Raw genomic sequence first — 57,145 nt, forward strand, 5'->3', positions numbered from 1 at the left:
CTTCTTTCGTACCTTCTTCTAAATCTAAACCAGCTATTTTCTTTAAAACAAACTCAATAAACATTTCTACTACTAACAAAATAACGAAAGAAACTGCTGATGCAAGTAGCGCTTGCCATAAATCATTTGCTTTCGTAATCGATTGGGATAAAATGTACCCTTGCGCGAATAATTTCATAACAAAACGAGTTGTTACAGCTGTATTCCCATTCTTTATTTCTTTTAAGTCATTGTATTTAGTAAAAATTGAATCAACCCACATAATTGCAAATAAAAGTACTGCACTCGCTCCAGTCCATACAAGCATGGCTGCTACATTTGTCCATGTCATTGCAAAACCTCCTATTAAAAGTAATAGAAAACCGACATGAATTTATTTAGACATGTCGGTTCATTTGTCTCTATTCTATATTATTTCTCATACTGCTTCATAATACGAGCTAATTCATCATCAACAGCAGAATTTTTATTTAAGCTTGCGAATTCATCATCTAATGACTTTTCTTTTTTATAAACTTCGCCGCTCGCTTCTGCTTCAGCTTCTAATTGAAGAGCTTTCTCTTCCATACGGCTTAAACCAGCTTTTGCTGAGTTTGAATCAAATCCAGACATCGCTTGATTAATATTCTTTTGTGCTTTCGCCGCATTTACACGTGCTACAAGTGTTTCACGTTTATTTTTCAGCTCTGTTAATTGCTTACGCATTTCTTCTAGCTTCAGGCGAAGGTTATCAGCAGCAGCTTTGTTTTGCTCATAGCTTGCTTTATACTCATTCATCTTTTGCTCTGCATTTTGTTTTTCTTCAAGAGCACGACGCGCAAGATCAAGATTGCTTGCTTGAACAGCCATATGAGCTTGCTCTTCACGTTTTTTCACAAGTGCTTCTTGCTCTTCAAATAATATTTTGAATTTCTTCTCAAGTGCAATTTGAGCTGCTACACTTTTCTCAGCTTCTTGTACATCCGCTTGCATATCGCGTAAATATTGATCCGTCATCTTAACTGGATCTTCCGCTTTTTCAATTATTGAATACACATTTGACATTGTTAAATCTCTTAATCGTTTAAATACAGACATCCAAATTCCTCCTATGATATACCTCATATTTCAAATTCACTACTTGGAAAACTGAAAAATCTCCCTTTACAGTAAAGAATAGTCATTTTTACAGCCTATGTGTTTATTATAACAAAACAAAGATGTACTTACATGTTATTTCCAAAATACATCCAATATAATATGACATTCTAGATACAATATTGTATTTCTAATATATTCTCATTATCTCTCTTTAAAATTAACTTACTTTTGTGCACTTTCACTAAATTACATAAGTGTAATGTTACTGTAAGCTAACTCGATAGTTACGTTTCCATATTTCTTATACACTAATACCAGAAGCAACAAACAAGCTTCTCATCATTTCAGAACTAATACAAAAATGTATTTACTATAAAACATATAAAAGGAGACATCATCATGAAAAAATTAGTAGGAATCGGATTAGCAGCAGCAATTTCATTCGGAGCATTATCAGGTTGTTCTTTATTAGGAGATAAAGCAAACGGTTTTGTACTGTACGGCTCAGAAGAACAAGTTCAACAAATTACAGATAAAAACAAAAAAGAAGTAAAAGAAAAAGACTTCTATAAAATGAAAATGACAACATTAGATGGTAAAAAAGTTCTTGTCATGGATAAGAAAACTGGTGAAGAACTCGTGAAGAAAGAGTTACTTAGCAAAGTTGATGAAAAAGATGACACGAAACCACTTGATAAATTACCAGCTGTAACAGCAGAGCAAGGTGTATTATTCGCAAAAAACAAAGTAGAAAATGCTACACTTGATGGGACAAAATTAAAATATGAAGGCAACACAATTATCGGAAGTGGCCGTGCATATGCCGACATGTTCGCCATTGTTGATGATGCAACTTACGGAAATGTAAAAGGCGATGAAAAATCTGTTGGGGTATTAAAATTCGATAAAGACCCTAGTAAAGAATTCCCAGGTTACAACGGCGTAGAAGCTTCTCAACTTGTAAAAATTAAAAAGTAAAACAAAAAAGCTTTGCGAAATTCGCAAAGCTTTTTTACTATTTATGAGCAACTTGCTCCATATCCGGACTACAAGTTTGCGACTGACATGACTTATTTAAAGAACATGCTGCGCATTTTCCCTTTCTACTTCTCTTTACAAAATTAACCAACGTGTATGCTGCATAACCAAAAATGATAGCTCCAATTATAATATTGACCATCACCCTAATACATCTCCTTCTAGAATCCGAGTAAGGATCCAACTTGGTATATAATAAGCGTTAATACATAAGCAACAACGAGTGGATAAATGACGGAGAAAATCGTCCACTTCGCTGATCCTGTTTCACGTTTAATAACGGCTACTGTCGCTAAACACGGAACATATAATAAAATAAAGAACATAAATGCATATGCTGATAGCGCCGTATAATGTGCTCCCATTACATTTCCTAGCACATCTTCTTTCACCGCATAAATAATTGCCATTGTAGAAACGACAACTTCTTTCGCTAAAAATCCTGTTAAAAGGGATGCCGCAGCTTGCCATGTTCCAAATCCAAGCGGTGCAAATATTGGTGCGATAAATCCACCAATCATCGCTAAGTAACTGTCTCCCATATCAACACCAAATCCTGACGGACCTGCGTAGTTTAATAACCAAATGACAACAGAACCACCGAAGATAAATGTACCTGCTTTACGAACAAATCCTTTCCCTTTCTCCCACGTACTTAACCATAACGTTTTCGCTTGTGGTACGCGGTAAGGTGGTAGCTCAATGACGAAAATAGATTTTTCCGCTTTTAAAATGGTAAGAGACATAATTTTTGTAACGAGTAACGCTAGAACAATACCTGCAACATATAAAGAAAATACAACAGTTGCCTGACTTTGAGGGAAGAATACTCCCGCAAATAATGCATATACAGGTAAACGTGCCGAACAAGACATAAACGGTGTTACAAGAACTGTAAGTAAACGTTCTTTTTCTTGTTCAATCGTTCTCGCTGCCATAATACCTGGAACATTACATCCAAAACCGATAATCATCGGAATGAACGCTTTTCCGTTTAAACCGAAGAACTCCATAATTCTATCCATAACAACTGCAATTCGCGCCATATATCCTGAGTCTTCTAATAATGAAATGAAAAAGAATAGTGCAAAGATTTGTGGAACGAATACTAATACAGCACCAACACCAGCAATAATACCTTCTGTAACGAGTGCTTGAATAAAATTAGAAGCTCCAACACTTGTAAGCCCAGCTGTTATCCAATCCGTAAGCTGTCCACCAAAAAACTCATCTAGCATATCCGATAAAGGTGTACCAATCCACGTAAACGTAACCTGAAAAATAAAAAACATAACTGCTAAAAAGATTGGAAGTCCTAAAATTTTATGTGTAATTAATCTATCAATTTTTTCCGAAAAAGGAATTTTCCCTTCTTTCTCATGCTTCATAACATTTGTTTTTAACTTTTCAATATACGCTTCACGAGTTTTGTAAATATGCTCTTCCAACGTACAATCAAGTTTTCCTTCTAAGCGAGATCGAATGGCTATAAGCTCCTTATAAATTGGTAATGCTTTCATTTCTTTTTCTACTACGTCGTTATTACTTAAAAATTGAAGCGCTAACCATCTTGGATGCTTATAATTCGCTGTCTCTAAAAGAGAAATTACCTCTCCAATTCCTTCATCCATTGCTACACCATATGAAATAATGAATGGCTTTTTCTCACTTTTGTCATTTTCTTTAAGAGTGGCAAGTAATTCTTCACAGCCTTTTCCGCTTCTTGCAACGACAGGAACGACTGTTACACCTAATAGTTCTGATAACCGTTTTACATCAATTACAATTCCTCTTTGCTTCGCCACATCAACCATATTTAAACCAATTGAAACCGGCTTACCAAATTCAAGTAACTGCAACGTTAAATGCATATTTCGTTCAAATTGCGAGGAATCCACAATATTTAACATATGCTGAAATTCTTCTGTTAGTAGAAAGTTTGTTACAACACCCTCATCACGTGAAACTGGATTCAAATCATATACGCCTGGTAAATCTATTAATGTTCCTTGTCTATCTTTTAATTTACCAACCTTTTTTTCTACTGTTACACCGCTCCAGTTTCCTACGTATTCATAAGAACCAGTAAGTGCATTAAATAATGATGTCTTCCCTGTATTCGGATTCCCTAGCAAAGCTACCTTATTCACGCTAATTCCACCTTTATCATTTTCGCGTCACAATGACGAATACTAATTAACTGTCCACGACACTCCAATGTACAAGGACCTTTGAACATCGCTTTCTGCTTCATGCGAAGTTCGCTTCCTTCAGAAAGGCCGAAAGCAGCCAATCTTCTCTTTAATAACTGATCTAAAGATTGCATACTTTTTACTAATACTTTCTCACCGATTTTAATATCTACTAAGCTCATAACCTTCCCCCTCCGAAGAGAATGATAATTATTTTCAGAAAAATTATAGCACACTCTATTTCTCTTGTACTATACCCTTTTGCTTCATATTTATTAACATTTCACTACAATTCTATTTCAATTATTGTCATACTCTATTCGTTTGCCATTCTCATCCATTTCGCTTACAATATAACAATAGCAAATAAAGAATCTCGTTATCACTGGGGGAGCCATGCCGCTGAGAGGGAACACTTCGTTCCGACCCTTCGAACCTGTTAGTTAATGCTAACGCAGGGATTGTGCAAACGTCCGAAATACATACTTCTTTTTTATTTACGTATTTCGTATCCTCCTATGATACCTATTCTTTTTTGTACAACTTGGATTTAGGGGGAGACAACATGCGTAACACCAATTTACAAGCGATGATCGAATCCGCAATTCTTGCAGCCTTCGCCATGGTCATCGACATTTTTCCATTATTATCAATCAAACTTCCAACAGGCGGTTCCATCTCATTCGCTATGATTCCTATTTTTATTATCGCTTACCGCTGGGGCTTTAAATCAGCTTTCTTAGGAGGCTTAATTTGGGGATTATTACAAATTGTCGTAGGCGATGCTTACATTTTAACACCTGTTCAAGCATTCATTGAGTACTTCATTGCCTTTGCCTTTATTGGATTTGCTGGTTTATTCTATCGTCCAATTCAAAAGGCACTTTTAACGTCTAATGAAAATAACTTAGAACAATCCAGTTTAGGTAGCCGTAAAGACAAACCTTCATCAAAACAAAACGAAGGAAAGAAGGTTATTGGTTACATTATTCTTGCTACATTTATCGGTAGCTTTGCTCGCTATTTCTGTCACTTTATTGCCGGTATTATTTTCTGGGGACAATATGCGCCGAAAGGTCAATCAGCTGTGTTATATTCATTAATCGTAAATGGAAGTACAATGCTTGGTTCTTTTATTTTATGTACAGTTTTACTTATATTTTTATTCCTCACTTCACCACGCTTATTCAAAAGCATCAGTGCTTATCAAATGAATACACAAAAAAAGGGCGCTTAATGAGCGCTCTTTTTTCATATCGTAATATCAATTAAAAATACAATAAATGCACAAAAGAAAATAAATACCATTATACTTAGCAAATTGCTATGCACGGTTCATCGACTCCTTACATAACCTCATTTTCTAACCAGATTATATCGCTTAAAAATAAAGATTAGGTAAAGATAATATGAAAATAAATTAAAAAAAGCGTAGCATGCATTATCTACGCTTTTCTCGGTAAGTAAAAGTAAAATAATACACCGTCTTCTGTATTCTTTACTCCATATTCAGCATCGTGTAATTCTAAAATATTTTTAGAAATAGCTAGCCCAAGACCCGTTCCACCTTGTGAACGCTGACGAGCTGCATCCACACGATAAAAACGATCCCAAATTTTATCTAATTGCTCTTCTTCAATGTGAGTACCTTTATTTTCAATACACACTTTTATACGATTCTTTTCATCTATTGTAGAAATAATAATATCTTCTTTATTCGGTGTGTAACGTATAGCATTCGTAATGAAGTTCACGATGACTTGTTCAATCCGATTCTGATTTGCGACTACTTCAAATGAGCATATATTTTTATGCACATGAAGCTCTTTTTTCTCTATGTCCACAGAAAGGTGTTCACATATATCTTCAATTACCGTATCAATATAAAATGCATCCTTTTTCATTTTATATGTACCTGACTCAAATTTAGCTAACTCCAGCATATCCAAAATTAACGTATCCATTTTATCTACTTCTCGTTCCATTGCTTGAAAATAATACTCTTTTTTATGCTCAGCTACTCCATCTTTTAAAATAGAAATACAGCTTTTCATAATACTGAGCGGTGTTTTTAATTCATGCGAAACACCAGAAATGAATTCTTTCCGTGTATTTTCTAACTTTCTTTCTTTTTCAATATCTTGTTCAAGCTGTCCGATATGAGAATTTAATTTGTTAGAAAGTATATTAATATTTTTCGATAAATCACCAATTTCATCTTTTGAAGTAATCGGAATTTTTTCGGTGAAATCTAAATGCGCTATTTTCTTCGTTGTATCATTTATTTTTAATAACGGCTTTGCAATTTGTTTTGAATAATAAAACGAAGCTAGAAAAATGAGAACGACTACAAATGCAATGATGTAAATGTAGTAATCTTGTACCATTTGTACTGCTTCATCTACAGGCTGTAAAGAAGCCATCGCATAAATATATGTGACTGATCCGTCTCTTTCTGTTATTGGTTTCATTAATAATTTATATTTTATATCATTCTTTTCATAATCAATTATTCGTGTTGCATCTTGTATTTGCTTACTTTCTTTTACTAATAAATCAGCTTGAAATTCCTTTATATTATCCAAAAATAAATTATTTTTATAGATTGGATTTACAAGCCCTTTTACATCAGGGAATTGTACTTTCGTAATTTTTCCTTCTAGATTGAAATCTGAATTTTGAGCCGCCCTCTTCTGTTCCTCAGCACTCATAATTCCAGCAACCTTTTTTCTTTCTACAATGCTAGCATCTTGAGCGACTTTTGGCTTCTCATCACTCACCTGAGGTTCTTTTGCGGCTAATTTCTTACCTAACGGTTTATTCAGCCAACTCAAATTTACTTCTTCTACATATAAATAAAAAGCGATAAAACTATCATCCCTGTTTAGTCCATGAAAATACACGGATCGTCCTTCCAACTTAGGGAGTGTTCCACCTTCAATTTCATCTATGCTCATGAGATAGTACAAAGGAATTTTGATTACCTTTTTTCCAAACTCCTTTTCTGCCCTACGATCTAAAGTAACCTCTACATAGAAATCATCCACATGTTTTAAATTCCCATTCTGATCTAATGTCGTAATCCACGTATTATTTTCCCTAAAAAAGTCTTGCTCCAACTTCTGAATTCCTTCTGTACTTCCTGTATAATTCAAATAATTCTTCTCAAAAGAATTTAAATTCACTTTAATATCTTCCACTTTTCGATTCGCATAATATTGTTTAAAAAATATCGTTTGTCCAATAAATATCGTCGCTAAAATTAACATGCATAATGCTGTTGTGAGAGTAAATAATTTTAGTACAATCCCTTTTCTCATACATTCCCCTCAAATTTATATCCGGTGCGCACTACAGTTGTAATGTATTTTGCTTTCTCTCCTAATTTATTTCGCAAATTACGAATATGACTATTAACCGTTCGATCATCACCGGCAAATTCGTATCCCCAAATTCTTGAAATCAATTGTTCTCGTGTTAAAACAATCCCTTGATTTTTCATAAAATACGCTAATATTTCAAATTCTGTATGCGTTAAATTAATGTCTGTTTTATCTACCGTAACAGTGCGTGACGGAAAATGGACGTGAATACCGTTGATTGATAATGTATTATCTTCATTCTCTAAAAGTTGCTTTGTTACTTTTCTACTTTCTAACAATCTTTTCGCTCTTGCTAATAAAATTGGGGGGCTATACGGCTTCGTCACATAGTCATCCGCCCCAAGTTCAAATCCAAGTAACGTATCATCTTCATCTACACGCGCCGTCAGCATAATAATAGGAACCTCAGAAGTTTTACGGATTCTTCGGCAAACAGACCATCCATCAAGTTCCGGCAACATAATATCTAAAATAACTAAATCCACCTCTTCTTGCTCAAATACAACTAAAGCTTCTTTTCCATCTCTTGCTTCAAACACTACATATTGCTCACTCAAAAAATAATCTTTTAATATTTCACGCAAAATATCTTCATCTTCCACAATTAAAATGTTTTTTGACATAACTTATGTATCCCCTTCCGTTTTCAGAAACTATCACTTCATTTTGAATAACTACCAGTTAACTTCGCCTCGATAATATATCTATCTGGTGCATCCCCTATATAATCAAATGGATAGCAAGTCGTCAGTGTTAATACCGGTTCTTCTTTTTTTATAATAACAGTACGATCATCTGCATGGGTAATCCATGTCTTTTGAATTTCATATGTGTAAATTTTATTATCATACTCTAAAACAAGCGTATCTTTTTCTTTTAACTCCCCTAAATCGGTAAATACAGTATCCCGGTGTCCACTCAAAACAGTATGCCCACCTCCAGATGGCGTTGTCGTTAAATCACTAACGAACATTCCAACGCCTTTCTTCAAAGTTGCATCATCCGCTCCCCAATATATAGAAAACTTCTTCTTTATTTTCGGTATATGTAACATCGCTACCTTTTCTCCTTCTTTATGTTCTGTTTGAGAAGAAGGCACTTGGGAAGTTACAGGTGTTTCAGAAGAAAGTTCATTATCTTGTATATTTTCAAGGCTCTTTAGTTCTTTTTTTGTTAATTGTTGAGCAGAGCTTTTTCCTTTATACCATTCGACAGCGTAATATGCTCCCATAAATAGCCCTATAGCCATCAATATGATACCGATATAATTGAGTATCTTCATGTTTCATCCCTCCATGCAAAAATGGTAGGAATAACCTACCATTTTTAATATATGAAATTATGCCATTCTTTATAGGACAATATTTGATTTATGCCTTAACTTTATTCCGACGATTCAAACCAAATAATGTACCTAGTGCTACAAGACATGCGCTTAGTCCCATCATTGCTACATTATTAGATGCTGTGTTTGGTAATTTCTCTCCAGCTTCTTTTGCTGCTTCTTTTTTTGCAATAGCTTCCTTTTCTTTCACCTGTGGTGCTACTACTTCTTTAGCCATATTACTTTTTTCTTGTACTTGTGCCGCTTGCTTTTTCGCTATATCATTCTTTTCTTGGGCTTGCGCCGCTTGCTTTTTCGCTATATCATTCTTTTCTTGAGCTTGCGCCGCTTGCTTTTTCGCTACTTCATTCTTCTCTTGGGCTTGTGCCGCTTGTTTTTTCTCTGTATCATTTTTTTGCTGCGCCTGAATCGCTGCTTCTTTTTTTGCTATATCTTGCTGTAATTGCGCTGCTTCTTCCTTTGTCAATGTTCCAGTTGAAGCACTTGCTACTGAAGAATATCCTACTGTTAAAAGTGCCATTGCACAGATTGGTAATAGTTTCTTTTTCATTTTATTTCTCTCCTCTTATACGTTTTACATCACTTCGCATCGGATGTATTACTAGAATAAACAAGAGATATAAATATAAGATGCAGATGAAATATATTTTATTTAAAGATTTCATTGTAGAAAAATAAAAAAACATCGCAATATATACGATGTTTTTTCGGGTGTGTGTCTCAATATTTACATGTTACTTTCGCGTGATTTAGAAGTAGAGTGGGCTGGAGCGATAACTAATTGTCTCGGCTCAGTTTTCTTTAAGTGATTTTTGACGTTACACTTACGACGTTGAACAACCCATGCTTTAATAGGGTTTGTCAAAATAATCTTTTGCTCTTCGTTAGGGGTCTCTTCTTCAAACCTACAACTTTCGCTCCATTTATTCCATTTCATTGTAAATTTAGAAGAAGAATGATCATCTTCTCGATCAAACAAGTGCAAAAAATCCATTTCGCCAGCTAGCATTACGGTGTTGCTAGTTGCTAAAAAAGAAAAGGTCGTCCAACGTTTCTCCATGCCCTCCTACTCCTTTTTCACATATAGAGTGCCTAAAACTTAATTTACCTAAAATATGTTTGCCTTTTACCTTACACCTATAGTTTATCCAAAACACTACTATGCAACTATCGATTTGCCTTACAACTACCTTACATTTTTGTAAGAAACAAAAAACCTTCACTCTCTACACGTGAAGGTTTCTCATTTCTCATCTATATGATCTTTCATATGATCGACTCCAGCTTCTTTCAACTGTGACATCATACCATGGGAAATTGCGCCTAATACTAAAGTCATTCCAATTAGTGAAATCCGAATCGCTGGTACATCAATTATGTAAGCCAAACTACCAAGAACAATTGTTAAAAGTAATGCTTTTATAAATGTTGCACTTGTATACTCTTTCTTTTTCATCATAATCACCCTTTATGGAAGCGTTTTCTTAATATAGTTAGTATATCATATCATCTGACTACTTTGTGGGTATTTTTGTAAAAAACTTATATCTTCTTTGACTTTTTCCTTCCTTTCCTATACAGTCGAAATGTTCGCAAGTTTTACAATGTAGGAGGACTCCAATGAATATTGAAATAAAAGACACTTTAATTTCTGAACAACAATTACAAGAAAAAGTAAAAGAACTAGCACTTCAAATCGAACGTGACTTTGAAGGAGAAGAAATTGTAGTAATCGCTGTATTAAAAGGCTCTTTCGTATTCGCTGCCGATTTAATTCGTCACATTAAAAACGAAGTAACAATCGACTTTATTTCTGCATCTAGCTACGGAAATCAAACAGAAACAACTGGAAAAGTAAAACTATTAAAAGATATCGATGTAAACATTACTGGAAAAAACGTAATTGTCGTAGAAGATATTATCGATTCTGGTTTAACACTTCACTTCCTAAAAGATCACTTCTTTATGCATAAACCGAAAGCATTGAAATTCTGTACATTACTTGATAAACCTGAGCGACGTAAAGTGGATTTAAAAGCTGAATATGTTGGCTTCCAAATTCCAGACGAATTTATCGTTGGCTACGGTATTGACTGTGCTGAAAAATATCGTAACTTACCATTTATCGCTTCAGTTGTAACGGAGTAATATAAATAGAATAAACTTCTATCAATCATTGATGGAAGTTTATTTTCTATCACGATTCGTAAAAGACAAAGGGAGAGAATAAAATGACAAAAACAAAATTTGAAAAAGTACTCCTCATCGTAAATCCGAAAGCAGGACAAGGTGATTTACATACGAACTTAACGAAAATCGTACCACCTCTTGCGGCAGCTTTTCCTGACTTACATATCCTTCATACGAAAGAGCAAGGCGATGCAACGAAATATTGCCAAGAGTTTGCTAGTAAAGTAGATTTAATTATCGTCTTTGGTGGTGACGGCACTGTATTCGAATGCACAAATGGCTTAGCCCCTCTTGAAACTAGACCTACACTTGCAATCATTCCAGGCGGCACTTGCAACGACTTCTCTCGTACACTTGGCGTTCCGCAAAACATCGCAGAAGCAGCAAAGCTTATTACACAAGGACATGTAAAACCAGTTGATGTTGCAAAAGCAAATGGACAACACTTCTTAAACTTCTGGGGCATTGGACTGGTCTCTGAAGTATCAAACAATATTGATGCAGAAGAGAAAGCAAAGCTTGGAAAAATTGGCTACTACTTAAGCACAATTCGAACTGTCAAAAATGCTGAAACATTCCCAGTAAAAATTACGTACGACGGACAAGTATATGAAGACGAAGCTGTCCTTGTTATGGTTGGAAACGGTGAATATCTTGGCGGGATCCCGTCCTTTATCCCAAACGTAAAATGCGACGACGGAACACTTGATATTTTCGTAGTCAAATCAACAGGCATTCAAGCATTTAAAGATTATATCGGAAAGAAACTATTTGAAGACTCAAACGAAAATGATATCTTCCACGTAAAAGCGAAATCTATTCATATTGAAACAGCAGAAGAAAAAGAAGTAGATACAGATGGAGAAAGCTTGCTTCATACACCTTGTCAAATTGAATTATTGCAAGAACACTTTACGATGATTTATAATCCTGCGGTTGTGTAATACAAAAAGACGAGCTAAAGTTTAAACACTTTAGCTCGTCTTTTTTATTAAAAAAGCATTTTGATTTACTAGTTAATTATAAGTTTTCGTAATCAAACTCCACCCAATTTTTCCAGTACGTATTAGAATCCTTATTTACAATAATGGTTGGATCTTTCTGTTCTATTGCAGCGGCTACTGATTGGAAGAATTCATTTTCACTTACTTTCTCGTCTTCAACATGTTGCCACTCTTCCGTTTCATATGCTACTTCCCAATCACCTTCTAAGCCGAACTCTTCTAAGATTTCTTCTTTTTCCCACCATACTAATTTTCTAGCTTCGTCATTAGTCGCAAGCATACGCATGAAATCTCTTGGATAAGACTCTGTCGTTTTTATTTCTATTCCATTATTCGCGTAATCCTCTTCTGTAAATTTATATTCAAAATGATGCCCGTGAATTTTCAAACTACCGCTATGAATATCAGGTATAAATCCCCCTTCATTATCAAATAATTCATAATCTCCATTATTTAATTGCAAAATACCATCATCACCAATTGAATGATTCACTCTATCACCATATACGTGAATATCATTACATACCCCTAATGAACCTACACCAACAATTTGAAACACCATTAACCAATCCTTATTATCTTTAAAGAAAAGAGAGAATTTCACTTGTGAAATATCAATATATTCATTATCAAAGGTAGGAAATTCATAGTTACTTTGCTTTTTATCTAATAATTTTAAAATATCTTTTTGCATATGTACCATCTTCACCTCTATATAAGTTTTTTCAATTTCACTAGAGTATAACATAGACATAATTGCCTTTCACTTTCTAATAATACTCCTAATAAAATAGCAGAATGGTCTATTTGCATGCCCTATTTATTTTTAGGTACAATGAAGGAAAGAAGCACCTTAATATAAGGGAGAGGACAAACTTTTTTCAACCAACAGTTAGTTAATTTACGCATTGATTTTGCATTTAAACAATTGTTTGGTACGAATGGTAGTGAAGATATTCTAATTGCATTTTTAAACGCTACGTTACAAGAGTCTTTAGAATCACCCATCGCTTCTCTACAACTAGAAGATTCACATTTACATCGGGAATATGAAGAGGATAAGTTATCTATTTTAGACATTTCAGCGACATTAAACACAGGAACAAAAGTAAATGTAGAAATACAGCTCAATAATAATCACGATATGATGAAACGTAGTTTATATTATTGGGGAAAATTATAAACATCTCAATTACAAAAAGGTATGCCTTACAGTTCGCTTCATAAAACCATCACCATTAATTTATTGAACTTTATAATGTTCTCAGACCACAAAGAATTTCATACAACGGGCACATTATGGAATTCACAACAACAGAAACTCTTGAGTGATGACATAGAAATTCACACTGTAGAAATTCCGAAGTTAACAAAACAATGGCATGAAGAAAAAGTAAATCCGTGGAAAGATCCATTTGTTCGTTGGCTTTTATTGCTTTCAGCAAATGAAGATGAACACTTAACTAAAACATTGGAGGATATTGCTATGAACCAAGACCCTATTTTACAAAAAGCAATAAACAAGTGGGAACGTATGAGTCAAGATTCCTCTTTCCAACAAGCCTATGACGCAAGGGAGTAAGTTTTAATGGATGAAGCAGCGAAATTCGCCCATGCAGAGACAGAAGGTATGAAAAGAGGCTTGGAAAAAGGGCGAAAAGAAGGGGTACAACAAGGAAAAATTCAAATGATTAAAAGTATGCATGATCTTGGTATACCACTTGAAACAATTGCTAAGGCAAGTAAATTAAGTGCGCATGAGGTTGAGCATATTTTAGGACATAAATAATAATGAAAAAGAGCTTGAATTGTTTCAATCTCTTTTTTATCAACTTTCCTCAATATCGTCCAATTGAGTCTTATAACATTCATCACACTCTAGCATAGTAGGAAGAATCCCTCTTTCATCAGGTAATAAGACCCTCAAAACTTCTCTATCAATCTCTACGACATACTTCATAATAATGGGATATCCTTCAATAATATTCGTATACTCAATTCCTTGTTCAAACTTTTTTCCGCTCTTTATTTCTTCTATTTTTAGAATAAAAAATCCAAAACCATACAAAATGATTTCGGATTTACTTTCGTTAAAATATTACATTACATTTCGAACAAAAAGGAGCAGAATTGCCTCTCCTAATTTTCGCATTACATTTTGGACAATATACATATCGCTCTTCTATCTTTTCTCGTTCTATCATATGTAAAGATACGATTCTCATACTACACATAATCCCGATTAATATAAGGCTAACGATGAGTAGCATAACTCTCACTCCTCCCTTCTATATTTTACCATAAAATAATAAAACCGATTCCCACATTGAGAATCGGTTTTATACTTACAATCCTAACTTCATCTTTGCTCCATCAGGAATTTTATCTATCGTTACTTTCACTTTATCATATAAGAACTTACCTCTCGTAAACACATGCCAGTATGAACCTTTTGGTAATTCATCTACTCCGTCAATTGTCACTTCTTTTTCCTTACCTTTTTCATCATAAGCTTTCACTTTATATTCACGACCTTTATTTCCATCTAATTCTTTACCATCGTTATCAATTATTGCATAATGGTGCTCTATATCAAGAAATGGATTCATTCTATCCATCCCAGCGCTCCCCTTTAATAAATATGCCGCTCCTGCGACGATAACAAGTAATGATCCAAAAATAAATCTTTTCATCTATATGCCGCCTTTCATTCTGTTTTCTTTAAGGTGTTTCTAAGTATAGGGCGTATTTCTTAATAAAAACTCGTACTGTTTCTTAACATTTTCTTAAACTAAAAGCGAAATATTAATTAGTAAGCTCAAAAAACAAACAAAAGAACTCTCCACCCTAAAATTGACAAAATTACACTTTTGGTGTAATTTTACACTATAAAGAAAAAGGAGATGCATAATGGATAAACAAGAATTTATTGAACTCGTTAATTCAAAATTAAAACTCATCCGTGTTGAAAATAATCTATCACAAGATAAAATGTCAGAAATTATCGGTTTATCGAAGAAAACATTAGTAGAAATTGAAAAAGGAAGACGCACGCTAACATGGTCAGGTGCCGTTTGCGTCGTAACACTCTTCGAACAGTGTGATACAGTCCAAATGACATTTGGGGATGATGTGAATGAAATTATAAAAACAATCGCTTTTACACATTACAATACGAACTTCCCAAAGACTTTAGGAGGAAAAGTGTGGTGGCGACAAATAAAAGAATCAAATGGCTATCAAATACAACAAAATATTTTATCTCAGCACTATCGAATTTTAGATAAAGAAGACCGCAGAATATGCCATTCATTCGATTTGGATGAAATTGAGCAAAGATTTATGGAAATGGCAAAAGCATCCCAGTAAAGTCTAAAAAAAATTCCGGAGTGTAATTCAAATGAAAAAACAGAAGAATATTACCATTTTAAACACGCTAATCATTAGCACGTTAGTATTAAATCTATTTATTTTCACATCACGAATGAGCTTTTTACCTTGGTATATTGAAGATGGTTGGGGACATTTAGGATTATTATTTACATCCTTTATTTTCTTACTTTGCTTCTTTCAATCTTCGAAGCTTCATAGAAATGGAAAGTTAACTACACTACAAAAGTTTATTCCACTTGCTTCTGCCATACTTTCAATCTTCGTTCTTATCACTCCATCAAGTGATTTTATGACTGTATTAGCTAACTTAATTAATACAACCATATTAACAATTTATATAACTGTATTTCAGACAACACCTAATATAAGTAATGAGGAACTATTACATTAAAAGGGAGAGTTATTTTACAAAATAACTCTCCCTAAATGTAAACCTTTATTCTATTTACTTACTCATCACTATACTTCTTCTTTGCTTGTACAAATATGCGCCTCCCGCAACAACAAAAATACCACCGCCAAAATAAACGCCATACTCTATCGCAATTGCTACAATACTTTCAATATGTTGTCCAAATAAAGAACCGAGCACAAAGTAAACGAGTGTCCAAACAAGTCCTGTCATATAGGAATACAAAGCATACGTCTTAAATGACATGTTATTCATTCCAACTAAATACGGTACGATATGTCTGACGACTGGTATGAAGTAGCTTGTGACTAACGCATAATGGCCATACTTCTCTACCATTTGTTGAGACTTCAAAAGATACTTTGCCTTTTTCCTTTTCATTAACTTATCAAGTACTTTCGTACCAAATATTTTTCCTACTATATAACCTAAAGATAGGCCAGATACAACGCCTAAATATGTTAGTAAAAATGCTGGAATGACACTTAATATTCCTAGTGAAGAGACAAACCCACCGCTCATTACAATCATTTCGTCTGGAATTGGCATACCGATAATACCTAACCATAAACAGAAAAATAGTGCCCAATAACCATACTGTTCAATATAAGATAATAATTCATGTAATTCCATTAGGCATAAGCTCTCCTTAACTCTTTTTTACAGCTAAAGATGTACGCTGGTGGGAAATTAAGCCACACTTTCTCTAGCGTAATTTCAGGAAAGAAATGCTGTATAAATCCTTTTTTCACAAGTGAATATTGAAATGTAATAAATTCACCGTTTTCTTGTATCGCTTCCATTACATTGTTTAAAATACGCTTTGAAACTTCTTCTGGTAAAGAAGTAAACGGCAATCCCGATAAGACGTAGTCAATACATTCTATATTGAACTCTTCCATATACTTCTTTATATTTTCAGCTGAGCCGTGTACGACAATGACATTCTGCTCATTTTTAAACTTTCTCTGTAACTCTTTACAAAACACTTCATTAATTTCAATAAGAAGAAATATTGTTTCCTTCCTCTTTCTCTTCATAATTTCTTTCGTGAAAACACCTGTACCAGGACCTAGCTCTACGATGCACTTCGCTCTATGAAAATCAATTACATCTACCATTTTCTTTGCTAATATTTTTGAACTTGGCGCAATTGCACCAGTATGTTTCGGATGCTTAATAAATTCATGTAAGAATGTTATGAGTTGCATGTAACCCTCTCCCCATTCGTTCAATAGTTTTTAACTTGTTTCTAAGTATAACTATCGTTTCTTAACAAAAATTGAGGAGATTTCTTAAGATTTTATGAAGAATGAAAAAAACAGCTACCGCTTATAGCGATAGCTGTTCCCTTATTATTTCGCGCTCACAATTTTATAATAAGAACGAACTGTTAGGAAGTAATATCCGATATAAATGACGCCATATACCCCGATACTAATTAGGAGCGGAATCATAATTTCGAATGGTAATATATTTGACAAACCTTTTAGTGCAAATAAACTGTGTAAAATACCAATAATTAACGGAATAGCAAAGATAAAGCTCACTTGTTTTGCGATAGCTCTCTTCATCTCTTGCTTCGTTACACCAATTTTGTGAAGAACAACGTAACGATCACGGTCAGCACTTGCTTCTGTAAGCTGCTTAAAGTAAATGATTGAGCCTGTCGCTAATAGGAAAACTAATCCTAAGAATAGCCCAATGAACATCATTAAACCTGTCGTTTCAATTCCCATTTGGAATCCTGTATAAAAATCGTTAAATGGTTTTAAAACTTCCGATTCGCCTGCTGGCATAACGCTTGCTAATTTCGCTGTTAACTCTTTACTATTTCGCTCACCTTTTACATCAATATTTTTTACAGTACGTGTTTCATGTACTTGTTTCGCCTGCTCATATGTTTGATCCGGAACAATTACAAATAGTTCATTTAAGTTTGTAAGACTTCTACTATTTACACCTTTAATGTTTAGCTCTTTCGATTCATTCCCAACAGGAAATACAGCTTTATTTCCTGTATAAAGAGGACCAAAATCAAGTTTTTCAATATAGAGGCTATCGTATACAAAGGCTTCATTCGCACCTAAGTTTACAGGCTCTACTTCTAATCGTTTCGCAATTGTATTAAAGCTTGATTGAGAAATAAGCTGGTACTGCTTCGTAACATTATAGTGTGTGTTCAGCACTTGATCTGCTCTTTCACCTTTAAATGTTCCCTTTACAGGAATCATTTCAACTTCTGATTCATATGTCACTGGATGATTACTCTGCTCTCCAGCAAGTATTTCTTTTACTTTTTTATCTAGTGCTTCATCTTTTTTTTCGTAAGAATAACTATACGGAGCAGCAACTTTTGATTGCGTAAATGTGTTGTAATACATCGTAACTGACGTACCAACCGCTGTTAATGTCACTGCACTTAAAATAGCAATTGTCGCTAATGATTTCGCGTTTCCTTTAATACGATATAGTAGTTGCGATGTCGTTACCATATTCATACCGTTATAAAACGCTGACTTATTATTTCTTGCGCGCTTCAATACAAATACTGTGAAGAACATAAACAATAAATAAGTTCCTGCTACTGTCGCTAATAAAATGTATAATGCAACGACCATAAAGTCTGCATACATAACTGCTTTCATGTACATTAACGCTAAGAAATAACCTGAACCGATTAAGAAAACTGAAATTAATGCCATAATAACCGATCCTTTTGGCATTGTTTCTCCTTCACGTTCCGCCCTGAAAAGTTCAATTAGCTTAAAGCGATAAATTAAACGATACCCTTGAAGTGATGTATACAAAATAATGACAAAGAAAATAATTGCTGTATCAATAACTGCGGTCATCGGTACTTCAAAATGAACGTTTAAGTTGATTCCCATCATACTTATTAGTAGTTCAAGGAATAGTTTTGAAAGAACGCTACCGATCGCAATCCCGATAATTAAAGACATTAACCCCATTAACATATTTTCATAAAAGAGCATTTTACCAATCTGTCTTTTTCGAATACCTAATAAGGAATATAGTCCAACTTCTTTTTTACGCTTCCTTGTAAAGAAACCGTTCGAATATATAATGAACACCGCTACGAAAATAATTAACATGACACTTGAAACTTGGAACGCTCCGCTAATTTTTTTAGAAGCTTCCGCAGCTTTTTCCATTTGTGAATTATACTGCAACGCCTTAAATGTAAAATAAATGACGATGCTAAAGATCATAGATGCAAAATATACAAAGTAGTCTTTAAAGTTCCGCTGTATGTTGCGGAGGGCAATGCTAGATAAGGTCATCAGCCATACCTCCAGAAATAGAAGACATTACGTCAACGACTTGTTGGAAGAATTGTTTACGTGTTAGTTCACCACGGTGCAATTCTTTATATAACTCACCATCTTTAATGAAAATAACTCGTTTACAGTAACTTGCCGCAAACGCATCATGCGTTACCATTAAAATTGTAGAGTTATCATATTCATTTAACGACTTCATACTTTCTAGTAAATCTGTCGCTGATTTAGAATCAAGCGCTCCAGTCGGCTCATCCCCGAAAATCATACTAGGATTCGTAACAATCGCACGCGATGCTGCGCAGCGCTGCTTCTGTCCGCCTGATACTTGATATGGGAACTGACTTAAAATATGATCAATACCGAATTTCTTTGAAATTTCAAGAACGCGGCGATCAATCTCACTTGCTTTCACCTTTGATAACGCAAGAGGTAACGCAATATTCTCTTTCACCGTTAACGTATCTAATAAGTTATAATCTTGGAAGATGAAACCTAAATGATCGCGGCGGAATAACGCTAACTTATCATCATTCATTTTCACGATATCTTTTCCATCAATTAAAATTTCACCGTTCGTCGCATTATCAATTGTAGAAAGAACGTTTAGTAAAGTCGTCTTACCCGAACCAGAAGGTCCCATAATTCCAACGAACTCACCTTCTTTTACTTGTAAGTTAATACCTTTTAACGCTGCAAATTTATTACCACCCGTGTCATATACTTTTTCAATATTTTTTGCTTCTAACACTGTTTTCATCTCGACATCCCTCATTTCTTCTATTCTCTATTTTCAACTATATACACTCTCTACTCTTGCCACTATCGATGTTTCTTACACAAACATGACAGTTATGTAAGACGCATAAGTAAAGATATAAAAATTTAACCTACTGAACGAAAGTACTTTGTTACTATAACATTGGGATATCATACCATCCATTCATTCTCCTTACAGGAACATTACAATTTTGTAAGGTTAAAAATGTACCCTACAAAGTTGTGCGTGAAATGTCGGATGGACTTCGTTTGTTCCTGCTATTCTATTTAACAAGGAGGTCATCATATGGATTCACTTAAAAACATGAATGCGGCAATGCAATATATTGAAAACAACCTAACAAATGAAATTGATTTTAAAGAAGTCGCAAAAATAGCGTACTGCTCTGAATACCATTTCAAAAGAATGTTTTCTTTCCTAGCTGGCGTATCACTATCAGAATATATTCGCTGTAGACGTCTTACTCTTGCTGCCTTTGAACTAAAAGATAGCGATGCAAAAGTTATTGATGTCGCTATAAAATATGGATATAACTCACCGGATTCTTTTGCACGTGCCTTTCAAAACTTGCACGGCATAACACCTTCAGAGGCCCGAAATAGTAGTCATTCTTTAAAAGCTTATTCACCAATGACCTTCCAATTATCCATACAAGGAGGAAACGAAATGAACTATCGAATTGAAGAAAAAAAAACCTTTCGAATTATTGGTATTACAAAACGCGTACCGATTGTATTTAACGGTGTAAATGAAGAAATCGCTTCTATGTGGAAAAGTTTAAATCCAGATTCCATTCAAACGTTAAAATCACTTTCAAACATGGAACCGAGTGGAATCATTAGTGCTTCTACTAACTTTTCTGAAGGAAGAATGGAAGAAAAGGGAGAACTCGATCACTACATTGGAGTAGCCACAACGAAAGATTGCCCAGAGCAATTTGCACAACTTGAAGTCGTAGCTTCAACATGGGCTATATTTGAAGCTGTCGGTCCATTTCCTGAAACATTACAAAATGTGTGGGGACGCATTTATTCCGAATGGTTTCCTTCTTCCAACTATGAATTAGCGGAAGGACCGGAAATATTGTGGAATGAACAGAAAGATACATCCTCTCCAAATTTTAAAAGTGAAATTTGGATACCGGTTTTGAAGAGATAAAAATAAAGCTGCTCTTCCTTAGATGGAAAAGCAGCTTTTATTTACATTTTTAGTTCTTTTTTATAAATAACATATGACTTTATCGTTGATATAAAGAGGCATATTAATATCATTCCAATCCCCATAAAAATATTAAATGGATCTGGAAGTAACGCCCCAGCATATATACAAAGTGCACCTATTACAAATACTTTCGAAGCAAACCTATGTGTTTTTCTCCAAACTACAGGATTCTCTAATGTCCAGTCCATTCGAATGCCTACTAACCCGTTCGGCTTCGTTTGTTGCATGTAATTACCTAGTACAAGAAATAATGTTCCCAGTCCGAAATTAAATGCAATGGAGCCCGATGCAATATAATTAGATGCTGCTAATAGTGCAAATATGTTACACCCAAATCCGATTAAGAGAATAGCATAATTAATCGCTGAAAGAACTTTGGATTGCTGTGTAGATTTATCTTTTATAAGTCCAAAAACTAGCCATATCATATAGAGCACTACCATACTACCTATTGAGAATGAACTCGCCTCCACTTTAGAGAAATATCCATCTACCATTCCCGTAGCGTTATAATGACGTGGAATTTGTTCTGGTAAATACGGCCACGCGGCACACCATGCAATAATCGTTAAAGCAATTAGTAGTAACGGAAATATATGTTTTTTCATTTCCCTTCTTCCCCCTTACTCGTAAACGTAAACACCCAAGTTAACAAATCTTGAAATACAGTTGTGTTTAAAGAGTACATAACGAATTGACCCATTTTTTCATCTTGAATAAGTTCAGCATTTTTAAGTGCGTTTAAGTGGTGTGAAATACTTGGTTTTGTCATATTGAAATGTTCAGCAATCTCACCCGCAGTTAGATCATTTTCTTTTAATAAGTCCAAAATTTTTCGCCTTGTTGGGTCTGCTAATGCTTTGAATGCTTGATTCAATGTCTTTCTTCCTTTCAGTAATTAGACATTTAGATATTTATCTAAACATTAAATCTTTTCCAGTTAATTGTCAATTACGCATACACCTTTTTATTTTTCACGCTTTTAACCAACATCAATTACTATACTACTTAAAACTGTACAGATTACACGTTGGAAAAAATAAAGGTTGCTCTTCCATCAAAGAAAGAGCAACCTTTATTTAAACTTTATTATTTTATTAACAAACGAACAAATCGAAAAAATTAGCAAGCTTGTAATAAAGGACATACCTACTATCGTTCCGAATTCATCTAACCAATAACTAATCATGCTTTCACAAACCTAGTATGGATTATCATTCGTTCTTTGTAGAGTCCTTTTGGACAGTTTTATGCGCCATATCCACTGGAATTTTCGTTGTCCAAGTTCCTTCCGTTCCTCCAACTCTGTTAATATTAATATTTATAAATAAAAGCTCTGGGAATTTTTCACCTTCTAACGGTTCAAAAACTATTACTCCCTCTGGTTTATCATGATCAGCTAACACCGTCTCAAAACTTTCCCCCGCTTGATTCGTTAAATACAATGTACTATTCTCTATTGCATCCGGATTACCAATACGATCTTTTTGATAATTATCCATGTGCGTGTTACTAAGAAAATGCAAATATTGCACAGCATTAAATTTTTTATTTTCATAATGTGGGCTCTCTACTTGTTTCCCGTTTTCTTTACCATCCGATTTAATATCAAGCCCAGTTGTATTAAATTCATATGGAACGAGCGAACCATCTTGCTGTTCAAATCGATAGTAAACAAGTATTTTGGCATCTTGAATTAATATCTCTTTTACATGAAGAGTAATGCCATTATTCACTACCTTTTCGTTTAACTGTATAGACTTCCCATCTGCAGCATCCTTTTTCACTTGATCATTAATCATGTCATTTAATTTTACTTCCGGCTTTACAAAATAAGAATTGTTTAATGCCATTGTACTCGTCGGTATAATCACAGCCGCTATTAAACCTGCTATTAGTAGTTTCTTTTTTGTTTTCTTTTTACTATCTTTTTTATACATTTGACTAAAGGATTGATAAGCACGCTCTTTAACCTCTTTTGGGACCTCTTGTTTCATTGCTTTTTTACATTCATTTGAAAACGACATTTGAATTAGATTCCTCCTCATCTATTTCTATACTAGATTGATTCCGAATTTTTTCTAACGCTCTGTGAATTCTAGATCTTACTGTACCTATAGGAATTTGTAATAGTTCTGCAATTTCTTCATACGTGTAATCATGATAAAAGCGATAAACGATCACTATTCTAAATTTAAATGGAAGTTCTTGTATCACCATTAATAACCGCTCTTCTGTTTCTTTTCTTATTAATACTTTTTCTGGAACTTCTACAACTGGATCATCACTTAAATGTTGTTTTTCAAATAAGCGCATCCTCTTCCATATATTTTTTCTCCATTGACTAATTTGTTTATAAACAATTCCATTCAACCAAAATAGAAACGGTCTAGATTGATCATACGTTGAAATAGATTTCCAAAGTTGAAAGTAAACTTCATTTACAATTTCATTTGTATCATGCCGATTCTTAACTATGGCGAAGACAGTTTCATATATTCTCTGACTCGTTAAATTAAATATAAATTCAAAAGCCTCCTCATCACCTTTTAATAAACGTTCTATCCAAATATGTATATCTTCATTACTTGCCAAGTAGTGCCCCCTCCTTAACGATGTTCTCACTATATATTGGACAGTAACCAAAATAAAGTTCCAAATCTCATAAAAAATATAATACTTTTTATTCATTCATATATTTAAAAGGAAAATATATTGAATTATTCCTATAATACTTTTTACTTTTCACGCTTTTGCCCTATACTGTTTACTAGCTTATCTTTCAACATAATGAAATGACTTGAAACACATGATACACTATAGCTACAATTGTTTTTTTAGGAGGAATATACATATGTATAAAATTTTAATCGTTGAAGACGATCCAAATATTTCATCATTACTACAATCTCACATTCAAAAATACGGCTATGAAGCTGTTGTTGCAGAGAACTTCGATGATATTATGGAATCGTTTAATGCAGTAAAACCACACCTTGTTTTACTTGATGTAAACTTACCGAAATTCGATGGATTCTACTGGTGCCGTCAAATTCGTCATGAATCTACTTGTCCAATTATTTTCATTTCAGCGCGTGCTGGCGAGATGGAACAAATTATGGCGATTGAAAGCGGTGCGGATGATTATATTACAAAACCGTTCCACTACGATGTTGTAATGGCTAAAATTAAAGGTCAATTACGACGTATTTACGGTGATTATGCACCAAATATTTCTGAACGTATCGTTGAAGTAGAAGGACTAAAATTATTCCCAGAACGCCCAGAAATTCATTTCGGTGCTGAGCAAGTTCTTTTAACGAAGAAAGAGGCTATTTTAGCAGAAATGTTATTATCTAAATTCCCTCGTACAGCGAGCCGTGAAGATTTACTAGCTGCCCTATGGGATGACGAAAGCTTCGTTGAGGAAAATACATTAAACGTAAACATTACGCGTCTTCGTAAAAAATTCAATGAGCTTGGGATTGAAAATGCTATTGAAACCGTACGTGGACTTGGGTATCGTTTTAACGCAACTTGGAGTGAATAAGCATGAGGCTATTTTTACGTGATCATTTTGCATTTTTTCTACTATACGTATTAAACTTCGGTATCATCTTCGTTCTGTATGATGCAGTAGATGGATTTCAAAATAATAAATTTTACTTCGTCGTTTTAAGTTTGTATTTATTCATTTGTTTCCTCGCTTATCGTTACGTTCGCAACCGTAGAATGTACCATAGATTAAGTGAGCAACCAGAGAAAATGGAAGATGCGTTTATTGAAAGAGCAACTGCTCCGATGCCTCACGGTGTAAATGAACTCGTACGCACGCAATATCGTCTATTCCAAAAAGAACTACAATCGTATGAAGTAAAACAACAAGAACATCAATTATTTATTAACCACTGGGTGCATCAAATGAAAACGCCTGTTTCTGTTATGCAGCTTATGGTGCTCGAAATGGAAGATGAGCATTTGATTCCGAAATTCAAAAAAGAATTAGAGCGATTAAATCAAGGACTCGATATGGCTTTATATATGGCAAGATTAAATAACTTCCATGAAGATTTCCACGTTGAGACGATCTCATTAAAAGATACCGTAACAAAAAATATTAACGGATTAAAAGAACTATTCATTCGAAACGGAGTCTTCCCTGTTTTAGAAGTTCATTCCGATTTAAAAGTTGCTTCTGATGCGAAATGGCTAAAATTCATCATTTATCAGCTAATGACAAATGCAGTTCGTTACTCTGGTGAGCGCGGAAAAAAAGTATTCTTATCTGCTTACCGAAACGGAAAAGATATTATTTTAGAAGTTCGCGATGAAGGCGTCGGTATTCCGCAAGAAGATATTCGAAGAGTATTTGAACCGTTTTACACTGGGAAAAACGGTCGCGCATTCGGAGAGTCTACTGGTATGGGACTTTATATTGTAAGTAAAATTTGTGATTATTTAGGCCACTCTGTCAAACTAGACTCTGAAGTTGGTAAAGGAACGACGATTAAAATCATCTTCCACAACGCTGCAAATAATCACGCAGAGTATACAGAGCAGGTGACTGAAGCATGACCCTAACATATACTAGCAAAATGTATGAGAACGCACTCTCATACATTTTTTGCAATAAAACTACATATTTACCTTCTAGCGGGAGGTACATATTATGACATTTTGGCAGTTTGCCTTTAAAAATGTAACACGTAATTCCAGAGCTTATTTTGCTTATTTCGTCAGCAGTTCCTTTTCCATTGCTGTTTTCTTTTCGTTTGCTGTTTACTTATTTCATCCGAAATTACAAAACTTTAGCATGACCTCTGAAGTTTCAGGATTAATGATATTTTCAGAAGTAGTAATTGTATTTTTCTCTTTCTTCTTTTTACTATATTCCATCGGTACTTTTTTAAAAGTGCGAAAAAAACAGTTCGGCGTTTTGACCGTTTTAGGAATATCGAGAAAGCAATTACATCGTCTCGTTTTTATGGAGAATATGTTAATCGGTATTTTATCTATCTTTTTCGGTATGCAGTTTGGACTTGTCTTCTCGCAATTTTTCTTATTAGTGACTGCAAAAATCACGCACTTGCCAGGCATATATTTATACGTGCCTACTAATGCTTTCATTTTAACAACAATTGTTTTTCTTAGCCTTTTTATCGTTGTATCTACATTTACACCGATGCTCATTCGAACGAAAAAAACAGTACATCTTTTAAAAGCGAATGGCGGAAAACAGAAAGAACGAAAGCCATCCATACTCATTTCTCTCTTTGGTGCTATATGTTTAATAGGTGGCTACGCTTTAGCTAGCAAACCAATATATTTCGTATCATTAAGCCCACAAATAGGAATGATTTATATGTTTTCCAGTATTTTTGTCATTCCAGCACTCGTTTCAATCGGTACGTATTTCTTCTTTTCACAAATTAGTTTCTTGCTCATTCATCTTTTGAAAAAGAGACGAAAGTTTTATATGAAACGGATTAATATGCTCTGGATTTCAGACTTAGCTAGCCGCATTCGATCAAATATTAATATGCTTTTTGTTGTAGCAATGCTCTCTACAATTGCATTCACGATGATTACTTTTTTATATGGATTCGGGAAATTCATGAAACTTGATGTTGAACGTAATTCGCCATTCGCATTTTCTTATTTCTCATATAATGCGAATCCTTTTACTGCCCAGCACTTGAATTGGCTAGAAAAACAGTTACAAGATGGACAGTTTTCGTACGATAAAATTAAAGTAGATTTATATAACACACCTGTAAAAACGGAACAGAGTTCAGAAATGTATAACGACACATTTGCCATAAAGCAAAGTGACTATAATAAACTTGCTACGTCATTACATTTAAAACAACTATTTGTGAATGACAATGAAACATACGTATTATCTGGAACTGCATATTTCCCGTTGTTTAGTGCATTCGATCAAAATTATAGTAGCCAACATGTTACACTCTCTCATACAAATGATAAGCTACTTGTAAAAGGATTTGAGGTAACAAGTGCTCTACCAGCTACTTTTGCGTATGAAACGTTAGTAGTACCTGATTTTGTTATTAATAATTTACAAAATCCCATAGAACATGTAACAGCCTATAATTACAACGTAAAAAACTGGGAGAATACATATGCTATTGCTGATGAGTTTGTAAAACGCACCGATAAAGATCGCAACAGTATGAAGCATGAAGGAAGCATCGTTCGTGTTTTCGAATCAGGCAATTCCCTATACCGGATCAAATCAGGAAGTGCTTCCTATTTCCTCATTGGGACATTCCTAGGGATTATTTTCTTTATTGGGGCTGGAAGTGTACTGTACTTCCGAATGTATACAGATTTAACAACTGAGCAAGAGAAGTATGTAACGATTACGAAGATTGGCTTAACAGAATCAGAAATGAAACGTTCAGCGACCATTCAACTTGGAATCTTATTTTTCGTGCCATACATTATGGCTTCTATTCATACGATGTTTGCTACAAAGATGTTGCAAGATATTATCAATTTATCACTATTCGCTGAAATTACAGTTGTACTTGTCATTTTCGGAACGGTTGAAATCATCTTTTTCTTATTAATTCGTTCCCTTTATATGCAAAAGTTATCGCAACATATTAAGTTTTAAAAATAAAAAGAGTATGAGGGAAAAATCGCCTCATACTCCTTTTAGGCTAATTCTATTAGGAGGTTAGGTGAATGACATTTTGGCAGTTTGCATTTAAAAACGTAACGCGGAACGCCAGAGCTTATTTCGCCTATTTTGTAAGCAGTGCGTTTTCCATCGCAATTTTTTTCTCATTTGCAGTTTATTTATTTCATCCTAAATTGCATATGACAGACGTGAATGTTGCTCTGAACATATTAATGACAATTTCAGAAGTTGTCATTGTATTCTTTTCGTTTTTCTTTTTACTATATTCAATCGGTACTTTCTTAAAAGTACGAAAAAAGCAGTTTGGAATTTTAACAGTACTTGGCATATCTCAAAAGCAATTAAAAAGACTCGTATTTCTAGAAAACATGCTAATTGGTGTTCTTTCCATCTTTTTCGGCATTCAACTTGGCCTTGTCTTTTCACAGTTCTTTTTATTGGTTACCGCCAAGATTACGCATGTTCCTGGTTTATATTTATATTGGCCAACAGGTGCCATTATTTTAACTATGATCATCTTTCTTGGACTCTTCATCCTCGTCTCATCTTTTACACCGATGCTCATTCGGACGAGAAAGGCTGTACGTCTTTTAAAAGAAGGAACAAAACAAAAAGAAAGAAAAGCATCCGTGCTTATCTCTCTTTTTGGTGCGACATGTTTAATAAATGGATACGTATTAGCGGCAAATCCGTTATATTTTATGTCCCTAGGTGATATGATTGGAATCCTATATGCCGTCTCTAGCATATTTGTTATTCCTTCACTTGTTGCAGCCGGAACATATTTTTTCTTTTCACAAATTAGTTTTTTACTCATTCGTATATTAAAAACGCGAAGAACATTTTATATGAAGCGTACGAATATGCTTTGGATTTCTGATTTAGCAGCGCGCATTCGGACAAACATTAACATGCTCTTTATTGTAGCGATGCTATCAACACTCGCTTTTACTATGATTACATTCTTATACGGTTTTGGGAAATTTACAAAGTTTGATGCAATAAGACAAAACCCTTTCCCTTTTACGTATTTATCACATACTGAAAATGCGTTAGCTGATGAACATTTAAATTGGTTGGAACAAAAATTTAATGAAGAGCACTTTACTTATAAAAAACTTAAAACGGATATATATGAAGTATCTTCGGCAGAAGAGAACCCAAAGCTCTATTATGCAATTAAACAAAGTGATTACAATATACTTGCTAAGGCGTTAAACTGGGAACATCTCAACGTAAAAAATAATGAATCTTATATCCTTATGAAAGACATAGATGAGCAATTCATTGGCACAATTTATGATACAGACAGGAAAGATATTCTTACACTTACTCAAAACAGCCTACAGCTACAAGTAAAAGAATATAAAAATTATAATCCTTTCCCAAACAGCTTAATCTCAACATTACTCGTATTATCTGATGAAAATGTAGAGGCATTATCATCGGTTTCAAAACAGATGAGTGTATATAACTTTAAAGTTAACGATTGGGAAAAAGCACATAACATCGGTTCGGAATTTATAACAAAAATTGATAATGATAATGAAGCGATTAAGGCTGAGCACCCACCATTCCATGCAAGTGAAGCGAGCGATTCTCTATACACAACAAAACTAAACGTCGCTTCGTTCTTCTTAATTGGTACTTTCTTAGGTGTTATTTTCTTTATTGGTGCTGGCAGTGTTCTTTACTTCAGAATGTATACAGATTTAACAAATGAGCAAGAAAAGTATGTAACGATTACAAAAATTGGTTTAACAGAAGCCGAAATGAAACGATCTGCTACAATTCAACTTGCGATTCTGTTCTTTGTTCCATACATTATGGCATCGATTCATACGATGTTTGCGACAAAGATGCTACAAGAAATATTACATCTCTCGTTCTTCGCTGAGATTACAGTCGTACTAATGATTTTTGGAACAGTTGAAATTTTATTTTTCCTTTTAATTCGTTCCTTTTATATGCAAAAATTATCACAACACATTAAGTTTTAAAGGATAGAAAGGTGATTACTATGGAAGAAGTTTTACACATAAAAAACGTCTCAAAAGTGTATGAAGGAAAAGTCCCTCATACTGCTTTGAAAAATATAAATTTACATGTAGATAAAGGTGAATTTGTTGCTATCATGGGGCCATCTGGTAGCGGTAAATCTACATTTTTAAACGTTATCTCTACAATTGATTCCCCTACCTCTGGTGATGTCGTGATTAACGGAAAAAAGCCGCACACATTTCGTAGAGAGAAACTAGCTATTTTCCGCCGCCAAGAGTTAGGATTTGTTTTCCAAAACTTTAACCTACTAGATACACTAACAATCGGTGAAAATATCGTACTACCTTTAACATTAGATAATGTTCCATTAAAAGAAATGGATGAAAAACTTGATAACATTTCAAAAAAGCTTGGAATTGATCACATTTTGGACAAACGTATTTTTGAAGTTTCTGGAGGACAAGCACAACGTACCGCAGTAGCACGTGCTGTTATTCATCATCCTTCACTTCTACTTGCCGATGAACCAACAGGAAACTTAGATTCAAAAGCGGCAATTGATGTAATGGAGCTATTTACGAAGTTAAATAAAGAAGAAGATGCAACAATTTTAATGGTTACACACGATCCGTTCGCAGCAAGTTATTGTAACCGTGTCATTTTCATTAAAGATGGCGAGCTTTACAACGAACTACACCGCGGATTATATCGCGAGAAGTTTTATCAAGAAATATTAGATGTTTTAGCATTATTAGGAGGAAGACGTGGATGACATTTTGGCAATTTGCATTTAAAAATGTCTCGCGTAATTCGAAAGCATATTTCGCTTATTTTGTAAGTAGTGCTTTTTCTATCATGGTTTTCTTTTCCTTTACTGTATACGCGTATCATCCGCGCTTACAAAATGTACAAAGCTTTCAAGAACGTGATCCGCTAATGAACTTAGCTAGTACAGCACAGCTTGTGATCGTTATGTTCTCGTTCTTCTTTCTCTTATATTCAATTGGAACATTTTTAAACGTACGGAAGCAGCAATTCGGGATACTCACGATTCTCGGTATCTCACAGAGACAATTAAAAAGACTGTTATTTACTGAAAACATGATCATCGGGATATTATCTATCTTTATCGGCATTCAAGGTGGGCTTGTATTTTCTAACTTTTTCTTATTAGTCACTTCGAAATTAACAAGTGCGAAAGGCCTCTATTTATATTGGCCGACAGAAGCGATTACCGTTACAACTGTTACCTTTATCATTTTATTTTTAATCGTTTCTACGTTTACGCCAATGTTCATTCGTACTCGTAAAACAGCGAAGCTCATTAAAGGTAACAAAAAAGTGATAGCCGAAAAAAGGCCATCTATACTCATCTCTTTGTTTGCTTTAATTTGTTTAGGACTGTGTTATTACATCGCTGGTTATCCGCAAGGCTACGTAACGGAAGAAAATGTGCAAAATGGATCTGTCTTTCTCATTATGTTGTCTATTTTACCGCTCGTAATAGTTGGGACATATTTATTCTTTTCACAAACATTTCTTCTTTTTATCTATATTTTAAAGAAGCGCAGAAAGTTTTATTTAAAACAAATAAATATGTTATGGATTTCAGACTTAGTTGCTCGTACTCGTAGTAATATTAATGTTCTCTTTATCGTTTCTATGTTATCTGCACTTGCATTTACAATTATTATCGGACTATTTGCTGCGAATAATAATACGAAAGCATCGATACTAGAGCGCTATCCTATTCCCTTCACATACAAATTAGAAGGGGATCATTCCCTTGAACGAAAGCACGTTAATACTATTGAATCCGAACTTTCCAATGCTCATTTTCAATATAAAAAATATAAATTTACGCTTTTAAAAGATACTGCTTCAAAAGAAGAGATTGCAATTATGAAAATGAGTGATTATAACGAAATTGCTAAACAGTTAAAGAGACCTACAATCACCCTTGATTCAAAAGAAGTTTACATTATTTCTGGCTATTCACCAGAGCTATTAAACCTTGTATCAAATCCATTTGTAAAACAAAATACAATTACGCTTGAATCCAATAAAAAGGAGTTTTATATAAAGGGATTTATTAACAAAGGAATAGCACCACCATTTGCATTAGCAAATTTAGTTATTATGCAAGATTATGCAATCGATACTATGATTCCTCATATTGAAACCATTACAGTTTATAACTACTTCGTGGATAATTGGGAAAATGCAATTATTCCCACAAAAAATATATTAAAAAGTATTAGTAATGACACCGAAAAATATTATGAGGCACATAAAGACGATAAGCATGCATCTCCTGTTCCTTTTAATATTTATACAGCTACTGATGAGTTACTCCATAGTAAAGAAAATGCAGTTGCTCAATTCTTTATTTGGGCATTTCTTGGCTTTATCTTCTTTATCGGTGCGGCTAGTGTTTTATATTTCCGTATGTATAATGACTTAACAACTGAGAGACAAAAGTATATTACGATTACAAAGCTTGGATTAACTGAATCAGAAATGTTTCGCTCTGCAACGATTCAGTTAGGAATTTTGTTTTTCGTTCCTTACATCGTTGCTGGTGTTCACACATTATTTGCGGTTAAGTTTTTACAAAGCATGTTTTCTTTCTCATTACTAAAAGAGTTATTGATTATACTCACCTTTTTCGGGATTATCGAGATCATTTTCTTCTTCTTAATCCGTTCTCTGTACATTAATAAATTATCACAGCATATCAAGATATGAATAAAATAACCTTGTGCAATATGCACAAGGTTATTTTCAATAGTTTTTAAATAATTAGCAGCAATATCCACCATAGCCACCAGCATAACCGCCGTAACCACCATAACCACAAGAACCGCCACCGCCGAAGCAGCTAGCACCGATGATGATTAATAAAATAAACAATACGATTAGAAGCGCAAAACCGCCGCCGCACCCATGTCTGCGGTTACAATCATCATGTCTGTGTTCACACTTTTCGCTCATTACTCTATTCCTCCTTTAGTATCATTCATAACAAGTTCACCTTGCTCTAAATGAGGGGATTCCATTTATAGTATGTTTTCAGGGCGAATAGGAAGCTTGGCTCACCTAAAAACGGGCTTGTTTTTGGAAATGGGCTTCATCAAAAAAAAGATACCAATTAAGGTATCTTCTACATAAACATATTTAATAAAAGCGCAAAACCAAATGCGATAAATGACAACAACGTCTCGAGTACCGTCCACGTTTTAAACGTTTCCTTCACCGTCAATCCTAAATACTCTTTTACAAGCCAGAACCCTGCATCATTTACGTGAGAAAACATTAATGATCCTGCACCTGTTACAATAACGAGCAATTCTAAATTTACACCTGTCATGTGCTGAATAACTGGTGAAACAATTCCTGCTGCTGTCGTTAATGCTACTGTTGCTGAACCTGTTGCAATTCGAATTAATCCAGCTACCATGAAAGCTAAAACGATCGGTGATAACGATATATGTTCTGCCATTTGCGCAATCGCTGTGCCAACGCCGCTTTCAATTAATATTTGTTTAAACCCACCGCCTGCACCGATAATTAAAATAATGGAACCGACCGGTAATAAACTTTCGTCCGTTAACTTTTTAATAACCTTTTTATTAATTCCTTGTCTTATTCCAAGTAAATAGAACGCTGCGAAACATGAAATAAGTAAAGCAATTACTGGGCTCCCTATAAATACAAAAAATTCAGTCATCTTTTTCGGTAATGAAATATATGGTGCAACTACTGATAAAATCATCAATACAACTGGTAATAAAATAATAAAGAATGAAACTTTACGACTCGGTAAATCCGTTGATACAGTCGTAACTCGAACAAGCTCTGGTTCATTTTCAGGTATAACCCTTTTATGTACCCACTTTGCAAATATCGGCCCTGCAATAATGGCTGTTGGTAACGCGATAAGTAATGAATATAAAAGAACTTTTCCTAAGTTCGCGTTATAAATACCGATTGCTGTCATAGCCCCTGGATGTGGTGGCACGAGCCCGTGGACAATAGATAATCCAGCAATAACAGGTAACGCAATTAATAATATATTTTGCTTCGTCGTTTTTCGAATAGAAATAACAAGTGGTAATAAAATGACAATCCCCACTTCGAAAAATACCGGAATCCCTATAACAAATCCTGCAAATAACATAGCCCACGGTAGCTTCTTCACACCGAAAAATCGAATAAAGAAATCTGCCACTTGCATGCCGGCCCCCGAATCGGACATCATTTTCCCTAAAATTGTTCCTAGAGCCAAAATACCAACTAAATGCCCTAGTACACTACCAACACCAGTTTCATAGGCAGTCACTATTTTCGTTAAATTCAGTCCAGACATAATGGCTAAAAATAAACTAGCAACTGTTAAACTAATAAAGGCATGCCATTTCCACCATGACACCCCTAAAATAACAATTGCGATTGCAAGTAACGTGACGATTAATAAGTATATATCCATCTCTCATTCCGATACGATAAACTTAACTAAATCTATACAATTCAATCAAATTTATACAAGTTAGTGCTTCATCGTGTTCTCGCAACCCCAAAGGGACGAGGGGTATAACACTCCACACGAGGCAGTATCGTTACCTCCTATTATCAAGCATTTATTTTACCCATCTTGATAAATTTATCGCAGCATTTACATCCCTATCGTGATAGCTATTGCATGAAGCACAACGCCATTCACGAATCTTTAAACTCCACTGTCCTTCTGGTTGAACTGAATGGTCGTATTTAACGCCGCAACATGAGCAAATCTTGCTTGAAGCGAACCATTTATCAGCTTTTACATACGCAATGCCGTACTTCTCGCACTTGTATGACAAACATTGAAAGAAGAAGTTTAATTTTTGAAATGAAAATGCTTTCGATAGTTTTTTGTTTTTTAACAGGTTTGAAATACATAAGTCTTCCACAACAATCCTCATTGGTTTGGTTTTCATCAATTTAGCTGTTGCTTGATGGATATGGTTATTTCGGATATTCATAATTTTCCTAGATAACCGCAGGTGCTCAGCTTTCGCTTTTTCATATCCAGCAGATTGAATTTTCACACCTTTTTTAAATCTCCTAGACATATCTCTTTGCGCTGACTTTTTCCTTTTCAAAAGTTTTTTAACCTTGGCGTCTTTGTTTATATTTCGTTCTTTCGTACCATTAGAAGCTACAAACAGCTCTTTTAAACCAACATCCACACCGATTGACTCATTGGTTAGTTCTTGTGATTCAAAGTCTTCTTGGAACCCCACACTAATCCACCAGTGACGACCATCAAAGGTAACTCTTGGATTGGATGGTTTTTTATCTCTTGGTAGTTGTTGGCTTGTTTTCACTTCTCCAATAGACTGAATATGAACGACTTTTTTTCCTATAATCAGTCTTTCATAATTGGCATAAAATCCTTGGATCAAATCTTTTTTAGATTTATAAGAAGTGTGAGAACCATTTTTGTACTTTTTGAACGAATTTTTTCTAGCCGTATCAAAATCTTTTGAAGCCTGTTTAGGAACTTGTGCATTAATGTCTTTTAACCACTCATATCTCTTTCGCTCCTTGATCTTTGTAAATCGTTTCTGTAAAACTAACTGTGAAACAGATTTTCCAAATAGCTTATAGTATCTATCACTCATTCTTTTACAATAGTTATAAGCGAATCTTGCAGCACCAGCATGGTTTCTAAGCACTTTTTCTTGTTTAGGCGTTGGAATCAGTCTAACTTTCTTCGCCAATATCATCAGAATGTAACTCCTTTAATGAAAGATTTGTTCTTCTGAATCGTAGCGTGTTCCACCAGCATTCTCCTGAGACTACTCGGATGCAAACCTGTTAATTCTGATACTTGACTAACTCGTAAAAATTTCATTATTATTCTTACCTCATTGAATCCAATATAGCACATACGTTCGCTGTATTCAATGAAGTTTGATAGATTCAATAAAATTTATCTCGTTCAACTAAGGGCGCAATTCCTTAGCCAGTTCTCTTATGAACTTCTCATGTTTTCACATGAGCGCAGACTATATGTTTATCTACTTAGAGATAGAGGATTTTTCCACCACCATAGGCTTGTGGTGTACTCTCGTCAGTTATACGAGATAGTCGTTGAACGTTCATCTTATCCATTTTGACTTAGATGATTCGAGGCGGAAGACCCATTGTCCTAGTGTTTAGGATTTAACCTTGCACGATCTGATTGATTTTTTCTGCTTTCGCGACATTCACGCTCGCCATTTCTAGCCACGTTGTAGTTCAATCAGCTTTAGGGATTGCCCGCAGTTAACCCTCACTACTAGCCAATCACTTGACTAGCAGGGCTTACTGATATATTTAATTAACTTTAGTTTTAATTGGTTAAATAAATCGTAACAGTTAGTTACCCCTTACTTTATAAAAAAAGAGGGAAAATCCCCTCTTTTTTATACGTCATAATTCACTACATAATGCTGCATTTCTGTATTGTAGTAGCCTTCGCTATATTCAATTACTTCGCCAACTTCATCGTAAGAATAGCGCATTCGTTTTAATAACGCTGTGCCCTCTTTTTCACCTAATGCTTCTGCAACGAAACTAGGCGCAAGTCCAACAGCGAATTCATCTCTGAAGTTTTCTAAATGAATGCCTCGGTTTTCCACTAAATCGTAAAGCGATTGCAAGTCAAAGTCCGATAAATCTGTACTTGCCATTTTCGCTGAGAAATAGTGCGTATAATGAATGTACGGTGCATCATTTAACGTATATAAACGTTCAATGCGAAAACTCTCCTTACCAAATAATTGAAATGGCACTGTTCCTTCTTCATTCTTAACGATTTCTGCTTTTAGCAATTTCTTCTGTACTTTATATCCTTCTTCCACTAACACTTCAGTAAATTTCTTACCCTTTGACAGTTTTGTCGCAGAAGTGTTACGGATGACTTTCGTTCCTTTACCGCTTTTCTTTTCTAAATATCCTTCTTGAGCGAGTTCTTTAATCGCATTTCGTACTGTAATTTTACTCACTTTGAACTCTTCTTCTAACTGCGGTTCGGAAGGAATATTCGTATGAATCGCATATACACCATGCAATATTCGATCACGAATAATGTTTTTTATTTGTAAATATAATGGTCCTTTTTTCCTCGTTACGTTCACCGTTACACCCACTACCTTTCTACATCACCTACTGATGCCGTCATTGCCCGAAGTATATCCTTCTCTGATGACATTGGCGTATCACCGACGATTGTATGTGCAAGCATTCCAGCTGCTGACGCAAATGAAACAGCTTTCTCTGGTGCAAACTCTTCTATCTCGCCATGAATAATCCCGCTCGTATAAGCATCTCCAGCACCTATTCTATCATATACAGAAAACGTAAGTGTTTTTGCAAAAGTGAACGCCCCATCTTTACATATAAACCCGCGAAGCGAGTGTGTATTATCGCTATTAATAGAACGATGTGTACCAGCAATTGTAGCGATATGATATGTTTCAGCAACCTTTGGAATAAGATCAACAAGTTGCGCCTCTCGCTCCGTCTCCTCTGTTTTCATTCCAAGAACGAACATTGCATCTTTTTCATTCATCATTACAATATCAGCTAGCTCTAACATTTCTTCATAATGCGGTTTCGCCTGTTCATATCCATCTTCTCCCCAAAGCGATGGACGATAATTGCAATCAAAAACAACCGTGCCTCCGTTTTCTTTCACTGCTTTCGCTAAAGATTTCATATGATGGCGCACCGTGTCATTCATCGCAAGTGTAATTCCGCAAAAATGAACAATATCAATTTCCTTTGCGATTTCTTCAAATTGATACATTTCTTCACATGCCGTATTGAAGCTACTTTCTAATCGATTCGAATATGTAACGCGGCTTGCACGTGCTCCAAATCCATTTTCTAAAAAGTACATGCCGACATATTTGCCGCTTCTTGAAATAAACGGTGCCCGAATGCCTAACTTTTGAATATGTGATACCGCAGCATCCCCAACAGAATTTTCCGGTAAAGTTGAAATAAGAAAGCCTTCATGACCGAGATGAGAAAGTGCTGCTGCAACGTTCACACCTGTACCAGAAAATGAGTAATGTAATGTGTTAGCTTGCGACAACAATTCATAACCTGGTACTTGCAGGCGCATCATGACTTCGCCGAATGCTGCAATTTTCTTACGCATTTTGATCAACTAGCTTCTTCACTACCGCTAATAATTCACGCACATCTTCTACTTTCGTATCGCCAGTTTCTTTATCAATAATAGAAGAGTATACGTGCGGGATAACTTGCTCTACGTTTGCTTCAAGCGCAATACGTACAATAGTTTCGAAGTTTTCTTTATCAATTCCGCCTGTTGGCTCTAATGCAAATCCTTCTTCCGCACAAGCTTTCGCAACTGCGCGATATTCTTCTTCATGAGCTAAACCTTTCATCGGGAAGTACTTCAATGAATTTCCGCCCATATCACGTACAAGTGCGATTGCTGTTTTAATTGGAACGATTGCTTTTTCTTCTCCAGCTGCACTAATTGGACCAGTAGAAATATTTACGTACCCTACTTTTCCTGTTGGTGATACTAAACTATTAATCCAGCTATCTTTTCCGCCAAGATTTGCGCGTGTCGCTCCAACTGAAGGGAACACTTGGTTAATATGACTACCAGGATAATGCTTCGCAATTTCAGCTACAACTGCCGCTTGGCGATTATCCCCTGCTCCTAGTCCGATTGATACAGCGTCATCAATTTCTTTTCCGTATGCTTTCATCGCTGTAACTGCTTCTTCTACTGTTGGGTAGTCTTTTGATAACACACCTACTACTACATAACCTTCTGCTGCTTCAAAAATATCTTTCGCATTTCGGGTATTATTCGCTAATACATTTAACGCTACACGGCCTTTATAAAAACGTTTTTGAATGTTTGTCATTTTAGTTTCCCCCTACAATTTCTCTCATTTTTTCTTCAATTACATGTATGTCATCACCTTGAAGTGGACGTGGATCGATATCAAAGAATCCTTGTCTTACGCCGTAATCACGTGTATAAATTGCGATTTCCCCTTCGCGTAATGCTGCTACAACGTCTTTTGCTGATTTATTTAACTCGTGCTCGTTAATGTGAATGCGTGCTCTAAAGATCGCTCTTCCTGCTTCATCTTGCACGATTGTTACATTTACACCGTTTAATTCTTTCAGCGGCATAAGTACTTGTAACAACTCTTTTTCTTGTTCACTTTTATCTTCTTTTACTCCGTACTCATCAAGCGCTTGAAGTAAACCGAAAGTTGTTTCTTTCCCAACTTTCATACTTCTTCCGATGCAATGTAATTGCACTTTCAGCCACTCAATATATTTTCGTTTACCGGCAACAATACCAGAAGTAGGCCCTTCAATTGCCTTTGAACCACTATAAATGGCAAGGTCTGCATACTTCACATATTTTTGAATATCTTCTTCAGCTGCTGCATCGATGATAAGCGGGATGTTATTTCGCTGCGCAACTTCCCATGCTTCTTCAACAGAAATCATATTTTTTTGCACGGCATGATGGGATTTCACATAAAGAATCGCTGCTGTATTTTCACCAATCGCATCTTCAATATGCTCTGCTTTCCCTTCATTTGCGTAGCCAACTTCTACAAGTTTACCGCCGCCTAAATAAATCATTGTTTCAACTGGAGCACCGTATTGAACGTTATGACCTTTTAACATAATCACTTCGTTTTTCGCGATGACCTCTTGATGAAGTCTTTCACTTTTACGGCGATTTCCTTCTGTCACGATACCAGCGATAGAAAGTGCGATTCCGCTCGATGCTGAATTTACAACGACCGCTGCCTCTGAATCTAGAATTCTCGCAATATGGTCTCCTGCTTTATCTACTAAATCTGCAATTTCCACATAATTTTGTCCACCATGTTTCATCGCATCCATCACTGTATCTGTAGGAGCGGATACACCTAAAATACTCATTCTACCGCTCGCATTAATTACTCTTTTTAATCCGTACTTAGCATTCAATGAATGACCCATTGATTACAACCCCTTTCGTATCAATTCTTCTTTCAGCAATGCGCTGATCCCCTTCTGAATCAATTAACGTAACCTTCTCATCTTTCACCGTAAATAAAGTTAAGTTTGCAATATCGCCTTCTTGAATACGGCCAAGCTCTGGTTTTTTCAGCCACTCTGCCGCATGTTTCGTCACCGCATCAATTACCTCTTCTAGCGGATATCCTAAGTAAAGGAATTTCGAAAGAACGTGAGCCATACTATACACGGGACCGTGTATACGATTCTTTCGGTAAATATCTGTACTAATTGTATTAAAGGCAATACCGTGACGCTTCGCCGCCTCTGCTACTTTAAAAGAAAAACTAGCATTACCATGACCGACATCTAAATGAACACCGCGTTTTACTGCATCTAATAACACAGGTAGCGGTGTGCCTTCTTCATCAAATAAATTATTTTCTTTCCCGTTTAAGTAATGTGTAATCACATCATCTTTTTCTAAAAGAGGTACAACTTCCTCTATGTGAGGAGGTGCTGAACCGATATGTACCATAATCGGTAATGATGTTTCACGAGATAAAGAGCGTGCAACATGAAGCGGTTCAATTCCACTATCACAAACGACACTTTTACTCATTCTCGCCTTTAACCCAACGATTACATCTTTATACTTTTCTACTGCTTCTATTACTTTCTCTTTATCTATCCATTCCATGTTGGATAATTCATCAATTCGTTTCAAACCGATGCGAGAAATATTTAAAAAGGCAAATAAATTCGTTTTTGCCTGCTCTCTACTTTTTACTAAATCTGCAATACGATCAGCTCCGCAGCTACCCGCATCAACAATTGTCGTTACCCCTTGCTTAACGCCAATTTCATCTACATCATCGCCATACGGATCAAACTCTGGAAAAGCGTGAACGTGTAAATCAATCCAGCCACTCGATACGTAAGTACCAGAGTAATCAAGAACCTTTCCACCCTCACCAGCACCAGCTTTCGTCACCTGTGCGATTTTATTATTTTCAATTACAATGTCAATCTCTTCCCCGTTCACACGTTTCACATTACGTAGTACGAATCGTTCTGTCATTGTACTTCCACCCTTTTCTATAAGAAGCCATAAGAATACGCTTACATTAAAATTTCATTTTATATGTCTTTCACACGTTTAGCGTAACACAAAAAAAGGGAGAAGTAAATATAACGTTATAATGTTTAAAAGTGAAATAAAAGATGCCCCTCAAAATAATGATAGTTTAGGAAATTATATTAACGATTCGACAAGACATATCGATTTACTGACAAAAAAACAATCCCTTTCTTATATACGAAAAGGCTGCTCCAAAAAGGAACAACCTTTTTATCTATTCCTGAACCGTCACAATAACCCCATCCATATTATTCCCCGAAATTTCATACTGCTTATTTACCGGAACACTCACTTTCATGTTCTCGGACACTTTATAATAAGAAACCGTATATTTCTTACCTTCCACATCCGTTGTGATTTCTTTTTTCTCTTTTAAGAAGTCTAAGTACTCCTCTAATGTAATTTTCTTTTTTTGCATAATCGCACTATGAGGCAAGCCGACATAACGTATATGCCACGGCTCATATTGAATGCCTGTAATATCACTTTTATTTTTCGGATAGCGTAAAACAAAGCCGTGCTTCCATACATTCTCTTCAATCCACTTTCCTTCAGGCGCTTTCTCCATTTTCTTTTGCGTAGATCCAACGTCCAGTGATAATCCTAAATTATGTTCACTGTATCCTGCTGGAAGTGCATAGTCAGAGCCCATTTTTTCATATAACTTTTCTTGCTCTTTAAAATCTCGATATCCGCTATTCATTAAGAAATGCTGCACGCCATCTTTTCCAGCTGCATCGACAACGTTCAAAAACTTGCTCACAACATCCTTTGATAAGCGAAGATTTCTATCAAATATGACGTAACCTCTTACTAATTCACTATTGTGATTTACATTTATAATATCAGACCTAATACTATCTTTTTTAACTGGGTAATCTTTATTAACTAATAACAGATCCCCTTTATAAATTTCTTCTTTTGTAATCTCTACCTTTTCCGTATTCACAGCCCTTACCGTATTATCTTTGTCGGCAATTTTAACATCGATCTCCTTTTGGAATAATGGTGATATATAAACGCCTACACAGATTGTGCATGCTATAAAAAAAGAAATAAATACCCACTTTTTCATTTCTAGTTCCTCCTTAACGTAACTTACGTATAGAATAGAAAAAACTATTAAAATAAAAAGTGGGGTAAAGTTTAAATTTTTATTAAATTGTTAAGTTCTCTTCTTTTGGCAATCGTACTTCAAACATTGTTCTAACTATATTACTTTCAGCAGAAATCGTACCGTTATGCTGCTCAACAATATTTTTCGCAATAAACAGTCCAAGGCCTGTCCCGCCACGGTTCTCAGTTCTCGATTTATCACCTGTATAAAACATATCAAAAAGATACGGTAAATCTTCTTCTGGAATACTATCTCCATAATTTATAACTTGTACGACAACTTCTTCATTATCGATATACCCATTCAGATCAACAAATTGCCCATCATATCCGTATCGAACGGCATTTGTTAACAAGTTTTCAAATACCCTAGCTAACAATTTTCCATCACCGTTAATCGGCAAATGAGGATCAATATTCAACCTAGCTTCTAAATGATGTTTCTCTAATAAAGGATACAATTCCTCATCTAACTGGATAAGTAGTTCACTTATATCAATCGGCTTTTTATCCAGCTTTAGCATGCCGTAATTCATACGTGTAATTTCAAATAACTCCTCGATTAAACTTTCGAGCCTTTGTGATTTCGTATATGCAATCGTGGAAAAATGTTTAATTTGTTCTTTTGTTAAATTCTCATCTTTAAGAATTAAATCTAAATACCCTAACACGGATGTTAATGGTGTCCTTAGATCATGAGCTAAGTTCACAACGAGCTGGTCTTTACTACTTTCAGCAAAGTCTCCTCTTTCCACCGCTTCTTTTAACTTTTCACTCGCAACATTTATTTCACGTGCGATATCTCCAAACTCATCGTTTGATGACACGCGCACTTCATTTGTAAAATCCCCGTTCGCCAAATGATGAATCCCGCTTGAAATCTCATCAAAATATTTTACATAAGGCCTAGTAAGGAAGAAGAAAAACATAATGGATAGAGGGATGAAAATAATTAAAAAGAAATTAACATCCCCAATTTGTCTTACCATTGACCGAACTTGGGCTAATGGGTCCTCAAAACGAACGACTAATTTATAATAAATTCGTAATCCTTCATAAATGATATACGTTACGCCACCAGCAAATATCATACTTAGCGCAAATATCATAACCATCTTCGAGCGAAAACTTCTCATCTTTTTAGCCATTGAAAGTATACCCTACTCCCCACACTGTTTTTATTAACTTATTCTTTCTTTTATCTTCTCCAAGTTTTTTCCGTAATGTACGAATATGTACCATAACTGTATTTCCACCTTCAAAATAATCATCTGCCCATACTTGCTGAAAAATATTTTCTACATTGTACACTTTCTTCGGATGGCTCGCTAATAAATATAAAATATCAAACTCTTTCGGTGTTAATTCAACTTGTTCTCCGTACACATTTACTGTTCTTCGCTCAGGATCAATAATGACTCCGCCTACCTCTAAAGCAGATTTATTCTCTGCTACTTTCGGCTGATTTAACGTAAGAAATCGGCGTAATTGTGCATTTACACGTGCGACTAATTCAATCGGTGTAAAAGGTTTCGTCATATAATCATCTGCACCTAATACTAAACCTGTCACCTTATCAAAATCAGATGTTTTCGCACTTAAAAAAATGATTGGCATATGGTGCTTCGCACGAATTTGGCGCGTCACTTCATAACCATCCATTTTCGGCATCATAATATCTAAAACCACTAAGTCGATTGGCTGCGTTTCAATAACATGAATTGCCTCTTCTCCATCAGCTGCTTTCACGACGTGGTAACCTTCTTTTTCTAAATGTATCTCAATTAAATCGGCAATTTCTGCCTCATCATCCGCTATTAAAATTGAAATGCGCTTCATATTACTCCCCCTTTATACGCTCGATTGTAAACTAGTCTATCCAATTTGTACAATACGAAAAGGTTACTCGCGGGAGTAACCTTAGTAAATGAAATTTATATCGGCGATTTTTCAAATATATCGACCACAACTTGAATTATATCGGCGATTTTCCAATTATATCAACCGTAACTCGAATTATATCAGCGATTTTTCAATTATATCGACTTACCGACAATTACCGACGAAATTCGCCCGCTATTTAAAAGACTCAACCTACCGCTCCAAAACAATTCGCTGCTTCGTAATTTCCGCCAACCTTCCGCGGTCTACTTCATACTCAGCTTCAACACTTTGCGGTACAATCACCTTTCCGCCCTCAAGCATCACTTCCGGCGAAATAATATCCCTCTCCCAGTGCCTACTAGAAGCAGATATATCGCCAGGAATCGTAAAGTTCGGCAACGAAGCAAGCGCAACATTTTGCGCTCGTGAAATCCCCATCTCTACCATACCACCGCACCAAACAGGGATATTATGCTCCATACAATAATTATGAATTTGAATCGACTCCGTTAATCCGCCCACTCGCCCTGGTTTAATATTTACAATGCGGCAACTTCCCAGCGTAATCGCAACGCGCGCGTCTTCTAAACTATGGATGCTTTCGTCTAAACAAATGGGCGTTTCAATTTTCTTTTGCAGCTGTGCATGATCAAGAAAGTCGTAATCCGCTAGTGGTTGTTCAATCATCATCAATTGAAATTCATCTAATCGTTTCAGTTTCTCCGTATCCGCTAATGTATAAGCTGAATTTGCATCAGCCATTAACGGGATGTGCGGGAACTCTTTACGAATCTCTTTCAATAATTCGTAATCATGCTCTGGCTTTATTTTCACTTTAAAACGCTCATATCCTTCTTCCGCGTACTTCTCAATTTGTTTTAACATAACCGGTGTTGTATTGATACCAATCACAACACCAACTTCAATTTCAGTCCTAGTTCCGCCAAGCAATGTCGCTAATGACTTCTTTTGTCGCGTCGCATATAAATCCCAAACAGCCCCTTCAATTCCCGCCTTTGCCATTCTGTTTCTCTTTATATGTTGGAACAAACCAGGTACTTCATTCGGATGAGAAATCTCCGCCTTTAATAAATCCAGTAATAAAAAATCTTGAAGTACATGTAGCGCAGTCTTCACTGTTTCTTCCGTGTACCACGGTTCAGAGAACGCAACGACTTCGCCAAATCCAATGTATCCGTCCGTATCTTCTAATTCAATGACGATACTTTCACGCTTTTCATACGTCCCGTAGCTTGCAGCAAACGGGATGACGAGTGGCATTTCCGTTATATGAAGCGTCGCTTTTTTTATTTCCACCTATATCTCCTCCACTAATTGTCTTAACTCTCGTCTTAACAATTTTTTCGAAGCGTTTCGTGGCAATTCCTCTAAGAAACACGCTTTTTTCGGCACTTTATATTTCGCTAATTTCTCCTCGCAAAAATGAAGAATTTCTTCTTCTGTTACTTCTCCATTTTTTACAACAAAAGCAGCGGGTACTTGTCCCCATTTATCGTCAGTCATACCGACAACACCTGCTTCCGCTACCTTCGGATGAGAAAGTAACACTTCTTCAATTTGAGCCGGATATATATTCTCTCCGCCAGAAATAATTAAATCACTGCGGCGATCTAATACGTATAAAAATCCTTCTTCATCTAAATAACCGAGGTCACCAGTATGAAGCCATCCATTTTGAATTGTTTCGCGCGTCGCATCTTCACGGTTAAAATAACCGCCTGTTACGTTCGGCCCTTTTACTACAATTTCGCCTTCCGCATGTGGCGGCACTACTACGCCGTCTTTTTCAATACGTAGTTGGCACTGAAATAGTGGTTTCCCGGCTGATCCTACTTTCGTTAACATGTAATCCGCGGATAACGTACAAATTTGCGAAGACGTTTCTGTCATACCGTACGTTTGATACACAGGAATTCCTTTATCTACACATGTTTCGAGTAACGGCTTCGGCGCTGGTCCTCCGCCAAGTAACATGCATCGTAAAGAAGATGGATATGTTTCTTCTCCAAGTCTCTCTAATAAATCAGTTAACATTTTTGATACGACTGAAATAATCGTAACACCTCTCGTTTGAAGTGCTTTATGAATAAAGTCAGCATCATATTTCGAAACGAGTAAAATGCGCATGCCGTACATAATATTTTTCATTAGAAGAGATAACCCGCCAACATGGAACATCGGCATACACGCTAACCAACAATCGTCATCACGAAGCCCTAAGTTAAGCGAAGAGCCAACCGCACTTGCCCAGTGATTGCCGTACGTTAAAATAACACCTTTCGGTTTCCCAGTCGTCCCCGACGTATAAATAATTGTCATCGCTTCTTCTAAAGAAAATTCTTCTTGTATAGAGGCTTCCGCCTTCGGTCCATTCATTACTTCAGCGAATGAATATACAGGAACATCTTTACCCTCAAAATCTTGATCCGTCACTAAACAAACAACTTCAGCATCATCCATTTGCCAAAGTAGCTCTTCTCTTGAAAGACGCGTATTTAAAAGTACAGCTACTGCCCCTACGTAAGATAGGGCGTGAATAACTGTAATCATCTCCATACCATTTTTCATCAGAACAGCCACCTTTTGCCCACGCTTCACTCCTACATGCGTAAGGTGTTCACAAACAGATACTACTTTTTCATGCAGCTGCATAAAAGTAACTTTCTCTTCCTCTATTTCAATTGCAGTGCGATCTGGTGTTAAAAATGCACGTTGCTTTAACCAATTTGGCATCGTCTCCATCATACATTCTCCTTTCATGAAAGAAAGAGACTTGATATGACATCAAGTCTCTTAGTTGTTTTGTTTCCGCTTTGTCACATCCAGCTACAGCGGCTAGAACAGTCGGTCGTTTCACGCCTTCCTACGAGGCAAAAAGCGCCTCTACGTCAGGAGTTCCAACACCCTCTTGTTCTAAACGAGCCGCTTCCGCTTTTGGTTTCATCCAGCTACAGCAGCTAGAATGTTCGGTGGCTTCACTTCTTCCTACGAGGCAAAAAGCGCCTCTACGTCAGAAGCTCCATCCCCCTCACATTCTGAACGAGCTGCTTCCGCTTTTGGTTTCATCTAGCTGCGCCTCCTAGCCCCTTCCGTCTAAGAACCTTCCGCACGAGAAAGTAAAAAACACTTTCTGTGCGAAAGAACCTTAGCCAGCGGGGCTAAGCAGTCGGCTACGCTTTTGGTTTGATCACGGGAAACGAGGGAATTGACCGAAGTCCGGACTGCGTTTTTCTTTGAACGCGTCGCGACCTTCTTTTGCTTCGTCAGTTGTGTAGTACAATAACGTTGCATCTCCAGCTAGTTGTTGAATACCAGCTAGACCGTCTGTGTCTGCGTTGAATGCAGCTTTTAGGAAACGAAGCGCCATTGGGCTGTTTGCTAAGATTTCTTGTGCCCATTGTACTGTTTCTGCTTCAAGCTCTTCTAATGGTACTACTGTGTTTACTAAGCCCATATCAAGCGCTTCTTGTGCACTATATTGACGGCATAGGTACCAAATTTCGCGAGCTTTCTTGTGACCTACCATACGAGCTAAGTAACCAGCTCCGTATCCACCGTCAAAGCTTCCTACTTTAGGACCTGTTTGTCCGAATACAGCGTTGTCTGCAGCGATTGTTAAGTCACATACGATATGAAGTACGTGTCCACCACCGATTGCATAACCTGCTACCATTGCGATAACTGGTTTAGGAATTGCGCGAATTAGACGTTGTAAGTCTAATACATTTAAACGTGGGATTTGGTCGTCACCTACATATCCACCATGACCGCGAACTTTTTGGTCGCCGCCAGAACAGAATGCACGTCCACCTTCACCTGTTAAAATGATAACGCCAACATTTGCATCATCACGAGCTTGTGCAAAAGCGTCGATTAACTCCATTACCGTTTTTGGACGGAATGCGTTATGTACTTCAGGGCGGTTAATCGAAATTTTTGCGATACCATTGTATGTTGAATAAATAATATCTTCGTAATTGCCTTCTTTTACCCATTCAATAGCCATTACAACTACCTCCTTGTATATTTCTGATCTCCTCTATAAGTGTAGCTTCCTTCTTAGATGAAAAAGCATCACTGCATAGTTTTTAGAAATCCCTTTACTATTGTATCAAACTTTTCCGGTTGTTCCACATGAATTGCATGGCCAGCACCATCAATTTTGACAAATTTCGCGTCAGAGACGCATTTTTCGATGTTTTTTAATATGCAAAAGAACTTTTCATCATGCTCCCCGTTCATTAAAAGAACAGGCATTTTTAAGTTTGGCAACTCATTCCACCATGAAGGCTGAGCCCCTGTTCCCATGCCGCGTAAGCTATTTGCAAGCCCTTTTGTATTGTTAGCAAGTCGTTCTTTTCGCACCGCTTCTTGTACGTTTTGTGCTAAACTTTTTTGCGTTTCAAACAGCGGAATATTTTCCCACATTGATACAAATCTATTGATGCCTTCTCGCTCAATTTTATGAGCAAGTCGCTCATCTTTTTCACGACGTTCTTTTCTATCCTCTTCACTTTTGAGCCCGGCTGTACAATTTTCTAACAAAAGAGAATGTACATATTCTGGATATAGACACGCCATCGTGATCGCCAGTCTACCGCCCATTGAATAGCCAAGTATATGTGCTTTTTCAATATGAAGATAATCTAGTAGTTCTTTCATTTGCAATGCTACATTTCGAATATCGTAATGCGTCACATCTTCAGGACTTTCCGTTTTTCCGTGCCCAACAATGTCTACTAAAATGACTTGAAACTGCTCGCTCCAAGAAGGAATGAAGGAACGCCAAGTTTCCATACTTCCCGTAAAACCATGAAGAAGTAGAAGTGGTTCCCCGCTTCCGACAACTTCATATTCATACGATACACCTTGCAGCGTTACGTTCATTTTGATTCACCTTGCAAGTATGTAGTAATTACGTCCTGCGTTTTTGCCCATAATTTACGGTGTAATGTTAAGTTTTCATCACGGTTCGTACAAATTTCTACAACGTGTAAACCTTTTGTCGTCGTTCCTTTTTGTACCCCTTCTCGGAATTGCTCCCAACCATTTACCCGGCTAAATGAACCACCGTACATTTTAACAACATGCTCATAGTCAAGCCCAATTGGAGTACCAAATAATGATTCGAAGTGTTCCTTCTTCTCATACTGTGGTAAGAATGAGAAAATACCGCCACCGTCATTATTTACAACGACAATCGTTATATTTAATTCGTGTAATTTTGCTGCTAATAATCCGTTTAAATCGTGATAGAATGATAAGTCACCGATCACTAATACGAGCGGATCGCAAATCATGCTCGCTCCTAAAGCTGTTGAAACGATGCCATCAATCCCATTCACACCGCGGTTTGCCATCACTTGAATATTTTTATCTGATGTGAAGAAGAATGAATCTGTATCACGAATTGGCATACTATTACTCGCAAATAACGTTGCTCCTTCTGGTAATACGCGGACAATATCTGTAATAACTTTTCCTTCAAATGCAGTTTCATATGTTTCCATTTCACGAAGCGTTTCCTTCGTTTTTTCGTTTATATGTTGCCACATCCGGGACCAATCATTCTTTTTCATAACTGGCATTTTTTCTATTAATGCACTGCAAAATGCAATATCACTTGCCTGAACAACTTCTGTCGCAACGAGAGCTGGATCTCTCCATTGTCCAGATTCGTCAACAACGATATGAACAGCTTTCGTTTGTTTTTTGATGAACTGCGTTAATGCTTTTGAAACAGGCATACCACCAAAACGAATTATAACTTCCGGCTTCCACGTTTCTTTTAACAGCTCATTTCGTAAAAATGTATCGTAACAGTCGATTACCATCGTTTTATCGTGGTGTCCGCTACGAATGTTAGAAAGTGGATCCGCTAATATTGGATATCCTGTGTTTTCAGCTAATTGCGTTGCAAATGCTGCGATTTCTGAATGACTATCATCTCCACAAATAATAAGCCCCTTTTCCATATGTGAAAGGCGCCCTACAAGAGAATCTACATATTCACTCGGCATCATCACGTTCCCTTGCTGAACTACTCCTGTATATTCCCCGCGTCCTTTATCCCATAAACTTTCTAATGAAAAGTCCGGGATAAGCGGTTCGCGAACTGGAAAATTAAGATGAACAGGTCCTTGCGGCGCTAGAAGTGCGCTTGCTATCGTGCGCTGCGTCGTCATGCGAGCGTAATGGTACATCGCTTCACTCGCTTCTGGAAGTGCCATCTCTGTAAATCGCTTCACAAATGTACCGTATAAGTTAATTTGATTCATCGCTTGTGGTGCACCGACGTCTCTCAATTCATGTGGCCTATCTGCTGTTAAGACGATAAGCGGCACTCGCGAATGAAAAGCTTCACATACAGCTGGATAATAGTTCGCTGCTGCCGTTCCTGACGTACATAATAATGCAACAGGACGTTTTTTCGCTTTTGCAATACCAAGCGCAAAAAATCCCGCTGATCTTTCATCTACATGTAAATATGTGTTCATTCCTTCGTGTTGTTCCATTAGTAGAGCAATCGGCGTTGACCGTGAGCCTGGACTAATGACAACATCACATACATTTAGACGCGTCAGTTCATCCACGAACGCGCCTAAATAATATGATAATGCTTCTATATGATTGTTCATTTCATTAATTCCTCCAAAGCACCAAGCATCGGTCTAAACTTCAAACTTGTTTCTTCATATTCAAGTTGTGGTACTGAATCAATTACAATCCCGCAACCGGCAAATAAGGATGCTTTCTCGCCATTTAATAACCCGCAGCGGAGTGCAACCGCAAACTCACCATTTCCTTCATCATCTATCCAGCCAATCGGTGCGCCATATAATCCTCTGTCTAACAATTCAACATCACGAATTAGTTTCATCGCTTCCAAACGAGGTGTCCCGCCAAGAGCTGGTGTTGGATGTAATTCTTCTACCATTGTTAAAAGACTCGCATCGCCTTTTGCCTCTACAGGCGTATATAAATGAATTAAGTTTTTCGTTGTTAATAAGCCTGGACTTTCCGGAATATTAACGTATTCGCAGTGCTCATTTAATACTCCTCGAATCATGTTCACAACATAACCGTGTTCAGCTAAATTCTTTTCATCATGAAGAAGCGCATTACTATTTCGCTTACTTTCTTCTATAGATTGACCATGACCAGTTGAACCCGCAAGACACATCGAAGTAAACTTCTCACCTTCTTTGCGAATTAACCTCTCTGGCGTCGCTCCTAAGAAGCATGCTCCTTTATAATCAAAAGAAAATACGTAACAATCCGGTTGCCCAATGCGGAGTGCTTCTAAAACGAGAGCAGAATCAATATGATGATCCATCTCTACTTTTAACTCCCTCGCTAATACAACCTTCTGCACGTTCCCCTGCTTCATTTCATCTTGCACTTTCTCAATGGCCTTCATCCAGCCTTTCGGATCCACTTCTACTTTAGAAGTAACTGTTAATTTCGATCCTTCTAGTGCACATTTACTCTCCCCAAAAATTTTCTCTTCTAAAGAAACAATTTCATTATAAAGAGTTTCTGCACAATCGGTTGCTGAAACGAATGTATTCATCGTTAACCATGCTTTTTCATTTTTTACAGTTAATAAAAATGCTGGTAGTGAAAATGTCGTATCATCAAATTCTTTCCATAAGTCCGTTTTCTCTTTTTCTTGGTCAAATGAAAATCCACCAAATAAAAGAGGACCTGTTCCAAACTCGTATCTCTCTCTTTGTACAAATGCTTTCTCTTTTACTTTATCCCACTCGTCACGTGCAGTTTGAAAGCGTTTGTCAGAAGCAGTTGCTATAGTGAAAACAGAACCAATTCCAGCAAATATTACATGCTGAGCTGGGTCTGCAAAATAACATCTATTTTCGAATGCAATCCTTTTACCTGCTGCATAAAACAGAAGCGGATCCATCCAGTCTATTTGTTTTACAAAACTAACCAATACTTTTTCATCAGTTGCACGCTTAATGGCCGCACTAAGAACTTCTTGCAAGCCTATTTGTTTCGTTTGAATCACAATTGTCTCCCCCCTATGGGCGAAAAATAGTCATAATTACGCTTGATTTTAAGATACACCTCAAACGAAAGGCCTGTCAACGTTTAGCATTTCTGAGAAATTCACCTTCTCTTCCTAGAAAATAAACGTTGACACTAAATGATGCTTTTTCTACACTTAGTTGTGTACAATATGTGACCAAAGGAGGATTCAACATGGAAATGAACGTCGAAACGAATTCCTCTCCTACGGCGCCAAAGCCAAGTAAGCAAACAGGCTGGCGCATTTGGTGGAGTTTACTACGTCCCCATACATTAACAGCAGCTTTCGTTCCTGTTTTCATCGGAACAGCCTATGCAATGCAGGTCGGAGGTATAAATCAAATACATCTCCCTCTTTTCCTTATAATGCTTCTTGCTTGTCTTCTCATTCAGGCAGCAACAAACATGTTTAATGAATACTTTGATTATAAAAGAGGACTTGATCACGAAGGTTCAGTTGGTATCGGCGGCGCTATCGTTCGCGATGGCATTCAGCCAAAAACAGTGCTTAACTTAGCATTTGGATTTTTCGGCATCGCAATACTATTAGGTGTTTATATTTGTATGAATTCTAGCTGGTGGCTTGCTGCAATCGGTCTTGTTTGTATGGCCGTTGCTTACCTTTATACGGGTGGTCCACTTCCCATTGCCTATACACCATTTGGAGAGTTAACAGCCGGATTATTTATGGGTGTTATCATTATTGGAATTTCATTCTTTATTCAAACTGGAACTGTAACATCAGAAGTCATTTTACTATCTATTCCAAGCTCCATTTTGATTGGTGCCATTTTACTTGCTAACAATATCCGTGACTTAGATGGCGATAAAGAAAACGGTCGTAAAACATTAGCAATTCTCGTTGGACGCGAGCGAGCGGTTGGTGTACTTGCTTCTATGTTCATCGTTTCCTACATTTGGACAATTGCTTTAATTATCGTGGGCATCGTATCACCATGGATGCTTATCGTATTTTTAAGTGCACCGAAAGCATTTAAAGCGACGAAAGGCTTTATCGGCAAAAGCATTCCAATGGAAATGGTACCTGCGATGATTGCAACAGCAAAAACAAATACAATCTTCGGTCTCTTAATGGGAATTGGATTATTACTTGGATATTTCCTTTAAAAAGGAGCTGCTAACGCGGCTCCTTTTTCATATACCAATTTCAGCTCATAATTCCTACTCGCAACGCTCATACTATGTAAAGAAACTGAATTGTAGGAAGGTGGACGACTATGTTAACTCCACAACAAATAAATCAATTTAAATCCGTTTTAGAAAAGCAAAAGCAAGAACTAGAGCAAACGATACAAACACATGAAAATGAAGATCGTGCATCTGAACGTGATTCTGTTGGAGAATTATCTAGCTATGATAATCATCCAGCTGATATGGCAACAGAGCTATATGAACGAGAAAAAGATTTCGGGCTTATTGAACTTTGGCATAAACAGCTAGAGGACACGAAACATGCCTTGCAAAAAATAGAAGCGGGTACGTACGGCATTTGCGAAGTGTCTGGCGAAGAAATTCCATTTGAAAGATTAGAAGCAATGCCGACTGCTACAACATGCATCGAGCACACGACAAGTAAGTTAAATATGAATACACGACCAGTTGAGGAAGAAGTGTTATCTCCTTCTTTCCATAAACATGATGAAGATCGTTCTGTTGAGTACGATGCAGAAGATGCGTGGCAAGATGTTGCCAATTATGGAACGTCCGAAACGCCATCCGATTTAGAAAGACAAGATTCGAAAAACTATAATGGCATGTACGTAAATAGTGAGGAAAATGTAGGCTACGTAGAGGACTTCGAAAACTTTATCGGTACGGATATGTATGGAAAAAATCCGCAAGTTTTCGCTACGGAAGAACATGAAGAATATGAACAAATGCTTGATGACTTTGAAGAGCGTACCTTTAAGGGCGAACTATCTTCAAATGAGTCGAGTTCTAAAGAATAAAAAAAAGCATTCCGAAAATCGGAATGCTTTTTATCGCTAGCTAATTAGTTTTTTGTAACGTTAGCAGCTTGTGGTCCACGGTTACCTTCAACGATTTCGAAAGAAACTTCTTGACCTTCTTCTAAAGTTTTGAATCCGTCACCTTGAATAGCTGAGAAGTGAACGAATACATCGTCTCCACCTTCAACTTCGATGAAACCGAAACCTTTTTCGCTGTTAAACCATTTAACTTTACCTGTTTGCATGTCATGTACCTCCTAAATAAAAATGAAACTATGAATCCACATGAAAAGGTGGATATAAAGGACATGAATGTATAACAAGCTTACAGCCTTTAATTCAACGTGCTTTATTTCCGTACCACATTATGTAGCTCAATAGTGATTTCACTATATCACGCTATATCCAAAACGTCAAATGAGAACACTTTCATTCCACCATTTTTTTATAATTTTAATATAATGTTGAATTTCCATATTCATATTTTATCCCGCCATTTGCGGACAGCTCAATTGGTGGGAGCTGATAATCAGTTTCGATGCCCCCACTTTATTTAAAAATTAACAAAACTAAAGTATTCTAATCCTGTTAAATTCTGTACAATATAAGTATCTATTACATACGAGGTGAAAAAAATGAGAGCACACGAAATCGAGTATAAGTTATACGGCGATGATATGCAGTTTGTTGAAATTGAGTTAGATCCAGAAGAAAGCGTGATTGCAGAAGCTGGCGCAATGATGATGATGGAAGATTACATCGAAATGGAAACAATCTTCGGTGATGGTTCTGGCCCATCTGGAGGTTTATTCGGAAAATTAATGGGCGCTGGTAAGCGTCTCGTTACAGGTGAAAGCATGTTTATGACTGTATTTACAAATACAGGTCACGGCAAGCGCCACGTATCATTTGCTGCCCCTTATCCAGGTAAAATTGTTCCTGTAGATTTAACAGAATATCAAGGAAAAGTAGTTTGTCAAAAAGACGCGTTTCTTTGTGCAGCAAAAGGCGTTTCTATCGGAATCGAGTTTACGAAAAAAATCGGAACTGGTTTCTTCGGCGGTGAAGGTTTCATCATGCAAAAACTCGAAGGTGATGGACTTGCTTTCATGCATGCAGGCGGAACTGTATATAAGCGTGAACTAAAACCTGGCGAAAAACTTCGCATCGATACAGGTTGTCTCGTTGCCATGACAAAAGATGTTAACTACGATGTTGAGTTCGTTGGAAAAGTAAAAACAGCTCTATTTGGCGGCGAAGGTTTATTCTTCGCAACGTTAGAAGGGCCTGGAACAGTTTGGATTCAGTCCTTAACACTGAGCCGCTTAGCAGCACGCCTGACAAGCCCAGCAGCGCAAAGCAGCGGTGAAGGTAGTGTATTAGGTGGACTTGGTCGTTTATTAGATGGAAAAGAATAAACAGTGCCCTTATGGGGCGCTGTTTTATTTTTGCATAATTCGCCCATAAGCCGATATACTTTCATCCACTGATTTAAATAAGCATACAAACTATTCCCCTACTCCAAAAGAATGAATCAAGTCCCTCACTGCATATATTGAACTATACCTTTTCGTAAGGAGGGCTTCCTTCATGCGTACTCCTTTATCCTTTGATAAAGATACTGCCATACTGTTAGCTTCCTGTTGTGAATTAACGTATGAACAATATAAACAAAATGGGATTTTTGAAATACCAGATGGTTTTCAATATGTACAAGGCTTTCAAGGAAAAACCATTCAAACGACAGAATGGTTCGGGTTCATACTAGAATCTGAGGATACCATTATTGTAGCTTTTCGCGGGACACAAACTGATACAGACTGGATTATCGATTCACTCGTCAATCAAAAACCATATCCATATGCTTTGAATAGCGGAAATGTCCATAACGGCTTTCTTTCCATTTATGAATCTTGCCGGGATTCTATTATGGATATGCTCGTATCACTACCAGCCCATAAAAAACTTCTTGCAACCGGTCATAGCTTAGGCGGTGCACTCGCTACACTACATATACTTGATGCGCGTATCAACACCGCATTTGCGCAGTACGGTCTTTACACATTTGCCTCTCCAAAAGTAGGAGATATCGCCTTTCGGAATTATTATAAACTACAAGTAGCTAGTAGCTTTCGCTTCGTTAATTTATTTGATGTCGTCCCTCTTCTCCCTCCTCGCAATGTCCATTTTAATGAACAAGACTGGGAATATGCACACGTTCATCACAACATGACATTTACAAAAAATACAAAATCTATTACAAATAATCATGCCATGACAACATACAAAACATGTCTGACTTCTCATTTTTAACCAGGTAATGATTGGAAACCTTATATCCTTATACTATAATAATATATGAAGTTATTTTTGGATGAGGGGACCTTACATGCTAAAATTTATCTTTGCACTTTTTCTCATTGTAATTTTTACGTTTACAGGTTTCTTTACATTTTCATACTTTGCGACAGGAGAATATGGTGGAACAGGTATAATCTATACCGCTATCCCATTTCTTTCTTAAGCAAAAAAGAGAAACCGAGCTTAATGAGATTAAGCTCGGTTTTTTAAGTAATTATATTCTTCTTTTAAAAGTGAATACACTTTCGCATCTCTATACGCTTTATTCACTTTTACACTTTGTCTCAATGTGCCTTCATATACCATTTTTAACTTTTGCATCACACGTTCAGAAGCTATATTCTCCGCATCACATCTTCCTTCCATACGGTTTATATTCAGCTCCTGAAAGCCTATTTCAATGAGTTCTTCGAAAGCTTCAACAATAAGTCCTTTCCCCCAATACGCTGGGCTAATTACAGCTCCGATCGATGCACTATTATGCGGCATGAGCCATATTCCACACGTCCCAATCACTTTTTGAGTATCCTTCAGCACAATAGACCAGATA

General features: G+C 36.3%; 60 protein-coding genes, 1 pseudogene and 1 riboswitch (2 of these 62 only partly in view). Of the genes and pseudogenes, 19 read left to right on the top strand and 42 right to left on the bottom strand.

Going from position 1 to position 57,145, the window contains the following annotated elements:
- A protein-coding gene (locus AC3WVA_RS05535) for a DUF350 domain-containing protein (protein WP_098346793.1) crosses the window boundary here: on the bottom strand, positions 1–331 show its 5' portion. Its footprint begins 74 nt before the window's first position; the window shows 331 of its 405 coding nt (coding positions 1–331); the start codon lies at positions 329–331; its stop codon lies beyond the left edge, outside the window.
- 80 nt (positions 332–411) lie between these two features.
- Positions 412–1,077 carry a PspA/IM30 family protein gene (locus AC3WVA_RS05540; protein ID WP_000110279.1) on the bottom strand — a complete coding sequence of 222 codons (666 nt, stop codon included), beginning with the start codon at positions 1,075–1,077 and terminating at the stop codon, positions 412–414.
- A 402-nt stretch (positions 1,078–1,479) separates the two neighbouring features.
- Between AC3WVA_RS05540 and AC3WVA_RS05545 the strand changes: the two genes are divergently transcribed.
- Entirely contained in the window at positions 1,480–2,058 is a 579-nt protein-coding gene (locus AC3WVA_RS05545) for a lipoprotein BA_5634 family protein (protein ID WP_098520398.1), read from the top strand.
- A 37-nt stretch (positions 2,059–2,095) separates the two neighbouring features.
- On the opposite strand, the gene AC3WVA_RS05550 is transcribed toward AC3WVA_RS05545, so the two are convergent.
- From AC3WVA_RS05550 to AC3WVA_RS05560, 3 genes are read right to left on the bottom strand one after another with little or no spacing between them, the layout of a single operon-like run.
- Complete coding sequence (locus AC3WVA_RS05550; protein ID WP_048529581.1) at positions 2,096–2,263, bottom strand: FeoB-associated Cys-rich membrane protein; 168 nt, start codon at positions 2,261–2,263, stop codon at positions 2,096–2,098.
- 16 nt (positions 2,264–2,279) lie between these two features.
- The gene (gene feoB, locus AC3WVA_RS05555; protein ID WP_098346792.1) at positions 2,280–4,268 is read right to left on the bottom strand and encodes a ferrous iron transport protein B; all 1,989 of its coding nucleotides are present in this window, start codon (positions 4,266–4,268) and stop codon (positions 2,280–2,282) included.
- Positions 4,265–4,492: a FeoA family protein gene (locus tag AC3WVA_RS05560; protein ID WP_098346791.1), complete on the bottom strand. Its 228-nt coding sequence runs from the start codon at positions 4,490–4,492 to the stop codon at positions 4,265–4,267. Before AC3WVA_RS05560 ends, feoB begins: the two co-directional genes overlap by 4 nt.
- A gap of 195 nt (positions 4,493–4,687) precedes the next feature.
- Positions 4,688–4,789, top strand: a riboswitch (TPP riboswitch).
- A gap of 86 nt (positions 4,790–4,875) precedes the next feature.
- Between AC3WVA_RS05560 and thiT the strand changes: the two genes are divergently transcribed.
- Positions 4,876–5,547, top strand: a complete 672-nt coding sequence (gene thiT, locus AC3WVA_RS05565; RefSeq protein ID WP_098346790.1) for an energy-coupled thiamine transporter ThiT — start codon at positions 4,876–4,878, stop codon at positions 5,545–5,547.
- Between the two features lie 208 nt (positions 5,548–5,755).
- Here thiT and AC3WVA_RS05570 read toward each other — a convergent pair whose 3' ends face one another.
- From AC3WVA_RS05570 to AC3WVA_RS05595, 6 genes are all read right to left on the bottom strand, one after another.
- Positions 5,756–7,630, bottom strand: coding sequence for a sensor histidine kinase (locus tag AC3WVA_RS05570; RefSeq protein ID WP_492321819.1), 1,875 nt, complete (start codon positions 7,628–7,630; stop codon positions 5,756–5,758).
- A complete protein-coding gene (locus AC3WVA_RS05575; RefSeq protein ID WP_098346788.1) occupies positions 7,627–8,316 on the bottom strand; it encodes a response regulator transcription factor in 690 nt (229 codons plus the stop codon). Before AC3WVA_RS05575 ends, AC3WVA_RS05570 begins: the two co-directional genes overlap by 4 nt.
- A gap of 38 nt (positions 8,317–8,354) precedes the next feature.
- Positions 8,355–8,975, bottom strand: coding sequence for a class D sortase, LPxTATN-specific (gene srtD, locus AC3WVA_RS05580; RefSeq protein ID WP_098346787.1), 621 nt, complete (start codon positions 8,973–8,975; stop codon positions 8,355–8,357).
- 88 nt (positions 8,976–9,063) lie between these two features.
- Complete coding sequence (locus AC3WVA_RS05585; protein ID WP_098346786.1) at positions 9,064–9,588, bottom strand: LPXTG cell wall anchor domain-containing protein; 525 nt, start codon at positions 9,586–9,588, stop codon at positions 9,064–9,066.
- 177 nt (positions 9,589–9,765) lie between these two features.
- Positions 9,766–10,098 carry a hypothetical protein gene (locus AC3WVA_RS05590; RefSeq protein ID WP_063224330.1) on the bottom strand — a complete coding sequence of 111 codons (333 nt, stop codon included), beginning with the start codon at positions 10,096–10,098 and terminating at the stop codon, positions 9,766–9,768.
- 183 nt (positions 10,099–10,281) lie between these two features.
- The gene (locus AC3WVA_RS05595; protein ID WP_116892343.1) at positions 10,282–10,497 is read right to left on the bottom strand and encodes a hypothetical protein; all 216 of its coding nucleotides are present in this window, start codon (positions 10,495–10,497) and stop codon (positions 10,282–10,284) included.
- A 161-nt stretch (positions 10,498–10,658) separates the two neighbouring features.
- On the opposite strand from AC3WVA_RS05595, the gene hpt reads away from it, so the two are divergent.
- Both hpt and AC3WVA_RS05605 read left to right on the top strand, forming a co-directional pair.
- Complete coding sequence (gene hpt / locus AC3WVA_RS05600) at positions 10,659–11,186, top strand: hypoxanthine phosphoribosyltransferase (protein WP_492321820.1); 528 nt, start codon at positions 10,659–10,661, stop codon at positions 11,184–11,186.
- A gap of 83 nt (positions 11,187–11,269) precedes the next feature.
- Positions 11,270–12,172 (top strand): diacylglycerol/lipid kinase family protein, encoded by a 903-nt coding sequence (locus AC3WVA_RS05605; protein WP_492321821.1) that lies wholly within the window; start codon positions 11,270–11,272, stop codon positions 12,170–12,172.
- A 76-nt stretch (positions 12,173–12,248) separates the two neighbouring features.
- Here AC3WVA_RS05605 and AC3WVA_RS05610 read toward each other — a convergent pair whose 3' ends face one another.
- On the bottom strand, positions 12,249–12,926 hold the full coding sequence (locus AC3WVA_RS05610; RefSeq protein ID WP_098346821.1) for a DUF7003 family protein: 678 nt from the start codon (positions 12,924–12,926) through the stop codon (positions 12,249–12,251).
- 213 nt (positions 12,927–13,139) lie between these two features.
- Here AC3WVA_RS05610 and AC3WVA_RS05615 point away from each other — a divergent pair.
- Positions 13,140–14,021: pseudogene (locus AC3WVA_RS05615) on the top strand (Rpn family recombination-promoting nuclease/putative transposase).
- A gap of 39 nt (positions 14,022–14,060) precedes the next feature.
- Here the strand turns inward: AC3WVA_RS05615 and AC3WVA_RS05620 are convergent.
- The 3 genes from AC3WVA_RS05620 to AC3WVA_RS05630 form a co-directional block, all read right to left on the bottom strand.
- Positions 14,061–14,300, bottom strand: coding sequence for a hypothetical protein (locus AC3WVA_RS05620; protein ID WP_098346783.1), 240 nt, complete (start codon positions 14,298–14,300; stop codon positions 14,061–14,063).
- A gap of 22 nt (positions 14,301–14,322) precedes the next feature.
- Positions 14,323–14,502, bottom strand: a complete 180-nt coding sequence (locus AC3WVA_RS05625; RefSeq protein ID WP_071757572.1) for a hypothetical protein — start codon at positions 14,500–14,502, stop codon at positions 14,323–14,325.
- Positions 14,503–14,577: 75 nt separating this feature from the next.
- Positions 14,578–14,925, bottom strand: a complete 348-nt coding sequence (locus AC3WVA_RS05630; RefSeq protein WP_098346782.1) for a YxeA family protein — start codon at positions 14,923–14,925, stop codon at positions 14,578–14,580.
- Positions 14,926–15,142: 217 nt separating this feature from the next.
- On the opposite strand from AC3WVA_RS05630, the gene AC3WVA_RS05635 reads away from it, so the two are divergent.
- The gene (locus tag AC3WVA_RS05635; protein ID WP_071757571.1) at positions 15,143–15,601 is read left to right on the top strand and encodes a helix-turn-helix transcriptional regulator; all 459 of its coding nucleotides are present in this window, start codon (positions 15,143–15,145) and stop codon (positions 15,599–15,601) included.
- A gap of 31 nt (positions 15,602–15,632) precedes the next feature.
- Positions 15,633–16,016 (top strand): hypothetical protein, encoded by a 384-nt coding sequence (locus AC3WVA_RS05640; RefSeq protein WP_088316400.1) that lies wholly within the window; start codon positions 15,633–15,635, stop codon positions 16,014–16,016.
- A 54-nt stretch (positions 16,017–16,070) separates the two neighbouring features.
- Here AC3WVA_RS05640 and AC3WVA_RS05645 read toward each other — a convergent pair whose 3' ends face one another.
- The 4 genes from AC3WVA_RS05645 to AC3WVA_RS05660 all read right to left on the bottom strand — a co-directional run bounded on the left by AC3WVA_RS05645 (position 16,071) and on the right by AC3WVA_RS05660 (position 20,099).
- Complete coding sequence (locus AC3WVA_RS05645; protein ID WP_492321822.1) at positions 16,071–16,670, bottom strand: DedA family protein; 600 nt, start codon at positions 16,668–16,670, stop codon at positions 16,071–16,073.
- Positions 16,670–17,248 (bottom strand): class I SAM-dependent methyltransferase, encoded by a 579-nt coding sequence (locus AC3WVA_RS05650; protein ID WP_098346780.1) that lies wholly within the window; start codon positions 17,246–17,248, stop codon positions 16,670–16,672. Before AC3WVA_RS05650 ends, AC3WVA_RS05645 begins: the two co-directional genes overlap by 1 nt.
- Before the next feature lie 144 nt (positions 17,249–17,392).
- Entirely contained in the window at positions 17,393–19,342 is a 1,950-nt protein-coding gene (locus tag AC3WVA_RS05655) for an ABC transporter permease (protein ID WP_098346779.1), read from the bottom strand.
- Positions 19,329–20,099 (bottom strand): ABC transporter ATP-binding protein, encoded by a 771-nt coding sequence (locus AC3WVA_RS05660; RefSeq protein WP_000859654.1) that lies wholly within the window; start codon positions 20,097–20,099, stop codon positions 19,329–19,331. The genes AC3WVA_RS05655 and AC3WVA_RS05660 overlap by 14 nt, the downstream gene beginning before the upstream one ends.
- A 306-nt stretch (positions 20,100–20,405) precedes the next feature.
- On the opposite strand from AC3WVA_RS05660, the gene AC3WVA_RS05665 reads away from it, so the two are divergent.
- Positions 20,406–21,278 (top strand): AraC family transcriptional regulator, encoded by an 873-nt coding sequence (locus AC3WVA_RS05665; protein WP_098520403.1) that lies wholly within the window; start codon positions 20,406–20,408, stop codon positions 21,276–21,278.
- A 41-nt stretch (positions 21,279–21,319) separates the two neighbouring features.
- Here the strand turns inward: AC3WVA_RS05665 and AC3WVA_RS05670 are convergent, their stop codons facing one another.
- The 4 genes from AC3WVA_RS05670 to AC3WVA_RS05685 form a co-directional block, all read right to left on the bottom strand.
- Positions 21,320–21,949 (bottom strand): SdpI family protein, encoded by a 630-nt coding sequence (locus AC3WVA_RS05670; RefSeq protein ID WP_098520404.1) that lies wholly within the window; start codon positions 21,947–21,949, stop codon positions 21,320–21,322.
- Positions 21,946–22,218, bottom strand: a complete 273-nt coding sequence (locus AC3WVA_RS05675) for an autorepressor SdpR family transcription factor (protein ID WP_098520405.1) — start codon at positions 22,216–22,218, stop codon at positions 21,946–21,948. The genes AC3WVA_RS05670 and AC3WVA_RS05675 overlap by 4 nt, the downstream gene beginning before the upstream one ends.
- A gap of 337 nt (positions 22,219–22,555) precedes the next feature.
- Positions 22,556–23,368: a DUF4179 domain-containing protein gene (locus tag AC3WVA_RS05680; RefSeq protein ID WP_098520406.1), complete on the bottom strand. Its 813-nt coding sequence runs from the start codon at positions 23,366–23,368 to the stop codon at positions 22,556–22,558.
- Complete coding sequence (locus AC3WVA_RS05685) at positions 23,352–23,936, bottom strand: sigma-70 family RNA polymerase sigma factor (protein ID WP_098520407.1); 585 nt, start codon at positions 23,934–23,936, stop codon at positions 23,352–23,354. The genes AC3WVA_RS05680 and AC3WVA_RS05685 overlap by 17 nt, the downstream gene beginning before the upstream one ends.
- Before the next feature lie 259 nt (positions 23,937–24,195).
- Here AC3WVA_RS05685 and AC3WVA_RS05690 point away from each other — a divergent pair, with 259 nt between their 5' ends.
- The 6 genes from AC3WVA_RS05690 (at position 24,196) to AC3WVA_RS05715 (ending at position 32,757) form a co-directional block, all read left to right on the top strand.
- Positions 24,196–24,891: a response regulator transcription factor gene (locus tag AC3WVA_RS05690; protein ID WP_000276736.1), complete on the top strand. Its 696-nt coding sequence runs from the start codon at positions 24,196–24,198 to the stop codon at positions 24,889–24,891.
- A 2-nt stretch (positions 24,892–24,893) separates the two neighbouring features.
- Positions 24,894–25,916 carry a sensor histidine kinase gene (locus AC3WVA_RS05695; RefSeq protein ID WP_492321823.1) on the top strand — a complete coding sequence of 341 codons (1,023 nt, stop codon included), beginning with the start codon at positions 24,894–24,896 and terminating at the stop codon, positions 25,914–25,916.
- Between the two features lie 94 nt (positions 25,917–26,010).
- Entirely contained in the window at positions 26,011–27,981 is a 1,971-nt protein-coding gene (locus tag AC3WVA_RS05700; protein WP_098346771.1) for an FtsX-like permease family protein, read from the top strand.
- 71 nt (positions 27,982–28,052) lie between these two features.
- Positions 28,053–30,008: an FtsX-like permease family protein gene (locus tag AC3WVA_RS05705; RefSeq protein ID WP_492321824.1), complete on the top strand. Its 1,956-nt coding sequence runs from the start codon at positions 28,053–28,055 to the stop codon at positions 30,006–30,008.
- Positions 30,009–30,028: 20 nt separating this feature from the next.
- Positions 30,029–30,781, top strand: coding sequence for an ABC transporter ATP-binding protein (locus tag AC3WVA_RS05710; protein ID WP_000393250.1), 753 nt, complete (start codon positions 30,029–30,031; stop codon positions 30,779–30,781).
- Positions 30,778–32,757, top strand: a complete 1,980-nt coding sequence (locus AC3WVA_RS05715; RefSeq protein ID WP_098346769.1) for an FtsX-like permease family protein — start codon at positions 30,778–30,780, stop codon at positions 32,755–32,757. The genes AC3WVA_RS05710 and AC3WVA_RS05715 overlap by 4 nt, the downstream gene beginning before the upstream one ends.
- Before the next feature lie 54 nt (positions 32,758–32,811).
- On the opposite strand, the gene AC3WVA_RS05720 is transcribed toward AC3WVA_RS05715, so the two are convergent.
- From AC3WVA_RS05720 to AC3WVA_RS05800, 17 genes are all read right to left on the bottom strand, one after another.
- A complete protein-coding gene (locus AC3WVA_RS05720; protein ID WP_001290399.1) occupies positions 32,812–33,003 on the bottom strand; it encodes a YjcZ family sporulation protein in 192 nt (63 codons plus the stop codon).
- A 169-nt stretch (positions 33,004–33,172) separates the two neighbouring features.
- Positions 33,173–34,498 carry a gluconate permease GntP gene (gene gntP / locus AC3WVA_RS05725; protein WP_098346768.1) on the bottom strand — a complete coding sequence of 442 codons (1,326 nt, stop codon included), beginning with the start codon at positions 34,496–34,498 and terminating at the stop codon, positions 33,173–33,175.
- Positions 34,499–34,649: 151 nt separating this feature from the next.
- Positions 34,650–35,780, bottom strand: a complete 1,131-nt coding sequence (locus AC3WVA_RS05730; protein ID WP_492321825.1) for an RNA-guided endonuclease InsQ/TnpB family protein — start codon at positions 35,778–35,780, stop codon at positions 34,650–34,652.
- 681 nt (positions 35,781–36,461) lie between these two features.
- Positions 36,462–37,187 (bottom strand): GntR family transcriptional regulator, encoded by a 726-nt coding sequence (locus AC3WVA_RS05735; protein WP_098345707.1) that lies wholly within the window; start codon positions 37,185–37,187, stop codon positions 36,462–36,464.
- On the bottom strand, positions 37,187–38,203 hold the full coding sequence (locus AC3WVA_RS05740; RefSeq protein WP_098345706.1) for a sugar kinase: 1,017 nt from the start codon (positions 38,201–38,203) through the stop codon (positions 37,187–37,189). The genes AC3WVA_RS05735 and AC3WVA_RS05740 overlap by 1 nt, the downstream gene beginning before the upstream one ends.
- A complete protein-coding gene (gene dagF, locus AC3WVA_RS05745) occupies positions 38,196–38,951 on the bottom strand; it encodes a 2-dehydro-3-deoxy-phosphogluconate aldolase (RefSeq protein ID WP_098520165.1) in 756 nt (251 codons plus the stop codon). Before dagF ends, AC3WVA_RS05740 begins: the two co-directional genes overlap by 8 nt.
- A 1-nt stretch (position 38,952) precedes the next feature.
- Positions 38,953–40,056, bottom strand: coding sequence for a DgaE family pyridoxal phosphate-dependent ammonia lyase (locus AC3WVA_RS05750; RefSeq protein ID WP_098345704.1), 1,104 nt, complete (start codon positions 40,054–40,056; stop codon positions 38,953–38,955).
- A complete protein-coding gene (locus AC3WVA_RS05755) occupies positions 40,034–41,134 on the bottom strand; it encodes an amidohydrolase/deacetylase family metallohydrolase (protein WP_098345703.1) in 1,101 nt (366 codons plus the stop codon). Before AC3WVA_RS05755 ends, AC3WVA_RS05750 begins: the two co-directional genes overlap by 23 nt.
- A 274-nt stretch (positions 41,135–41,408) precedes the next feature.
- Positions 41,409–42,269, bottom strand: a complete 861-nt coding sequence (locus tag AC3WVA_RS05760; RefSeq protein WP_098345702.1) for a M15 family metallopeptidase — start codon at positions 42,267–42,269, stop codon at positions 41,409–41,411.
- A gap of 82 nt (positions 42,270–42,351) precedes the next feature.
- Positions 42,352–43,458, bottom strand: coding sequence for a HAMP domain-containing sensor histidine kinase (locus AC3WVA_RS05765; protein ID WP_098345701.1), 1,107 nt, complete (start codon positions 43,456–43,458; stop codon positions 42,352–42,354).
- Positions 43,451–44,149 (bottom strand): response regulator transcription factor, encoded by a 699-nt coding sequence (locus tag AC3WVA_RS05770; protein ID WP_000822497.1) that lies wholly within the window; start codon positions 44,147–44,149, stop codon positions 43,451–43,453. Before AC3WVA_RS05770 ends, AC3WVA_RS05765 begins: the two co-directional genes overlap by 8 nt.
- Positions 44,150–44,404: 255 nt before the next feature.
- The gene (gene menC / locus AC3WVA_RS05775) at positions 44,405–45,511 is read right to left on the bottom strand and encodes an o-succinylbenzoate synthase (RefSeq protein ID WP_098345700.1); all 1,107 of its coding nucleotides are present in this window, start codon (positions 45,509–45,511) and stop codon (positions 44,405–44,407) included.
- Positions 45,512–46,957 (bottom strand): o-succinylbenzoate--CoA ligase, encoded by a 1,446-nt coding sequence (locus AC3WVA_RS05780; protein WP_141539452.1) that lies wholly within the window; start codon positions 46,955–46,957, stop codon positions 45,512–45,514.
- A gap of 445 nt (positions 46,958–47,402) precedes the next feature.
- Positions 47,403–48,221, bottom strand: a complete 819-nt coding sequence (gene menB, locus AC3WVA_RS05785) for a 1,4-dihydroxy-2-naphthoyl-CoA synthase (protein ID WP_000963885.1) — start codon at positions 48,219–48,221, stop codon at positions 47,403–47,405.
- Between the two features lie 68 nt (positions 48,222–48,289).
- A complete protein-coding gene (menH, locus tag AC3WVA_RS05790; protein WP_098345698.1) occupies positions 48,290–49,102 on the bottom strand; it encodes a 2-succinyl-6-hydroxy-2,4-cyclohexadiene-1-carboxylate synthase in 813 nt (270 codons plus the stop codon).
- A complete protein-coding gene (menD, locus tag AC3WVA_RS05795) occupies positions 49,099–50,853 on the bottom strand; it encodes a 2-succinyl-5-enolpyruvyl-6-hydroxy-3-cyclohexene-1-carboxylic-acid synthase (protein WP_098345697.1) in 1,755 nt (584 codons plus the stop codon). The genes menH and menD overlap by 4 nt, the downstream gene beginning before the upstream one ends.
- Positions 50,850–52,244: an isochorismate synthase gene (locus tag AC3WVA_RS05800; protein ID WP_098345696.1), complete on the bottom strand. Its 1,395-nt coding sequence runs from the start codon at positions 52,242–52,244 to the stop codon at positions 50,850–50,852. The genes menD and AC3WVA_RS05800 overlap by 4 nt, the downstream gene beginning before the upstream one ends.
- A gap of 194 nt (positions 52,245–52,438) precedes the next feature.
- Between AC3WVA_RS05800 and AC3WVA_RS05805 the strand changes: the two genes are divergently transcribed.
- Positions 52,439–53,392: a 1,4-dihydroxy-2-naphthoate polyprenyltransferase gene (locus tag AC3WVA_RS05805; RefSeq protein WP_000425740.1), complete on the top strand. Its 954-nt coding sequence runs from the start codon at positions 52,439–52,441 to the stop codon at positions 53,390–53,392.
- A 110-nt stretch (positions 53,393–53,502) separates the two neighbouring features.
- Positions 53,503–54,234 carry a yteA family sporulation protein gene (locus AC3WVA_RS05810; RefSeq protein WP_098345695.1) on the top strand — a complete coding sequence of 244 codons (732 nt, stop codon included), beginning with the start codon at positions 53,503–53,505 and terminating at the stop codon, positions 54,232–54,234.
- A 44-nt stretch (positions 54,235–54,278) separates the two neighbouring features.
- Here the strand turns inward: AC3WVA_RS05810 and cspD are convergent, their stop codons facing one another.
- Positions 54,279–54,479, bottom strand: a complete 201-nt coding sequence (cspD, locus tag AC3WVA_RS05815; RefSeq protein ID WP_001193054.1) for a cold-shock protein CspD — start codon at positions 54,477–54,479, stop codon at positions 54,279–54,281.
- Positions 54,480–54,869: 390 nt separating this feature from the next.
- Between cspD and AC3WVA_RS05820 the strand changes: the two genes are divergently transcribed.
- The 3 genes from AC3WVA_RS05820 to AC3WVA_RS05830 all read left to right on the top strand — a co-directional run bounded on the left by AC3WVA_RS05820 (position 54,870) and on the right by AC3WVA_RS05830 (position 56,758).
- Complete coding sequence (locus AC3WVA_RS05820) at positions 54,870–55,652, top strand: TIGR00266 family protein (RefSeq protein ID WP_087958383.1); 783 nt, start codon at positions 54,870–54,872, stop codon at positions 55,650–55,652.
- Positions 55,653–55,824: 172 nt separating this feature from the next.
- Positions 55,825–56,547, top strand: coding sequence for a lipase family protein (locus tag AC3WVA_RS05825; protein WP_048529676.1), 723 nt, complete (start codon positions 55,825–55,827; stop codon positions 56,545–56,547).
- A gap of 76 nt (positions 56,548–56,623) precedes the next feature.
- A complete protein-coding gene (locus AC3WVA_RS05830) occupies positions 56,624–56,758 on the top strand; it encodes a hypothetical protein (protein ID WP_000911073.1) in 135 nt (44 codons plus the stop codon).
- Between the two features lie 29 nt (positions 56,759–56,787).
- Here the strand turns inward: AC3WVA_RS05830 and AC3WVA_RS05835 are convergent, their stop codons facing one another.
- Positions 56,788–57,145: the 3' portion of a GNAT family N-acetyltransferase gene (locus AC3WVA_RS05835; protein WP_048529680.1), read on the bottom strand. 206 nt of this gene lie beyond the right edge of the window; 358 of the gene's 564 nt are visible here — the last part of the coding sequence; its start codon lies beyond the right edge, outside the window — the gene reads right to left on this strand; its stop codon occupies positions 56,788–56,790.

This window comes from Bacillus sp. EB106-04-02-XG92, from assembly GCF_058791995.1.

What these genes read in the sequence shown, in the direction of transcription:
- AC3WVA_RS05540 (WP_000110279.1), bottom strand. Translation starts at nt 1,077, where the DNA reads ATGTCTGTATTTAAACGATTAAGAGATTTAACAATGTCAAATGTGTAT.
- AC3WVA_RS05545 (WP_098520398.1), top strand. Translation starts at nt 1,480, where the DNA reads ATGAAAAAATTAGTAGGAATCGGATTAGCAGCAGCAATTTCATTCGGA.
- AC3WVA_RS05560 (WP_098346791.1), bottom strand. Translation starts at nt 4,492, where the DNA reads ATGAGCTTAGTAGATATTAAAATCGGTGAGAAAGTATTAGTAAAAAGT.
- thiT (WP_098346790.1), top strand. Translation starts at nt 4,876, where the DNA reads ATGCGTAACACCAATTTACAAGCGATGATCGAATCCGCAATTCTTGCA.
- AC3WVA_RS05570 (WP_492321819.1), bottom strand. Translation starts at nt 7,630, where the DNA reads ATGAGAAAAGGGATTGTACTAAAATTATTTACTCTCACAACAGCATTA.
- AC3WVA_RS05575 (WP_098346788.1), bottom strand. Translation starts at nt 8,316, where the DNA reads ATGTCAAAAAACATTTTAATTGTGGAAGATGAAGATATTTTGCGTGAA.
- srtD (WP_098346787.1), bottom strand. Translation starts at nt 8,975, where the DNA reads ATGAAGATACTCAATTATATCGGTATCATATTGATGGCTATAGGGCTA.
- AC3WVA_RS05585 (WP_098346786.1), bottom strand. Translation starts at nt 9,588, where the DNA reads ATGAAAAAGAAACTATTACCAATCTGTGCAATGGCACTTTTAACAGTA.
- AC3WVA_RS05590 (WP_063224330.1), bottom strand. Translation starts at nt 10,098, where the DNA reads ATGGAGAAACGTTGGACGACCTTTTCTTTTTTAGCAACTAGCAACACC.
- AC3WVA_RS05595 (WP_116892343.1), bottom strand. Translation starts at nt 10,497, where the DNA reads ATGATGAAAAAGAAAGAGTATACAAGTGCAACATTTATAAAAGCATTA.
- hpt (WP_492321820.1), top strand. Translation starts at nt 10,659, where the DNA reads ATGAATATTGAAATAAAAGACACTTTAATTTCTGAACAACAATTACAA.
- AC3WVA_RS05605 (WP_492321821.1), top strand. Translation starts at nt 11,270, where the DNA reads ATGACAAAAACAAAATTTGAAAAAGTACTCCTCATCGTAAATCCGAAA.
- AC3WVA_RS05610 (WP_098346821.1), bottom strand. Translation starts at nt 12,926, where the DNA reads ATGCAAAAAGATATTTTAAAATTATTAGATAAAAAGCAAAGTAACTAT.
- AC3WVA_RS05625 (WP_071757572.1), bottom strand. Translation starts at nt 14,502, where the DNA reads ATGCTACTCATCGTTAGCCTTATATTAATCGGGATTATGTGTAGTATG.
- AC3WVA_RS05630 (WP_098346782.1), bottom strand. Translation starts at nt 14,925, where the DNA reads ATGAAAAGATTTATTTTTGGATCATTACTTGTTATCGTCGCAGGAGCG.
- AC3WVA_RS05635 (WP_071757571.1), top strand. Translation starts at nt 15,143, where the DNA reads ATGGATAAACAAGAATTTATTGAACTCGTTAATTCAAAATTAAAACTC.
- AC3WVA_RS05640 (WP_088316400.1), top strand. Translation starts at nt 15,633, where the DNA reads ATGAAAAAACAGAAGAATATTACCATTTTAAACACGCTAATCATTAGC.
- AC3WVA_RS05645 (WP_492321822.1), bottom strand. Translation starts at nt 16,670, where the DNA reads ATGGAATTACATGAATTATTATCTTATATTGAACAGTATGGTTATTGG.
- AC3WVA_RS05650 (WP_098346780.1), bottom strand. Translation starts at nt 17,248, where the DNA reads ATGCAACTCATAACATTCTTACATGAATTTATTAAGCATCCGAAACAT.
- AC3WVA_RS05655 (WP_098346779.1), bottom strand. Translation starts at nt 19,342, where the DNA reads ATGACCTTATCTAGCATTGCCCTCCGCAACATACAGCGGAACTTTAAA.
- AC3WVA_RS05660 (WP_000859654.1), bottom strand. Translation starts at nt 20,099, where the DNA reads ATGAAAACAGTGTTAGAAGCAAAAAATATTGAAAAAGTATATGACACG.
- AC3WVA_RS05665 (WP_098520403.1), top strand. Translation starts at nt 20,406, where the DNA reads ATGGATTCACTTAAAAACATGAATGCGGCAATGCAATATATTGAAAAC.
- AC3WVA_RS05670 (WP_098520404.1), bottom strand. Translation starts at nt 21,949, where the DNA reads ATGAAAAAACATATATTTCCGTTACTACTAATTGCTTTAACGATTATT.
- AC3WVA_RS05680 (WP_098520406.1), bottom strand. Translation starts at nt 23,368, where the DNA reads ATGTCGTTTTCAAATGAATGTAAAAAAGCAATGAAACAAGAGGTCCCA.
- AC3WVA_RS05690 (WP_000276736.1), top strand. Translation starts at nt 24,196, where the DNA reads ATGTATAAAATTTTAATCGTTGAAGACGATCCAAATATTTCATCATTA.
- AC3WVA_RS05695 (WP_492321823.1), top strand. Translation starts at nt 24,894, where the DNA reads ATGAGGCTATTTTTACGTGATCATTTTGCATTTTTTCTACTATACGTA.
- AC3WVA_RS05700 (WP_098346771.1), top strand. Translation starts at nt 26,011, where the DNA reads ATGACATTTTGGCAGTTTGCCTTTAAAAATGTAACACGTAATTCCAGA.
- AC3WVA_RS05705 (WP_492321824.1), top strand. Translation starts at nt 28,053, where the DNA reads ATGACATTTTGGCAGTTTGCATTTAAAAACGTAACGCGGAACGCCAGA.
- AC3WVA_RS05710 (WP_000393250.1), top strand. Translation starts at nt 30,029, where the DNA reads ATGGAAGAAGTTTTACACATAAAAAACGTCTCAAAAGTGTATGAAGGA.
- AC3WVA_RS05715 (WP_098346769.1), top strand. Translation starts at nt 30,778, where the DNA reads ATGACATTTTGGCAATTTGCATTTAAAAATGTCTCGCGTAATTCGAAA.
- AC3WVA_RS05720 (WP_001290399.1), bottom strand. Translation starts at nt 33,003, where the DNA reads ATGAGCGAAAAGTGTGAACACAGACATGATGATTGTAACCGCAGACAT.
- gntP (WP_098346768.1), bottom strand. Translation starts at nt 34,498, where the DNA reads ATGGATATATACTTATTAATCGTCACGTTACTTGCAATCGCAATTGTT.
- AC3WVA_RS05730 (WP_492321825.1), bottom strand. Translation starts at nt 35,780, where the DNA reads ATGATATTGGCGAAGAAAGTTAGACTGATTCCAACGCCTAAACAAGAA.
- AC3WVA_RS05740 (WP_098345706.1), bottom strand. Translation starts at nt 38,203, where the DNA reads ATGCGTAAGAAAATTGCAGCATTCGGCGAAGTCATGATGCGCCTGCAA.
- dagF (WP_098520165.1), bottom strand. Translation starts at nt 38,951, where the DNA reads ATGACAAACATTCAAAAACGTTTTTATAAAGGCCGTGTAGCGTTAAAT.
- AC3WVA_RS05750 (WP_098345704.1), bottom strand. Translation starts at nt 40,056, where the DNA reads ATGGGTCATTCATTGAATGCTAAGTACGGATTAAAAAGAGTAATTAAT.
- AC3WVA_RS05755 (WP_098345703.1), bottom strand. Translation starts at nt 41,134, where the DNA reads ATGACAGAACGATTCGTACTACGTAATGTGAAACGTGTGAACGGGGAA.
- AC3WVA_RS05760 (WP_098345702.1), bottom strand. Translation starts at nt 42,269, where the DNA reads ATGAAAAAGTGGGTATTTATTTCTTTTTTTATAGCATGCACAATCTGT.
- AC3WVA_RS05765 (WP_098345701.1), bottom strand. Translation starts at nt 43,458, where the DNA reads ATGGCTAAAAAGATGAGAAGTTTTCGCTCGAAGATGGTTATGATATTT.
- AC3WVA_RS05770 (WP_000822497.1), bottom strand. Translation starts at nt 44,149, where the DNA reads ATGAAGCGCATTTCAATTTTAATAGCGGATGATGAGGCAGAAATTGCC.
- AC3WVA_RS05780 (WP_141539452.1), bottom strand. Translation starts at nt 46,957, where the DNA reads ATGGAGACGATGCCAAATTGGTTAAAGCAACGTGCATTTTTAACACCA.
- menB (WP_000963885.1), bottom strand. Translation starts at nt 48,221, where the DNA reads ATGGCTATTGAATGGGTAAAAGAAGGCAATTACGAAGATATTATTTAT.
- menH (WP_098345698.1), bottom strand. Translation starts at nt 49,102, where the DNA reads ATGAACGTAACGCTGCAAGGTGTATCGTATGAATATGAAGTTGTCGGA.
- menD (WP_098345697.1), bottom strand. Translation starts at nt 50,853, where the DNA reads ATGAACAATCATATAGAAGCATTATCATATTATTTAGGCGCGTTCGTG.
- AC3WVA_RS05805 (WP_000425740.1), top strand. Translation starts at nt 52,439, where the DNA reads ATGGAAATGAACGTCGAAACGAATTCCTCTCCTACGGCGCCAAAGCCA.
- AC3WVA_RS05810 (WP_098345695.1), top strand. Translation starts at nt 53,503, where the DNA reads ATGTTAACTCCACAACAAATAAATCAATTTAAATCCGTTTTAGAAAAG.
- cspD (WP_001193054.1), bottom strand. Translation starts at nt 54,479, where the DNA reads ATGCAAACAGGTAAAGTTAAATGGTTTAACAGCGAAAAAGGTTTCGGT.
- AC3WVA_RS05820 (WP_087958383.1), top strand. Translation starts at nt 54,870, where the DNA reads ATGAGAGCACACGAAATCGAGTATAAGTTATACGGCGATGATATGCAG.
- AC3WVA_RS05825 (WP_048529676.1), top strand. Translation starts at nt 55,825, where the DNA reads ATGCGTACTCCTTTATCCTTTGATAAAGATACTGCCATACTGTTAGCT.
- AC3WVA_RS05830 (WP_000911073.1), top strand. Translation starts at nt 56,624, where the DNA reads ATGCTAAAATTTATCTTTGCACTTTTTCTCATTGTAATTTTTACGTTT.